Source organism: Pseudomonas sp. F01002 (assembly GCF_004402115.1).
Classification (GTDB): domain Bacteria; phylum Pseudomonadota; class Gammaproteobacteria; order Pseudomonadales; family Pseudomonadaceae; genus Aquipseudomonas; species Aquipseudomonas frigoris.
Genome location: NZ_SOPU01000030.1, coordinates 58,091 through 115,579 on the forward strand (window position 1 = coordinate 58,091; position 57,489 = coordinate 115,579).

General features: G+C 58.6%; 51 protein-coding genes and 1 pseudogene (2 of these 52 only partly in view). 18 read left to right on the top strand and 34 right to left on the bottom strand.

Annotation, left to right across the window (positions count from 1 at the left end):
- Positions 1-794, top strand: partial view of a sorbosone dehydrogenase family protein gene (locus E3W21_RS24845; RefSeq protein ID WP_134422203.1) — the 3' portion only. It extends 520 nt beyond the left edge of the window; the window shows 794 of its 1,314 coding nt (coding positions 521-1,314); its start codon lies beyond the left edge, outside the window; it ends in the stop codon at positions 792-794.
- A 133-nt stretch (positions 795-927) separates the two neighbouring features.
- Here the strand turns inward: E3W21_RS24845 and E3W21_RS24855 are convergent, their stop codons facing one another.
- The 6 genes from E3W21_RS24855 to E3W21_RS24880 form a co-directional block, all read right to left on the bottom strand.
- Positions 928-1,581, bottom strand: a complete 654-nt coding sequence (locus E3W21_RS24855; protein ID WP_129442326.1) for a class I SAM-dependent methyltransferase — start codon at positions 1,579-1,581, stop codon at positions 928-930.
- Positions 1,582-1,596: 15 nt separating this feature from the next.
- A complete protein-coding gene (locus E3W21_RS24860) occupies positions 1,597-2,133 on the bottom strand; it encodes a C40 family peptidase (RefSeq protein ID WP_134422204.1) in 537 nt (178 codons plus the stop codon).
- Between the two features lie 164 nt (positions 2,134-2,297).
- Entirely contained in the window at positions 2,298-2,948 is a 651-nt protein-coding gene (locus tag E3W21_RS24865; protein WP_129442322.1) for a C40 family peptidase, read from the bottom strand.
- Positions 2,949-3,162: 214 nt separating this feature from the next.
- A complete protein-coding gene (hda, locus tag E3W21_RS24870; RefSeq protein ID WP_008148645.1) occupies positions 3,163-3,867 on the bottom strand; it encodes a DnaA regulatory inactivator Hda in 705 nt (234 codons plus the stop codon).
- 230 nt (positions 3,868-4,097) lie between these two features.
- Entirely contained in the window at positions 4,098-5,171 is a 1,074-nt protein-coding gene (locus E3W21_RS24875) for an AI-2E family transporter (RefSeq protein ID WP_129442320.1), read from the bottom strand.
- Between the two features lie 38 nt (positions 5,172-5,209).
- Positions 5,210-6,268, bottom strand: coding sequence for a DUF2066 domain-containing protein (locus E3W21_RS24880; protein ID WP_134422205.1), 1,059 nt, complete (start codon positions 6,266-6,268; stop codon positions 5,210-5,212).
- Between the two features lie 382 nt (positions 6,269-6,650).
- Between E3W21_RS24880 and purM the strand changes: the two genes are divergently transcribed.
- Genes purM through E3W21_RS24895 form a run of 3 tightly spaced genes read left to right on the top strand, consistent with a single transcriptional unit; the run spans position 6,651 to position 9,093 of the window.
- Entirely contained in the window at positions 6,651-7,709 is a 1,059-nt protein-coding gene (purM, locus tag E3W21_RS24885; protein ID WP_008148639.1) for a phosphoribosylformylglycinamidine cyclo-ligase, read from the top strand.
- Between the two features lie 11 nt (positions 7,710-7,720).
- On the top strand, positions 7,721-8,371 hold the full coding sequence (purN, locus tag E3W21_RS24890; RefSeq protein ID WP_134422242.1) for a phosphoribosylglycinamide formyltransferase: 651 nt from the start codon (positions 7,721-7,723) through the stop codon (positions 8,369-8,371).
- An 8-nt stretch (positions 8,372-8,379) separates the two neighbouring features.
- Positions 8,380-9,093 carry a DUF3108 domain-containing protein gene (locus E3W21_RS24895; RefSeq protein ID WP_134422206.1) on the top strand — a complete coding sequence of 238 codons (714 nt, stop codon included), beginning with the start codon at positions 8,380-8,382 and terminating at the stop codon, positions 9,091-9,093.
- Positions 9,094-9,156: 63 nt separating this feature from the next.
- Here the strand turns inward: E3W21_RS24895 and E3W21_RS24900 are convergent, their stop codons facing one another.
- The 3 genes from E3W21_RS24900 to E3W21_RS24910 form a co-directional block, all read right to left on the bottom strand.
- Complete coding sequence (locus tag E3W21_RS24900) at positions 9,157-10,335, bottom strand: cystathionine gamma-synthase (protein ID WP_134422207.1); 1,179 nt, start codon at positions 10,333-10,335, stop codon at positions 9,157-9,159.
- Entirely contained in the window at positions 10,332-11,708 is a 1,377-nt protein-coding gene (locus tag E3W21_RS24905) for a pyridoxal-phosphate dependent enzyme (protein ID WP_134422208.1), read from the bottom strand. The genes E3W21_RS24900 and E3W21_RS24905 overlap by 4 nt, the downstream gene beginning before the upstream one ends.
- Before the next feature lie 169 nt (positions 11,709-11,877).
- Complete coding sequence (locus E3W21_RS24910; protein ID WP_134422209.1) at positions 11,878-13,503, bottom strand: methyl-accepting chemotaxis protein; 1,626 nt, start codon at positions 13,501-13,503, stop codon at positions 11,878-11,880.
- A 252-nt stretch (positions 13,504-13,755) separates the two neighbouring features.
- Between E3W21_RS24910 and E3W21_RS24915 the strand changes: the two genes are divergently transcribed.
- A complete protein-coding gene (locus tag E3W21_RS24915) occupies positions 13,756-14,172 on the top strand; it encodes an OsmC family protein (RefSeq protein WP_134422210.1) in 417 nt (138 codons plus the stop codon).
- Between the two features lie 61 nt (positions 14,173-14,233).
- Complete coding sequence (locus E3W21_RS24920) at positions 14,234-15,094, top strand: pirin family protein (RefSeq protein ID WP_134422211.1); 861 nt, start codon at positions 14,234-14,236, stop codon at positions 15,092-15,094.
- Positions 15,095-15,193: 99 nt separating this feature from the next.
- On the opposite strand, the gene E3W21_RS24925 is transcribed toward E3W21_RS24920, so the two are convergent.
- From E3W21_RS24925 to E3W21_RS24940, 4 genes are all read right to left on the bottom strand, one after another.
- A complete protein-coding gene (locus E3W21_RS24925) occupies positions 15,194-15,922 on the bottom strand; it encodes a dienelactone hydrolase family protein (RefSeq protein ID WP_134422212.1) in 729 nt (242 codons plus the stop codon).
- A 66-nt stretch (positions 15,923-15,988) separates the two neighbouring features.
- Positions 15,989-17,893: a molecular chaperone HtpG gene (gene htpG / locus E3W21_RS24930; RefSeq protein WP_134422213.1), complete on the bottom strand. Its 1,905-nt coding sequence runs from the start codon at positions 17,891-17,893 to the stop codon at positions 15,989-15,991.
- An 81-nt stretch (positions 17,894-17,974) separates the two neighbouring features.
- Positions 17,975-18,427, bottom strand: a complete 453-nt coding sequence (locus E3W21_RS24935) for a PaaI family thioesterase (RefSeq protein ID WP_129442302.1) — start codon at positions 18,425-18,427, stop codon at positions 17,975-17,977.
- Positions 18,424-18,900, bottom strand: a complete 477-nt coding sequence (locus tag E3W21_RS24940; RefSeq protein ID WP_134422214.1) for a PaaI family thioesterase — start codon at positions 18,898-18,900, stop codon at positions 18,424-18,426. The genes E3W21_RS24935 and E3W21_RS24940 overlap by 4 nt, the downstream gene beginning before the upstream one ends.
- Before the next feature lie 158 nt (positions 18,901-19,058).
- Here E3W21_RS24940 and E3W21_RS24945 point away from each other — a divergent pair, with 158 nt between their 5' ends.
- The gene (locus E3W21_RS24945; RefSeq protein ID WP_129442298.1) at positions 19,059-19,292 is read left to right on the top strand and encodes a hypothetical protein; all 234 of its coding nucleotides are present in this window, start codon (positions 19,059-19,061) and stop codon (positions 19,290-19,292) included.
- 78 nt (positions 19,293-19,370) lie between these two features.
- Here E3W21_RS24945 and E3W21_RS24950 read toward each other — a convergent pair whose 3' ends face one another.
- From E3W21_RS24950 to sdhC, 12 genes and pseudogenes are all read right to left on the bottom strand, one after another.
- Entirely contained in the window at positions 19,371-19,772 is a 402-nt protein-coding gene (locus E3W21_RS24950; RefSeq protein ID WP_134422215.1) for an MAPEG family protein, read from the bottom strand.
- Complete coding sequence (locus tag E3W21_RS24955) at positions 19,772-20,509, bottom strand: DUF599 domain-containing protein (RefSeq protein ID WP_008148609.1); 738 nt, start codon at positions 20,507-20,509, stop codon at positions 19,772-19,774. The genes E3W21_RS24950 and E3W21_RS24955 overlap by 1 nt, the downstream gene beginning before the upstream one ends.
- A gap of 228 nt (positions 20,510-20,737) precedes the next feature.
- The gene (gene brnQ, locus E3W21_RS24965) at positions 20,738-22,051 is read right to left on the bottom strand and encodes a branched-chain amino acid transport system II carrier protein (RefSeq protein WP_129442292.1); all 1,314 of its coding nucleotides are present in this window, start codon (positions 22,049-22,051) and stop codon (positions 20,738-20,740) included.
- Positions 22,052-22,443: 392 nt separating this feature from the next.
- Positions 22,444-23,326: pseudogene (sucD, locus tag E3W21_RS24970) on the bottom strand (succinate--CoA ligase subunit alpha).
- On the bottom strand, positions 23,326-24,492 hold the full coding sequence (sucC, locus tag E3W21_RS24975) for an ADP-forming succinate--CoA ligase subunit beta (RefSeq protein WP_008148602.1): 1,167 nt from the start codon (positions 24,490-24,492) through the stop codon (positions 23,326-23,328). The pseudogene sucD and the gene sucC overlap by 1 nt, the downstream one beginning before the upstream one ends.
- 200 nt (positions 24,493-24,692) lie before the next feature.
- Positions 24,693-26,129: a dihydrolipoyl dehydrogenase gene (gene lpdA / locus E3W21_RS24980; protein WP_129442290.1), complete on the bottom strand. Its 1,437-nt coding sequence runs from the start codon at positions 26,127-26,129 to the stop codon at positions 24,693-24,695.
- Positions 26,130-26,239: 110 nt separating this feature from the next.
- Positions 26,240-27,460: a 2-oxoglutarate dehydrogenase complex dihydrolipoyllysine-residue succinyltransferase gene (odhB, locus tag E3W21_RS24985; RefSeq protein ID WP_129442288.1), complete on the bottom strand. Its 1,221-nt coding sequence runs from the start codon at positions 27,458-27,460 to the stop codon at positions 26,240-26,242.
- Between the two features lie 42 nt (positions 27,461-27,502).
- Positions 27,503-30,334, bottom strand: coding sequence for a 2-oxoglutarate dehydrogenase E1 component (locus tag E3W21_RS24990; RefSeq protein WP_129442286.1), 2,832 nt, complete (start codon positions 30,332-30,334; stop codon positions 27,503-27,505).
- A 275-nt stretch (positions 30,335-30,609) separates the two neighbouring features.
- Positions 30,610-31,314 (bottom strand): succinate dehydrogenase iron-sulfur subunit, encoded by a 705-nt coding sequence (locus E3W21_RS24995; protein ID WP_008148594.1) that lies wholly within the window; start codon positions 31,312-31,314, stop codon positions 30,610-30,612.
- Positions 31,315-31,325: 11 nt separating this feature from the next.
- Positions 31,326-33,101, bottom strand: a complete 1,776-nt coding sequence (gene sdhA, locus E3W21_RS25000) for a succinate dehydrogenase flavoprotein subunit (protein WP_129442284.1) — start codon at positions 33,099-33,101, stop codon at positions 31,326-31,328.
- A 3-nt stretch (positions 33,102-33,104) separates the two neighbouring features.
- Positions 33,105-33,473: a succinate dehydrogenase, hydrophobic membrane anchor protein gene (gene sdhD, locus E3W21_RS25005; protein WP_129442282.1), complete on the bottom strand. Its 369-nt coding sequence runs from the start codon at positions 33,471-33,473 to the stop codon at positions 33,105-33,107.
- A complete protein-coding gene (sdhC, locus tag E3W21_RS25010; RefSeq protein WP_033053500.1) occupies positions 33,467-33,841 on the bottom strand; it encodes a succinate dehydrogenase, cytochrome b556 subunit in 375 nt (124 codons plus the stop codon). The genes sdhD and sdhC overlap by 7 nt, the downstream gene beginning before the upstream one ends.
- A gap of 363 nt (positions 33,842-34,204) precedes the next feature.
- Between sdhC and gltA the strand changes: the two genes are divergently transcribed.
- Positions 34,205-35,494: a citrate synthase gene (gene gltA / locus E3W21_RS25015; protein ID WP_008148584.1), complete on the top strand. Its 1,290-nt coding sequence runs from the start codon at positions 34,205-34,207 to the stop codon at positions 35,492-35,494.
- Between the two features lie 324 nt (positions 35,495-35,818).
- On the opposite strand, the gene E3W21_RS25020 is transcribed toward gltA, so the two are convergent.
- From E3W21_RS25020 to E3W21_RS25030, 3 genes are all read right to left on the bottom strand, one after another.
- A complete protein-coding gene (locus E3W21_RS25020; RefSeq protein ID WP_134422216.1) occupies positions 35,819-37,477 on the bottom strand; it encodes a cation acetate symporter in 1,659 nt (552 codons plus the stop codon).
- Positions 37,474-37,785, bottom strand: a complete 312-nt coding sequence (locus E3W21_RS25025) for a DUF485 domain-containing protein (protein WP_129442278.1) — start codon at positions 37,783-37,785, stop codon at positions 37,474-37,476. The genes E3W21_RS25020 and E3W21_RS25025 overlap by 4 nt, the downstream gene beginning before the upstream one ends.
- 295 nt (positions 37,786-38,080) lie before the next feature.
- On the bottom strand, positions 38,081-38,932 hold the full coding sequence (locus E3W21_RS25030) for a glycine betaine ABC transporter substrate-binding protein (RefSeq protein ID WP_129442276.1): 852 nt from the start codon (positions 38,930-38,932) through the stop codon (positions 38,081-38,083).
- A gap of 300 nt (positions 38,933-39,232) precedes the next feature.
- Between E3W21_RS25030 and E3W21_RS25040 the strand changes: the two genes are divergently transcribed.
- On the top strand, positions 39,233-40,828 hold the full coding sequence (locus E3W21_RS25040; RefSeq protein WP_134422217.1) for a beta (1-6) glucans synthase: 1,596 nt from the start codon (positions 39,233-39,235) through the stop codon (positions 40,826-40,828).
- Positions 40,829-40,942: 114 nt separating this feature from the next.
- On the opposite strand, the gene E3W21_RS25045 is transcribed toward E3W21_RS25040, so the two are convergent.
- On the bottom strand, positions 40,943-41,311 hold the full coding sequence (locus E3W21_RS25045) for a hypothetical protein (protein ID WP_134422218.1): 369 nt from the start codon (positions 41,309-41,311) through the stop codon (positions 40,943-40,945).
- Between the two features lie 224 nt (positions 41,312-41,535).
- On the opposite strand from E3W21_RS25045, the gene E3W21_RS25050 reads away from it, so the two are divergent.
- Positions 41,536-42,834: a serine/threonine protein kinase gene (locus E3W21_RS25050; protein WP_134422219.1), complete on the top strand. Its 1,299-nt coding sequence runs from the start codon at positions 41,536-41,538 to the stop codon at positions 42,832-42,834.
- Positions 42,827-43,615 (top strand): VacJ family lipoprotein, encoded by a 789-nt coding sequence (locus E3W21_RS25055; RefSeq protein WP_134422220.1) that lies wholly within the window; start codon positions 42,827-42,829, stop codon positions 43,613-43,615. Before E3W21_RS25050 ends, E3W21_RS25055 begins: the two co-directional genes overlap by 8 nt.
- A 122-nt stretch (positions 43,616-43,737) precedes the next feature.
- Here the strand turns inward: E3W21_RS25055 and E3W21_RS25060 are convergent, their stop codons facing one another.
- Positions 43,738-44,652, bottom strand: coding sequence for a DUF808 domain-containing protein (locus E3W21_RS25060; protein ID WP_134422221.1), 915 nt, complete (start codon positions 44,650-44,652; stop codon positions 43,738-43,740).
- Between the two features lie 134 nt (positions 44,653-44,786).
- Here E3W21_RS25060 and E3W21_RS25065 point away from each other — a divergent pair, with 134 nt between their 5' ends.
- Entirely contained in the window at positions 44,787-45,395 is a 609-nt protein-coding gene (locus E3W21_RS25065) for a TetR/AcrR family transcriptional regulator (protein ID WP_129442265.1), read from the top strand.
- Positions 45,396-45,506: 111 nt separating this feature from the next.
- Here E3W21_RS25065 and E3W21_RS25070 read toward each other — a convergent pair whose 3' ends face one another.
- Entirely contained in the window at positions 45,507-45,965 is a 459-nt protein-coding gene (locus E3W21_RS25070) for a transposase (protein ID WP_129445130.1), read from the bottom strand.
- A gap of 215 nt (positions 45,966-46,180) precedes the next feature.
- Complete coding sequence (locus tag E3W21_RS25075; RefSeq protein ID WP_008145573.1) at positions 46,181-46,621, bottom strand: heme-binding protein; 441 nt, start codon at positions 46,619-46,621, stop codon at positions 46,181-46,183.
- A gap of 267 nt (positions 46,622-46,888) precedes the next feature.
- On the opposite strand from E3W21_RS25075, the gene gcl reads away from it, so the two are divergent.
- The 6 genes from gcl to E3W21_RS25115 all read left to right on the top strand — a co-directional run bounded on the left by gcl (position 46,889) and on the right by E3W21_RS25115 (position 54,563).
- Positions 46,889-48,664, top strand: a complete 1,776-nt coding sequence (gene gcl, locus E3W21_RS25080) for a glyoxylate carboligase (RefSeq protein ID WP_134422222.1) — start codon at positions 46,889-46,891, stop codon at positions 48,662-48,664.
- A gap of 156 nt (positions 48,665-48,820) precedes the next feature.
- The gene (gene hyi, locus E3W21_RS25090) at positions 48,821-49,603 is read left to right on the top strand and encodes a hydroxypyruvate isomerase (RefSeq protein ID WP_134422223.1); all 783 of its coding nucleotides are present in this window, start codon (positions 48,821-48,823) and stop codon (positions 49,601-49,603) included.
- Between the two features lie 137 nt (positions 49,604-49,740).
- Positions 49,741-50,628: a 2-hydroxy-3-oxopropionate reductase gene (locus E3W21_RS25100; RefSeq protein ID WP_134422225.1), complete on the top strand. Its 888-nt coding sequence runs from the start codon at positions 49,741-49,743 to the stop codon at positions 50,626-50,628.
- 183 nt (positions 50,629-50,811) lie between these two features.
- Positions 50,812-52,092 (top strand): glycerate kinase, encoded by a 1,281-nt coding sequence (locus tag E3W21_RS25105; RefSeq protein ID WP_129442257.1) that lies wholly within the window; start codon positions 50,812-50,814, stop codon positions 52,090-52,092.
- A complete protein-coding gene (pyk, locus tag E3W21_RS25110) occupies positions 52,082-53,497 on the top strand; it encodes a pyruvate kinase (protein WP_129442255.1) in 1,416 nt (471 codons plus the stop codon). The genes E3W21_RS25105 and pyk overlap by 11 nt, the downstream gene beginning before the upstream one ends.
- A 151-nt stretch (positions 53,498-53,648) precedes the next feature.
- Complete coding sequence (locus E3W21_RS25115; protein WP_134422226.1) at positions 53,649-54,563, top strand: urea transporter; 915 nt, start codon at positions 53,649-53,651, stop codon at positions 54,561-54,563.
- A 17-nt stretch (positions 54,564-54,580) separates the two neighbouring features.
- On the opposite strand, the gene E3W21_RS25120 is transcribed toward E3W21_RS25115, so the two are convergent.
- Positions 54,581-55,480: an alpha/beta hydrolase gene (locus E3W21_RS25120; protein ID WP_256661650.1), complete on the bottom strand. Its 900-nt coding sequence runs from the start codon at positions 55,478-55,480 to the stop codon at positions 54,581-54,583.
- Positions 55,458-57,489, bottom strand: partial view of an autotransporter outer membrane beta-barrel domain-containing protein gene (locus tag E3W21_RS25125; protein ID WP_134422227.1) — the 3' portion only. 548 nt of this gene lie beyond the right edge of the window; 2,032 of the gene's 2,580 nt are visible here — the last part of the coding sequence; the start codon falls outside the window, past its right edge; its stop codon occupies positions 55,458-55,460. The genes E3W21_RS25120 and E3W21_RS25125 overlap by 23 nt, the downstream gene beginning before the upstream one ends.

A 57,489-nucleotide genomic window follows, 5' to 3' on the forward strand; every position in this document is an offset into this window, starting at 1 on the left:
TGCGTTTCCACTATGAAAACGGCGAGACGGCGATCAAGTCGCAGCCTATGAAGGTGATCGACCTGCCGGGCGGTACGCTTAATCACCACTGGACCAAAAACGTCATCGCCAGCAAGGACGGCAGCAAGCTGTACGTCACGGTAGGCTCCAACAGCAACGTGGCCGAAAACGGCATGGACAAGGAAGAAGGTCGGGCGGCGATCTGGGAAGTGGATCGCGCCACCGGCAATCATCGAATCTTCGCCTCGGGGATTCGTAATCCAAACGGGCTAGCCTGGGAACCTCGGAGCGGCGCATTGTGGACGGCAGTCAACGAACGTGACGAGATCGGCAGCGATCTGGTGCCAGATTACATCACTTCAGTGAAAGACGGCGGGTTCTACGGCTGGCCTTACAGTTATTACGGTCAGCACGTCGACATCCGCGTCGAACCGCAAAACCCCGACCAGGTGGCCACGGCCATTGCTCCGGACTACGCGGTCGGCCCGCATACCGCCTCGTTGAGCCTGACGTTCGCTGAAGGCAACAGACTGCCGGCGCAGTTCAAGGAAGGGGCGTTCGTCGGCCAGCACGGTTCGTGGAACCGTAAACCGCACAGTGGCTATAAAGTGATTTTCGTACCGTTCGCGGGAGGCAAACCGACTGGGCAACCGGTCGATGTGCTCACAGGTTTCCTCAACGCAGATGAGAAAGCCATGGGCCGGCCAGTGGGCGTGGTGATTGACCAGCAGGGTGATTTGTTGGTGGCGGATGACGTGGGCAATAAGGTGTGGCGCGTGTCGGCCGCAAAATAAATCTCCAACTGCCAACACATAACCAATGTGGGAGCGGGCTTGCTCGCGAAGGTGTCATGACATTCAACATCAATGTTGACTGTCAGTGCGCTTTCGCGAGCAAGCCCGCTCCCACATTAGATCGGTTCAGCGCCTACCTTTTGCGGCACAGCGTTAAACCATCGCCTATTGGCAACAACGACAGGTCAACACGCGAGTCATCCTTCAAGGCACGATTGAGTGCCTGGATGGCTCGGGTGTCTTCGCTCTCGGGATTGTCCTCAAGCACCCGGCCACTCCACAGCGTGTTATCAAACACCGCCAGACCGCCGACGCGCAGCAGACGTAATGCGTGCTCCAGATAGCGTGGGTAGTTGGCTTTGTCGGCATCGATGAAGATCAGGTCGAATGGCACTTGCTGATCCAGCTGAGCCAGGGTTTCCAGCGCGGGCGCCAGACGCAGATCGATCCGCTCAGCAAGCCCCGCCTCCTGCCAGTAACGGCGCGCGATGGCGTTGTAGTCGCCAGGTATGTCACAGCAGATCAGCGAACCGTCATCCGGCAATGTAGCCGCCATGCACAACGCGCTGTAACCGGTAAAGGTGCCCACTTCCAGCAGACGCTTGGCGCCGGTGAGCTTCACCAATAGCGCGAGGAACTGACCTTGCTCGGGCGCCACCTGCCAGCGAGCCATGGGCAGCGCCTGGGTTTCGTCACGCAAACGCTTGAGCAACGGCGTTTCGCGCAGGGAAACGTCGAGCACGTATTGATACAGGGAATCGTCGAGATTGAGTGTGCGAGCGGTCATGACAACCTCTGCCATTTAGGGGTTGCGTGCCAAGTGCTCAGGTTGCAAGACGCGCTTGGCACTCAGATAGGCTTTCTGCCAGTAAGCTTTGGACAAGCTGTCGAGCTTCACCGTGCCGCCGGTGGCTGGCGCATGGACGAAGCGACCTTCGCCGACGTAGATCCCGGCGTGACTGACCTGAGAACCGCCATTTGTGGCAAAGAAGATCAGGTCACCGGTCTGCAGGCCTTCCTTGCCCACACTGGCCGCCTGCATGCTGATCATCTCGCGCGTGGTACGCGGCAGAGAAATGCCGGCGACATCACGGTAGACATAACCGATCAGCCCGCTGCAATCGAAACCCGAATCCGGTGTGTTGCCACCCCAACGATACGGCGTGCCCACCAGGCCGAGCGCGCGGAACAATACGTCTTCTGCCTCAGGGGAGAATGGCTGGGAGGAACTGAAAACAATGGGCGCGCGAACCACCGGCGCAGGAGGCGGTGTACGGCTGGCGCAGGCGCTGAGCAGCGCGGCGAAGAACATGATTGCGAGGCGGGCCGACGTCGACATATGCAGAGCATCCTGATCTGGCTGCGGCTTTTTCTGCAGGGGCGCAGAAAAGAAAACCGCCTGCGCAGGACGCAGGCGGTTTGCCATCAATAATAGATCAGGATTCTAGCGGCTACGCGGCAAACTTCAAGTAAGACTTTAAGTTCACCTTACAAAATGTCCGCTTACTTGCGAGCCGTGACGATCGTCGGGGCTGCAGTCGGCGCCATCGCCAGTGCGCGCTTGGCTTCGATGAAGGTCTTGCTCCAGTAGCTGTCGCCCAGGCTATCGATCCGGACACCACCGCTTTTGCGGCTGCTGGAATGGATGAACTGGTTGTCACCCAGGTAGATCCCGGCGTGACTGACGCGGCCGCGACGGCCATTGGTGGCGAAAAACAGCAAGTCGCCCGGCTCCAGTTTGCTGCGAGAAACCAGCGGAGCGTCGACGTTGATCATTTCGCGAGTGGAGCGTGGCAGGTTCAGGCCGGCTTCTTCACGAAACAGGTAACCGATGAAGCCGCTGCAATCAAAGCCAGCTTCGGAGGTGCCGCCGAAACGGTAACGGGTACCGATCAGGGACATGCCGCGTTCGAGGATGCTGTCAGCCAGAACTGGAAGCTGGTAGGACTTGCCGCCGGCGAAGTCTGCCAGTTCTTTTTCGGTGGCCGCTTCTTCTTGAAAAAGAGCTTGCTGATAAAGAGCAGAAGACTGGGCGGTAGCAGAATTTTTAACCTGCTGTTGTTGCTCTTGCTGGGACACTGGAGAGTGGGCAGCGCAACCGAACAACAGGGTGACGAGTGCGAGAGGCACGAGGGGTGCAAAGCGATTTAGCATGGGCACGACCGTGGCTGATAGTTGTAAAGAAGGCGAGACTATGCCCGCTATCAACCTCATTTGCAAATTCAATCGATCTTGATGTGACTTATCGGTTTCTCGTTTACATCTAAGCGCTTAAGCCCGTTTTAGACGTTCGCGCAGCCTGCAACCCTGTAGGAAAGCGGATTTCTTGACGCCTGAAATATGCCAAATCCCGCGACAGGCCTTGGCTTTACCAGCCTAGCGTTTCTTTCAGGAACGGAATTGTCAGCTTGCGCTGAGCTTGAAGGGAAGCCTGATCGAGACGCTCAAGCAACTCGAAAAGTGCACTCATGCTGCGCGTACCGCGGGTCAAAATAAAATGCCCGACTTCATCGGTCAGGTGCAGACCGCGACGAGATGCACGCAGTTGCAAGGCACGCAATTTGTCTTCGTCGGAGAGCGGACGCATCTGAAAGATCAGCGCCAACGTCAGACGGGATTTGAGGTCCGCCAGCTTCACCGGCAGTTCACGCGGGGATGTCGACGCGGCGATCAATAGGCGTCGACCGCTGTCACGCAGACGATTGAACAGATGGAACAGCGCCTCTTCCCAATCCGCCCGACCGGCCACCGCCTGCAAATCATCCAGGCAGACCAGTTCGTACTGTTCGAGGTTGTCGAGGATGGCGATGCCGCGATCAAGCAGTTCGGCCAACGGCAAATACACCGCCGGCTCCCCCAGTTGCTCGAAGCGCAGGCAGGCCGCCTGCAACAAGTGCGTACGCCCTACCCCGTCCTTGCCCCAGAGGTAAATCAGGCTTTCGGTCCAGCCGGCGTCGGCTTCGCATAGCCGCTCGACATAGCCGAGTGCAGCGGCATTGGCGCCTGGATAGTAATTGATAAAGGTAGCGTCATCACGCAGACGCACACCTAGGGGCAGCTGAATCGGTTTCATGCTGACTGAACAGTTCCAAAGGAACCGTTAGTGGCCTCTGTGTAAAGTTTGCGAAGTTTATACCCGTGAGGCGGGTCGCACAATGCGACAGACCACAAGCAAAATCAAAGGTTTGCGTTAACACCCTGGTTTTATGACAGTTTCTTTGGCAGCGCATGTGACAGCCGCACGAGGGATGTGGGCCAACCCGGCATGGAACCAGGCCGCCCGTTACCCACCATCAACGAACCTTAGCGTTCAGGCTCGTCGACACCACTGTAGATATCAGAATCTTTATACAAATCATGTACATGCCGCACCAGCACCATGATCACCGCCGCCACCGGCAGCGCCAGCAGCACACCGGTGAAACCGAACAGCTCACCCCCTGCCAGAATCGCGAAGATCACCGCCACCGGGTGCAGACCGATCCGGTCCCCCACCAGCAATGGCGTCAGCACCATACCTTCCAGCGCCTGCCCCACCATGAACACCGCGACGATTCCGATCATGGGATACAGATCGCCACCGAACTGGAACAGCCCGGCAATCAAAGCCGCACCGATCCCGATAACGAACCCCATGTACGGCACGATCGCCGCCAGACCGGCAATCAACCCAATCAACAGCCCCAGCTCCAGCCCTACCAACATCAGGCCCGCCGCGTAGATCACGCCCAGCGCCACCATCACCAGCAGCTGTCCGCGCACGAATGCACCCAGCACTTCATGGCATTCACCCGCCAGGATCACAACGCGCTCTTCGCGGTCACGGGGCAGCAGACCGCGGATCTTGGCCATCATCAGGTCCCAGTCCCGCAGCAGATAGAAACTCACCACCGGGATCAGCACCAGATTCGCCAACCAACCGATCAGCGCCAGCCCGGAAGCCGTCGCCTGACTCAGCACGACCCCGACAATGTCAGTGGTCTGGCCCATGTGCTCACTGATTGCAGCCTTGAGCTTGTCGAATTTCCAGAAATTATCCGAGAGTCCGAATTTCGATTGCGCCCACGGCAGTGCGGTGTGCTGCAACCAGTCGAGCATCTGCGGTGCCAATTCGTACAAGCGAAACAGCTGCTTGGCGAGCATCGGCACCAACACCAGTAGCAAGGTCGTGAAAATCAGGGTGAACAGCGCAAACACCGCCACCACGCCCCAGGTCCGAGACAGACCGGCCTTCTCCAGCCGATCCACCAACGGGTCGAACAGATAGGCCAACAGCAGTGCCACCAGAAACGGCGTCAGGATCGGATGCAACAGCCAGACAAACGCGCAGAGCAGGACAACCCCACCCAACCAGAACCAACGCCGCGTATCGGCCATGTACCACTCCATATGCATCTATATAAAGAAAGAAAACCTTACCAACGGAATCGCAACTGCGGCACAGGTGCCGGAGTCGGCGCTACTACCGGTGCCGATCCCTCGGCCGGCTGAGCCGGTGCGACTGGCGCCGGCGCTTCACCGGCCGGAACTTCCTGCAACTTCGCCAGCGACAATTGCGACCTCAACTGTTCGGCGCTGCCATTGACCCGATAGACAATCCGGTCGCCGTCGACACTTTGCAGACGCGCACCAAACGGTTCCAGCAAACGCCCAAGCGCCGCGTAGTGCTCCAGATTCATGCCCTGTACTTCGAGCAATTGTTCGCCCGAAGCACCCGGTTTGACGACAAAGCGAGGCGCCAGCCGCTCACTGACCGCCAGCATCACCGCATCGGCCACCGCAGCCTGATCCGCACCTTCTACGCTGCCCGCCTCTTTCTTGTCACCGAGCCACAAATGCCACTTGGCCTGCCACTGTCCGCCCTCTTCACGGGCATGCACCGCGAGCAAGGCGTCAGCGTTGTAACGCTCCGATGCACCGCGCAGTGGCGTCGCGTCCGCACCTTCCAGATTCGGTGCCGTGGCGACGATCTGCTCACTCAGATCGGCAAGCGGCAGGCGCAGCGGCAAACCACGGTGTTGCGCTGCTCGGCGCAGCGGCGCAGCACTGGCCTGGCCATCACCGACGAGGCTCGAACCCTCGGTGGAATCGTTCAACCACCAGCCGAGGATCGAAGGCCGGTTCGCCCCCCACAACGACAGCCCGGCACGGCGCAACGCTTGCTCGGTGGTGGCCGGGTCGAAATCGACCTTCAGCACTTCCGGCGGGCCGGCGTCAAAGCCGTACTGACTGATGATTTGCTGCGGGTCCTTGCGCAGTGCCGCCAACCCCGGACTTTGCGCAGCCTTGGGATCACCGGTCAGACGCAACACCAACGTATCCAGCGCTTGCTGGGTCGCTTGATCACGCACTTCCGGGGTTTGACCACTGACAGGCTGACGCACCTGATACAGATTTTTGACGGTTTCGGCGTGACTCGCCAGGCTGACCAATGACATACAGCCCGCAAACAAAAATCTAGAAAAAAAACGCATGGAGGATTCCTGACGACAAGAGCGGCTGGAACAGGCCGCGTGAACCGGATTGAGCAAGGCTGTGACCACGCCCCCAAGCAAAACATTCACCTGACCCTGGTAAGTTTTTGCACTGTCCTAACGATAGACGGTTAATAGCGATACCTTATACAGCCATGAAGGAGGCGACCAACACGGGCAATGAAGGTTTTTTTAAGCTGATATGCCCCTGCCGTCGGCCTGAGGATGGCCGCTGCCCTTCAAGCCTGATAAAATCGCGCGCCTTCGCAGACCGGCAACAGCCGGGCACCCTGAAATTCGCGGATGGCAATCGCCTTCGTCAGTTTCGGTGGTCCCACTGGACTCGGTCGTTACCCCTGAATCCCCCCTAAAGGCCTGGATCATGAGCAAGCAACCCTCCCTGAGCTACAAGGACGCCGGTGTAGACATCGACGCCGGTGAAGCATTGGTCGAACGCATCAAGAGCGTCGCCAAGCGCACTGCGCGCCCGGAAGTCATGGGCGGCCTGGGCGGTTTCGGCGCCCTCTGCGAAATCCCGGCCGGCTACAAACAGCCCGTGCTGGTTTCCGGCACCGACGGCGTCGGCACCAAGCTGCGCCTGGCACTGAACCTGAACAAGCACGACAGCATCGGCATCGACCTGGTTGCCATGTGTGTGAACGACCTGGTGGTTTGCGGCGCTGAGCCGCTGTTCTTCCTCGACTACTACGCCACCGGCAAACTCAACGTCGAAACCGCGACCCAGGTCGTGACCGGCATTGGCGCTGGCTGTGAATTGTCCGGCTGCTCCCTGGTTGGCGGCGAAACCGCTGAAATGCCAGGCATGTACGAAGGCGAAGACTACGACCTGGCCGGCTTCTGCGTCGGCGTCGTGGAAAAATCCGAAATCATCGACGGTTCCAAAGTCGCTGCCGGCGATGCCCTGCTCGCCCTGCCGTCTTCCGGCCCGCACTCCAACGGCTACTCGTTGATCCGCAAGATCATCGAAGTGTCCGGTGCCGACATCGAAAACATCCAGCTCGACGGCAAACCGCTGACCGACCTGCTGATGGCCCCGACCCGCATCTACGTGAAGCCGCTGCTCAAGCTGATCAAGGAAACCGGCGCCGTGAAAGCCATGGCCCACATCACCGGCGGTGGCCTGCTGGACAACATCCCGCGCGTTCTGCCAAAAGGCGCACAAGCCGTGGTTGACGTTGCGAGCTGGACCCGTCCTGCCGTGTTCGACTGGCTGCAAGAGAAAGGCAACGTTGACGAAAACGAAATGCACCGCGTGCTGAACTGCGGCGTGGGCATGGTCATCTGCGTTGCTCAAGAGCACGTTGAAACCGCGTTGAACGTGCTGCGTGAAGCCGGCGAGCAGCCTTGGGTCATCGGTCAGATCTCCACCGCTGCCGAAGGCGCGGCTCAGGTTGAACTGAAGAACCTCAAGGCACACTGATGCAAGTGCCGATGTCCCAGACCTGTGATGTGGTGGTGCTGTTGTCCGGCACCGGCAGTAACTTGCAGGCCTTGATCGACAGCACGCGGACCGGCGACAGCCCGGCCCGCATCGCTGCGGTGATTTCCAACCGCGCCGACGCCTACGGCCTGCAACGCGCCAGGGACGCGGGTATCGACACCCGCACCCTGGATCACAAGGCTTTCGAAGGCCGCGAGGCCTTCGATGCCGCGCTGATCGAACTGATCGACGCGTTCTACCCCAAACTCGTGGTACTGGCCGGCTTCATGCGCATTCTCAGCGCAGGCTTCGTGCGCCACTACCAGGGTCGCCTGCTCAATATCCATCCTTCGCTGCTACCCAAATACAAAGGGTTACACACGCATCAGCGCGCGCTGGAGGCCGGCGACACCGAGCACGGCTGCTCCGTGCACTTCGTCACCGAGGAACTCGATGGCGGACCACTGGTCGTACAGGCAGTAATACCGGTAGAGTTGCACGATTCGCCGCAGAGTCTGGCGCAGCGAGTTCATACCCAGGAACACCTGATTTACCCGCTGGCTGTACGCTGGTTTGCCGAAGGTCGTGTATCACTCGGCGAGCAAGGTGCTTTACTGGATGGAAAGTTACTCGCGGCCAGCGGCCACTTGATTCGAACCTAGGAGATTTTATGCGTCGCGCCCTGCTCTTCGCTTGCGCTCTGCTCGCACTGCCATTTGCGCAGGCTGCAGAACTTCAACCTTTCTCCGCCAGCTACACCGCTGACTGGAAGCAGTTGCCCATGAGCGGCACCGCTGAACGAAGCCTGACCAAGCAAGCCAACGGCGCCTGGAAGCTCAGCTTCAAGGCCTCGATGATGATCGCCAGCCTGACCGAAGAAAGCATCCTGACGCTGGACAAGGACACCTTGCTGCCGCAGTCCTACCACTTCGAACGTGGCGGCTTGGGTAAAGCCAAGAAGGCTGACCTGGATTTCGACTGGACCAACAAAATGGTCACCGGCACCGATCGGGGTGACCCGGTCAAGATCCCGCTCAACCGTGGCATGGTCGACAAATCCACTTATCAGCTGGCCCTGCAACACGATGTGGCTGCCGGCAAGAAAAGCATGAGCTACCAGGTCGTCGACGCTGGCGAAGTCGATACCTATGACTTCCGCGTGCTGGGTTCGGAAAAGGTCGACACCAAGGCTGGCCAGATCGATGCGATCAAGGTCGAGCGCGTGCGCGACCCGACACAAAGCAAGCGCATCACCGTCCTGTGGTTCGCCAAGGACTGGGATTACCTGTTGGTTCGTTTGCAACAGGTTGAAACCGACGGCAAGGAGTACAACATCATGCTCCTCGACGGTACGGTCAACGGCAAGGCTGTCAAAGGCAGCTGATCCGGCTCGACACAAAAATCCGGAATCCGATAAGGGTTCCGGATTTTTTTTGCCTGCTGAAATTCAGATCCGCGCCAGCGCCTGTGCCAGGTCGGCGCGCAGGTCTTCGACATCCTCGACCCCCACGGACAACCGCACCAGCGCATCGCCGATGCCGAGTTGCGCGCGGGTGCCTGCGGGGATGCTGGCGTGGGTCATGATCGCCGGGTGCTCGATCAGGCTTTCCACCCCGCCCAGGCTCTCGGCCAAGGCAAAGATCCGCACACTCTCGAGGAAGCGCGTGGCGCCGGCCAGGTCGCTGTTCAGGTCGAGGGATATCATCCCGCCGAAACCGCGCATCTGCCGCTGCGCCAGTTCGTGCTGCGGGTGCGACGGCAGGCCCGGATAATAGACGCGCGCCACCTGCGGCTGACGTTCCAGCCATTGCGCCAGGTCCAGCGCGTTATTGCAGTGGCGTTCCATGCGCAGCGCCAGGGTCTTCACGCCGCGCAGGGTGAGGAAAGCGTCGAACGGCCCGGCAATCGCGCCTACCGAGTTCTGCAGGAAGCCCAGACGCTCCGCCAGGTCTGCGTTTTGTCCGACCACCGCAATGCCGCCGATCACGTCGGAGTGGCCGTTCAGGTACTTGGTGGTCGAGTGCAGCACGATGTCGAAGCCAAGCTCCAGCGGGCGCTGTATCCAGGGGCTGGCAAAGGTGTTGTCGGCGACACAAATAATGCCTCGCGAGCGACAGATGCGCGCGACGGCGGCGAGGTCCGTCAGGCTCAGCAAGGGATTGCTTGGCGTCTCGACCCAAACCATCTTCGTGTCGGGCTGCAGTGCTGCTTCGAATCCCGCCAGGTCAGTCAGGTCGACGAAGCTGAAGCGATGCCCGGCGCTGCGTTTGCGCACCTTGTCGAACAGCCGAAAGGTGCCGCCGTACAAATCATTGCCGGAGACGATGTGCGAGCCCGCGTCGAGCAGCTCGAGCACCGTGGAGATCGCTGCCAGCCCGGAGGCGAACGCGAAGGCCTGGGAGCCGCCTTCGAGGTCTGCAACGCAACGTTCCAGCGCAAAGCGCGTCGGGTTGTGCGAGCGCCCGTAGTCGAAGCCCTTGTGCACACCGGGGCTCTGCTGCAAATAGGTGGAGTTGGCGTAAATCGGCGGCATCAGCGCCCCGGTGGTGGGGTCGGGCGTTTGCCCGGCATGGATCACACGGGTGGCGAAGGCGCGTGGCACAGCGTTTTCATCGTGTTGACTCATGTAAGGGATCTCCGTAGGTGAATGAGCATGTCGACTCGAGTAATCAAGCCGTAGAAGCCCGAAGCGTCGGCGATGATCGCCACCAGCCCACGGTCGAGCTCCGCCCGTAGTTCAGCCAGACTGGCGCCTGGAGGCAGGGTTTGCAGCTTATCGGTCATCGCGCTGGCCACGCTCGCGCGAAAGTGCGAAGCCTCTTCTTGCATGCCCAGCAGAATGTCGGACTCGTCGATCACGCCGACCAGCCGCTGCCCGCCCTCCAGCACCGGCAGTTGCGACACATCCGCCAGGCGCATGCGCTGGAACGCGATGAGCAGCGTGTCGTCCGGGCCCACGCTGATCACCCGGCCATCCTCGAAGCGCCGCGAGATCAGGTCGCGCAGATCGCCGTAATGTTTGTATTGCAGCAGGCCCTGATCGTTCATCCACTGGTCGTTGTAGACCTTCGACAGGTAGCGCGTGCCGGTGTCGCAGACGAAGCTGACGACCCGCTTCGGCTCGGTCTGCTCGCGGCAGTAACGCAGCGCCGCCGCCAGCAGTGTGCCGGTTGAAGAGCCGCCGAGTATGCCTTCGGCGCGCAGCAGTTGGCGGGCATGATCGAAGCTTTCCTCGTCGCTGATCGAGTAGGCGTGGCGCACGCTGGACAGGTCGGCAATCGACGGAATGAAGTCCTCGCCGATGCCCTCCACCGCCCAGGAGCCGGGCGTGCTCATGATGCCGCTGCGGCTGTATTCGGCCATCACCGAGCCGACCGGATCGGCCAGCACCATGACCAGGTCCGGTTGCACGCGGCGAAAGAAACGGGTCAACCCGGTCAGCGTGCCGGCCGAGCCAACGCCGACGACGATGGCGTCCAGGTCATGCTGAGTCTGCGCCCAGATTTCCGGCGCGGTGCTGCACTCGTGGGCCAGCGGGTTGGCCGGGTTGTTGAATTGATCGGCGAAGAAGGCGTCGGGGATTTCCTGCGCCAGCCGGGCCGCAACGTCCTGGTAGTAATCGGGATGGCCCTTGCCAACGTCGGAGCGGGTGATGTGCACCTCGGCGCCCATCGCCTTGAGGTGCAAGACCTTCTCGGTGGACATCTTGTCCGGCACCACCAACACCACTCGGTAACCCTTGGCACGGCCGACCAGGGCCAGGCCAAGGCCGGTGTTGCCAGCGGTGGCCTCGACGATGGTGCCGCCGGGTCGCAGGCTGCCATCGCGCTCGGCGGCGTCGATCATCGCCAGGCCGATGCGATCCTTGATCGAGCCGCCGGGGTTCTGTGATTCGAGCTTGAGGAACAGCGTGCACGGGCCGGTATCGAAACGGCTGACGCGCACCAGCGGCGTATTGCCGATCAGTTCGAGCACGGCGGGTCGGGAGTCGGTGGGCATGTCGTCACCTCGCTACGAAAATTAGCACTGGATGGACAGCAACCGGCGACGAATCATTGCGCGCCAGTCGCAGGCAAAGTATCGCTTGGACCATAGGCCGGGATGGCGCCACCCGCAACCTTGCACAGCCAGCCGGTAGCGTCGCCGGAACGACAAATCCGCTCGGCGTTCAGACCGAGAACCGCGCCACCATCGTATTAAGATCGACCGCCAACCGAGACAGCTCCTGGCTCGCCGCACTGGTTTGATTCGCCCCGGCCGACGTCTGCAACGCAAGATCGCGAATATTCATCAGGTTGCGATCCACCTCACGCGCGACAGCCGCTTGCTCCTCCGAGGCGCTGGCAATCACCAGGTTGCGCTCATTGATCAGGGTAAACGCCGTGGCGATTTCTTCCAGCGCCGTACCGGCGGCTTTCGCCACTTCCAGAGTCGAACGCGCCCGAGTGTTGCTCTGCTGCATCGAGCTGACCGCAGCATCGGTGCCTTGCTGGATGCCAGCGATCATCTGCTCGATTTCCTGGGTCGATTGCTGAGTCCGGTGCGCCAGCGCCCGCACTTCATCGGCCACCACCGCAAACCCGCGCCCGGCACTCCCGGCCCGCGCCGCTTCGATGGCCGCGTTCAGGGCCAGCAAGTTCGTTTGCTCGGCAATCGAGCGAATCACGTCCAGGACTTTGCTGATGCCATAAACTTTCTGCGCCAGGTCCTCGACCTGGGTCGCATTGGCCGTGACATCGTCGGCCAGGGATTCGATGGACAACACGGTCTGATGCACCTGCTCGCGACCGTGCTGGGCGATCCGGTCGGATTCCCGAGACGCTTCGGACGTGGCCACCGCATTGCTCGCAACCTCCTCCACCGCTGCGGTCATCTGATTCACCGCCGTGGCGGCCTGGTCGATTTCCAGGCTCTGCTGATGCAGACCCCGGGTGGCCTCTTCAGTCACACAACTGAGTTCTTCCGAGGCCGAGGCCAACTGGCTGGATGAGTCGGAAATACGCCGCAGAGTTTCGCGCAAACTCCCCTGCATGCTCTTGAGCGCGTGCAACAGCCGCGCTGGCTCGTCCTTGCCGGTGATGCTGATATCACCGGTGAGATCGCCGCCAGCCACCCCTTCAGCCACCTTCAACGATTGGGAAAGCGGCACGACGATGCTGCGGGTCAGCAGCAGCGCCAGGCCGATGGTCATCAGCGCCGTCAGGCCGATCATCACCCCGACCCAGACCCGCGATTGGCTGAACACCTGGCGCCCCCCCTCCGTCGCCAGGTTGGCGTTGTGCTTGTTCAGCTCGACCAATGCCTTGAGGGTGACGGTGATTTCATCGGCCAACGGACTCATCTCGCCATTGAGGATGGCGGCCGCCTCTTCCACCCGTCCCTGGGCAGACAGCGTCATCACCTGAGTCTGGAACTGCAGGTAGTGTTGCTCCGAGGCTTTGAAGCGGTCGAACAGCACGCGCTCTTCGGGCAGCACGATCAGCGCGTCATAACGCTGCTGAGGCTCACCCAGGGTGCCTTTGAGTTCGTTGAGTTTGTTGACGTTTTGCATCAGCGCCTGCGGGTCCCGATTGAGCAGCAGACGCATAGTCAATGCCCGCAGCCGCAGCATGTCCTGATTCATCTCCCCGACCGCCATCACGCTGGGCAGCCAGTTGTCATCGACCTGATCGGACTGCGCGCGCATGTTCGACATTTGCAGCAGGGCGAACGCCCCCAATCCAAACACCATCAACGCCAGCAGGCCAAAACCCAGGCCCGCGCGCGGCGCAATATTGAGACTTCTGATACTCATTGCTCTGGTTCCTTCCAAAAGTGCCGCATCAACCCTGCAGCAGGTTGCCTTAGAAGGTATCGGCCCTGAGAGATTTTGCGTAAGACGAAAAAGTGATATCAAAACGCCTCACTACTTCGATCGTCGGGCGGTAACGATTCAGCGCACGGCAATGGGCGAGCGAAAAAGTGGAACGCGTAACAAGAGGAGTGCTCTATACCTTCAAGGTCTTTTTTGATCGAATGACTTTTCCTGTTGCCTGCGAGGTTTCCCATGACTGTCACCGTCAATACCGTTTCCGCCGAAGGTTTTCGTCACAGCGTACAGATCGATGACCATGAACTCTTTGCCGACGTACCGACACTCGCCGGCGGCGAAGGCTCGGCGCCCGAGCCACACGATTACTTCGACGCGGCCCTCGGCGCCTGCAAGGCCCTGACCCTGAAGATGTACGCGAAGAAGAAAGACATCCCGCTGACCGGTGTCACGGTCGAAGTCAAACGTGACAACAGCGAAGAGCAGAAAGGTAAATATGCCCTGCACGTCAAACTGACACTCAAAGGTGTGCTCACCGACGCTCAGCGCGATGAGCTGCACCACGTGGCCGACCGTTGCCCGGTCCACAAGTTGATGACCAGCACCGACGTCAGCATCGAAACGCACCTGTCTGAAGGTGCCTTCAGCCAATAGCGGCAAGGGCTGCGCAAGCGGGTTATGCTCCACGCATTACCCGCTCAGCCTGGAATGCAGCATGAACACTCCGCTCGTGATTCGTCCCCGCGCCGAAGATGTCGAGGGTCAACCGATTCTTCGCCCGCTGCCGTCAGCCAAATGCCGCAGCGTCGGACCTTTCGTGTTTTTCGACCATATGCTCGAAACCCGTTATGAGGCGGGAAAAGGCATGAACATCCGTCAGCATCCGCACATTGGTCTGTCGACCCTCACGTACTTGTTCGAAGGAAAAATCCAGCACAAGGACAGCCTCGGCTCCGATCAGGTGGTGGAGGCCGGTGATGTCAGCTGGATGACGGCGGGCAGCGCGATTGCCCACGTCGAGCGCACGCCTGAGGCGTTGAAGGACAGCGGCTTCACGATGCATGGTTTGCAGATTTGGCTGGCCTCACCAAAAGATAAAGAGCACGGTCCCGGACACTACAGTCACCACCCGGCGGCCACGCTGCCGGTCAGCGATAACCTGGGAGTGAAGATCCGGATGATTGCCGGGTCAGGCTTTTGCCTGGAATCACCGGTCCCGGTGCTTTCTCCCACGCTGTATGCCGAATTGAACCTGCAAACGGCGACCACATTGCTGATTCCAACCGAGCATGAAGAGCGGGCGTTGTATGTGCTGGACGGCGAGGTGCAACTGGATGGCGAGCTGGTAGAACCGCATTCACTGGTGGTGTTGCCGGCCGGGGAAGAGATGACGCTGTTCGCTGAAAGCGACTGTCATGCCGTGCTGTTTGGGGGTGCGCCTCTGGATGGGCCGCGGCGAATCAACTGGAATTTTGTGGCGAGCGATCCGGCGTTGATCGATGAAGCGCGCCGGCGCTGGGCGGCCGGGGATTGGCCGACGGTGCCGGGGGAAAGTGAGCGGATCGAATTGCCTTAGGGCAAAAATCAAAAGATCGCAGCCTTCGGCAGCTCCTACATGTAAATGCATTCCCCTGTAGGAGCTGGCGCAGCCTGCGATCTTTTGATCTTGAGGCAATCAGCCTTTAAAAACTTCATCCAGCAAGTTGTACATCGACGCAAACGCACGCCCCGCCGTCTTCGCGTCATACATCATCATGCCCGGCACATTGGCGTGCGGATCGGTGAAGGAATGCACCGCGCCGCCGTAGCTCAGCAGTTGCCAATCCACGCCCGCCGCATTCATTTCTTCTTCAAACGCCGGCAGTTGCTCTTTCGGCACCAATGGATCGGATGCGCCGTGCAGCACCAGTACCGAGCCTTTGATGTTTTTGGCATCCGCCGGGTTCGGCGTATCGAGCGAGCCATGGAACGACACCGCCGCTTTCACTGGCGCACCAGTGCGGGCCAACTCCAGCGCACAGCAACCGCCAAAGCAGAAACCGAACGTCGCCAGCTTCGCGGTATCGACTGCCGCCTCGCCCTGGGCCTGCAATTGCTCGAAGGCCGCCGCCATACGCTTGCGCAGCAATGCGCGGTCGTTCTTCAGCGGCATCATCGCCGCACCCGCCTCGTCGCCGTTCTGCGGACGGACCGACTGGCCGTAGAGGTCCGCGATCAGCACCACATAACCCTTGGACGCCACGGACTTGGCGATCTCCTCGGCACCGGCGCTGACGCCCATCCAGTTCGGCGCCATCAACAGGCCGGGACGTGGGCCTTTGTAGTCGGCATCGAACGCCAGACGGCTTTCATACGACTGGCCATCAATCTGATAAGCGACGGAACGAACCATGATCTGGCTCATGACTAACTCCCAGTAAAAGACACCAGAATAAAAAAACCCGCCGAAGCGGGTTTTTGTACAACGCAGTTAAACCGACAGTTCAACCAGCAGCTTGTTGAGACGGCGCACGTAGGCGGCCGGGTCTTTCAAGCTGTCGCCGGCGGCCAGGGCCGCCTGATCGAAGAGAATGTGCGACAGATCGCCGAAGCGTTCGTCGCTCTGCTCGTTGTCGAGCTTCTCGATCAGCGGGTGAGCCGGGTTGAATTCGAAGATCGGCTTCGATTCAGGAACCTTCTGACCGCTGGCTTCCAGGATCTGACGCATCTGCATCCCCAGGTCCTGCTCGCCGATGGCCAGAATCGCCGGGGAATCGGTGAGACGATGGGAAACCCGCACTTCAGCGACGGAATCGCCCAGTGCAGTTTTCAGACGCTCAACCAGACCTTCTTTGGACTTGGCGACTTCTTCCGCGGCTTTCTTGTCTTCTTCCGAATCCAGATTGCCCAGGTCCAGGTCACCACGCGCCACGTCGACAAAGCTCTTGCCGTCGAAGTCGTTGAGGTAGCTCATCAGCCACTCGTCGATGCGGTCGGTCAGCAGCAACACTTCGATGCCTTTCTTGCGGAAGACTTCCAGGTGCGGGCTGTTCTTGACTTGCGCGTAGGTTTCGCCGGTCAGGTAGTAGATCTTGTCCTGACCTTCCTTGGCGCGAGCCAGGTATTCGGCCAGACCCACCACTTGCTCGCCTTCATCACCACTGGTCGATGCGAAACGCAGCAGGCCAGCGATTTTCTCTTTATTGGCGAAGTCTTCTGCCGGGCCTTCTTTCATGACCTGGCCAAAGTTTTTCCAGAAGCTCTTGTATTGCTCAGGCTCGTTCTTCGCCAGCTTTTCCAGCATGTCGAGAACGCGCTTGGTCAGCGCCGACTTCATGGAATCGATGATCGGGTCTTTCTGCAGAATTTCCCGCGACACGTTCAGCGACAGGTCGTTGGAATCGACCACGCCTTTGATGAAGCGCAGGTACAGCGGCAAGAACGACTCTGCCTGATCCATCACAAACACGCGCTGCACGTACAGCTTCAAGCCTTTCGGCGCTTCACGCTGGTACAGATCGAACGGAGCACGGGCCGGCACGTAGAGCAGCGAGCTGTATTCGAGCTTGCCTTCGACCTTGTTGTGGCTCCAGCTCAGCGGGTTCTCGAAGTCGTGAGCGACGTGTTTGTAGAACTCCTGGTATTCCTCGTCTTTCACTTCAGTGCGAGGGCGAGTCCACAGGGCGCTGGCGCGGTTGACGGTTTCCCATTCAACGACCGGTTGCTCTTCGCCTTCAGCGGCGGCCACTTCTTTCGGCAACTCGATCGGCAGAGCGATGTGGTCGGAGTACTTCTTGATGATGTTGCGCAGACGCCAGCCATCGGCGAATTCGTCTTCACCCGATTTCAGGTGCAGGACAATGCGAGTGCCGCGTTCGGCCTTCTCAACGGTGGCAACTTCAAATTCGCCTTCGCCCTGGGATGCCCAGTGCACGCCTTCGCTGGCAGCATCACCGGCACGACGGCTGAAAACGTCAACTTTATCGGCGACGATGAATGCAGAGTAGAAACCCACACCGAACTGACCGATCAGGTGCGAGTCTTTTTTCTGATCGCCAGAGAGATGTTTCATGAAATCGGCGGTGCCGGATTTGGCGATGGTCCCCAGGTGGGTGATCGCTTCTTCGCGGCTCATGCCGATGCCGTTGTCTTCGAGGGTGACGGTTTTAGCGTCCTTGTCGAAGCTCACACGGATTTTCAGCTCGGCGCCACCTTCCAGCAACTCAGGCTTGGACAGGGCTTCGAAACGTAATTTGTCGACAGCGTCAGAGGCGTTCGAGATCAATTCGCGAAGGAAAATTTCCTTGTTGGAATACAGCGAATGGATCATGAGGTGCAGCAGTTGCTTCACCTCGGTCTGGAAGCCCAGGGTTTCCTTTTGAGTTTCCACACTCATGGTCATCAAACTCCAATCAGATGGCAGTGGCCGCGACCTGAAGGGTCGGCGGCGGGTTGTCATCAAAGTTGGGGGCTGAGTTCAGGATTTCAAGGGCTCTTCAATTTTGAAATGGGCGCGGGCAGTGGCAATCGGTTCGGCTTCAGTGCTTTGCCAGGCCGTAATCGCAACGTTGGCGACCCGGCGACCCTGCCGGCAAACCTGGCATCTGGCCCAGGTGTCGCGAAACTGCCCGGCGCGCAGATAGTCGAGGGAGAAATCGATGATCTTCGGCACACCCGGCGAACCGGCGAAAATCAGCAGGTGCAGCGCTGCGGACAACTCCATGAACCCGGCAATCACGCCACCATGAATCGCCGGCAATAAAGGGTTACCAATGTTGTCCTTGTTGGCCGGCAAGCGAAACAGCAGATCATCCCCCACCCGCGAACATTCGACGCCGATCAGTTTGGCGTAGGGAATCAGGTGCAGCAGCGAGGCGTAGTCGCCCTGCTCATGTGCCTGCTGAAGTTGTTCCTTGAAGGAATCGGTCATTTCGCACCTCCGGCGATGACGCCGCCAAAGCCTTTGGTGCCCTTGATGGCTTTGCCCATGCGCATGAAGGTGCCCATCACATGGGCGATGGGCTGCTCGGGATCGTCCTGGTAGGCAAAACCGCGAGCAAAGATCACATCAGTGGTCACCCGGTAGCACTGGGCAAAACCGTAGACATCTTTATGCGGCTCGGCGGCGTGCATGTAGTCGATGCGCAGGTCGAGGGTCGGGCAAACTTCGAACTCGGGCAGCACGCAGAGGGTGGACATGCCGCAGGCCGTGTCCATCAGCGAGGTCAGCGCCCCGCCATGAATCACGCCGGTTAGCGGGTTGCCAACAATTTGCGGACTGTACGGCAGGATGACCGTCAGGCCTTCGCTGCTGGCGTTGTGAACCCGCAGCCCAAGTACCTGACAATGTCGCAGCGCCGATAGAAATCGTGTAGCGCGCTCAAAAACGGGGTTTTCGGCCATTTTGATAAAACTCTTCTTAGTGTTCAGGCAACGCACTAGGCGTTTTTAGTAAAAGTTCCCGTCGGAATAATCTTATATATCTGTATGAATTGAGGAACTTAACGCTATGGGCAGTGCTCGAAAGACCAGTAGATATTTTCCATAAGGAGAAACACCCCATGCGTAAGACTTTAGCTATTGCCTTGATGTTGACCGCTTCCCTCGGTCTCGCAGCCTGCGATAAAAAATCCGAGGACAAAGCTCAAGATGCTAACAAACATGCCGAGCAAGCTCAGCAAGATATGAGTAAAGCTCAGGATAAAGTGAACGACGCGGCGAAAGAAAACGCCGAAGCCGCAAAAGCTCAGGCTGAATCGAACGAAGCAGCCAAAAAAGAAGCACCTAAAAACTAAAACAGTTTTTAGCGTGATAAAGAAAACCCGCCAAGTGCGGGTTTTCTTTTGCCTGGTTTTTTGTTTGCGAAGCAGGCGCTACAGCAAAATAGCTCTAAAAGTCGGACTAATCATCAACAGCAACGAACACACTAGTCCAACGGACCATACCAGGCTCCGCTGCCAGGCCAGATCAACCCAATAGCACAGCAAATAAATGATTCGCGAAATCACGAAGATGATTGCCAGCAAGTCGATCAGCCACCCCGCTGTCTGCGTGGTGTGAGCCATCAACACCCCCACCGCGAAAAGAATGAACGCCTCAAAACAGTTTTGATGAGCCGCCAACGCACGGGCACCAAAGCCAGTCAGTTGCGCCTGTTGCTGACGCGGCAGATGGTTGTCATAACCGCCCTGGTCATTCATTGCCTTGGCCACAGGAATTTTTGCCAAAAAAATCAGCAGGGCACTGATAAACACACACCAGAACGGAATACTCATCAAACAGCCTCTTTAATCGCCTCAGGCAATGGCGCCTCTGTAGGTGTATAGACCATCACGTCGAGAACGTCGGAATGAAACTCCCGGCGATACAACACCAGCACCACGCCGGCACTCATCAACATGAACAACCACGGGCTGACGAACCAGGCCAGCATGGTCATGCCGAAGTAGTAGGAGCGCAGTCCGAAGTTGAACTGGTTGGCGGCCATGGAAATGACGCGGGCCGCCCGGGCAGCAAAGGCTTTGCGCTCTTGTTCGGAAACGTGACGCTCACCGACCATCGGCGCCGAGCCCACCAGAATGGCCGCAAAGTTGTACTGGCGCATGCACCAGCTGAACGTAAAGAACGCATAGACAAACACCAGCGCCAGGCACAGCAACTTGATCTCCGACATCCCCTGGGATGCCTGTTGCACCATCGGGATATCCGCCAACAACGACACTGCCCGTTCGGAGGCTCCGAGCACCGTGAGAATGCCGGCCAGGATAATCAGTGTGCTGGAGGCGAAGAACGAGGCGTTGCGCTCCAGGTTACCGATTACGCTGGCGTCAGCGATGCGGTTGTCGCGCAACAGCATGCGGCGCATCCAGTCTTCGCGATAAAGGTGCAGCACGCTGGCCAGGCACGCGGTGTCGCGGCCCTTCCACGTCGCATAACGGGTGTAACCGCCCCAGCAGATGGCGAACCAGAGCGCGGCGAGGATGTGGATCATGTTGGCGTGGATGAACGACATGCAGGTCCTTGTGATGTTTATGCGGAGTACCGAAATCCCTGTGGGAGCGGGCTTGCTCGCGAAGGCGGTGTATCAGTCAACATAACTATTGAATGTCATGCCCTCTTCGCGAGCAAGCTCGCTCCCACATTAGATTTGTACAAGCCCATAAAAAAATGCCCCGTATCGATTGATACGGGGCATTTCCATGTGTGTTCACGACCCGCTTGTGGCGGGCCATGAAGCGGCTTAAGCCAGTGCTTCTTCGCGCTTGCCCAGCAGGCGATCGCAAACCACCGCGACAACCAGGGTCATGACCGACGGCACCAGCCAGGCCAGGCCTTGCTCGCTCAGCGGCAGGTGAGACAACTGAGTCGGCATCCAGTCCGCCAGACCCGCGCCCTTGAGGGCGTCGATCAAACCGAAGATGAACGACACCAGCATCACCGGACCGACGATTCGGCCCTGCTCATGCCAGAAGTCCTTGCAGAAGCTCAGGGCGACCAGGGCAATGCACGGCGGGTAGATCGCGGTCAGCACCGGGATCGAGAACGCAATCAGCTTGGTGAGGCCCAGGTTGGACACCAGCAGGGAGAATGCGGCCAGGATGATGACCAATGTCTTGTAGGAAAGCGGCAGCACACGGCTGAAGTATTCGGCGCAAGCGCATGTCAGACCCACCGCAGTCACCAGACAGGCCAGGGAAATCAGCACCGCCAGAAAACCGCTGCCCAGAGAGCCGAAGGTGTGTTGCACGTAAGCGTGCAACACCGCCGCGCCGTTGGTGGCACCCGCGGCCACTTCATGGCTGCCCGAACCGAGACGGAACAGGCTGACGTAAACCAGCGCCAGACCCACGCCGGCAATCAGCCCGGCGATGATCGCGTAACGGGTAATCAGCACCGGCGACTCGACGCCACGGGAGCGGATTGCGTTGACGATGACAATGCCAAACACCAGCGCACCCAGGGTATCCATGGTCAGGTAACCATTGATGAAGCCTTGGGAGAACGGTGCCGCCACGTATTCCGGGGTGGCCACGCCGACATCACCGGCCGGCAATGCAAACGCGGCGATGCCGAGCGCGGCCAGGGCGATGATCTTCAGCGGTGCGAGGAAACGTCCTACGGTATCCAGCAGCCGGCCCGGATAGAGCGAGATGAAGAACACCAGCAGGAAGTACACCGAGCTATAGAGGAACAGTGCCAGCGGGCTCTCGCCGGTCAGCGGCGCCAAGCCGACTTCAAACGACACGGTGGCGGTGCGCGGTGTCGCGAACAGCGGGCCGACAGCGAGGTAGCACGCGGCAGCCAGCAGGCCACCGGCGACTTTCCCGATCGGGCTGCTCAAGGCATCCATGGCGCCACCGACCTTGGCCAAGGCGACAACGGTGATCACCGGCAGACCGACCGCGGTGATCAGAAAGCCCAGCGCCGCCATCCAGACATTTGGACCGGACTGCAGACCGACGATAGGCGGGAAGATGATGTTGCCAGCCCCGACAAACAGGGCAAACGTCATAAAACCAAGTGCCAGGATGTCCTGGCCTTTCAACACTTTCATTAAGGAAATACCACACTACTGAATCGGAATTTAGAGAGGGATTTCCCTGAGGGGTGAGGGAAATGCTGTCGGTCCGAATAGGACTGACCCGTTTAGCGCGTAACAACCTTGTGGGCCGCGGACGCAAAAATGGCTGCTAGCCTAACGAATTTGCCCGACAAACGCACTGTTAGGGTGCGATCTNATCCGATACGCGACACTTCCGTGTCGCGTTTACATATAAAAAGATCAAAAGATCGCAGCCTCGTTGCACTCGACAGCTCCTACAAGGTTTTCGTATCCCCTGTAGGAGCTGTCGAGTGCAACGAGGCTGCGATCTTTTGATCTTCGCAAATGACAAAGGCCACCCGAAGGTGGCCTTTGTTTGGTGAAGCGTCAGATAAGCGCGAGGCTTACTTGATCGCCCAACCGGTCAGCTCGGACAAAGCCTTGNCCGATGTCTGCCAGCGAACGCACGGTTTTAACGCCTGCGTCTTCCAGGGCAGCAAACTTCTCGTCTGCAGTGCCTTTGCCGCCAGAGATGATTGCGCCAGCATGGCCCATGCGCTTGCCCGCAGGGGCAGTCACACCAGCGATGTAGGAAACAACCGGCTTGGTCACGTGTGCCTTGATGTAGGCAGCCGCTTCTTCTTCAGCCGAACCGCCGATCTCACCGATCATAACGATCGCTTCGGTCTTCGGGTCTTCCTGGAACAGCTTCAGGATGTCGATGAAGTTCGAGCCTGGGATCGGGTCACCGCCGATGCCGACGCAAGTCGACTGACCGAAACCGGCGTCAGTAGTCTGCTTAACAGCTTCGTAGGTCAGGGTGCCGGAACGGGAAACGATACCGACCTTGCCTGGCAAGTGAATGTGACCTGGCATGATGCCGATCTTGCATTCGCCTGGAGTGATCACGCCTGGGCAGTTAGGACCGATCAGGACTACGCCCAGCTCGTCGCACTTGACCTTGGCATCCAGCATGTCCAGGGTAGGAATGCCTTCAGTGATGCAAACGATCAGCTTGATGCCGCCGAATGCTGCTTCCAGGATGGAATCCTTGCAGAAAGGAGCTGGAACGTAGATCACGCTGGCGGTGGCGCCAGTGGCAGCTACAGCGTCTTTCACGGTGTTGAACACTGGCAGACCCAGGTGCTCGGTGCCGCCTTTACCAGGAGTTACGCCACCAACCATCTTGGTGCCGTATTCGATGGCTTGCTGGGTGTGGAAACTACCTTGCGAACCGGTAATACCCTGGCAGATAACTTTGGTGTCTTTATTGATCAGGACGCTCATTATTTGCCCTCCGCAGCTTTGACAACTTGTTGAGCAGCGTCGGTCAGGCTGGTAGCAGCGATGATGTTCAAACCGCTTTCTGCCAGTACTTTAGCGCCCAGCTCAGCGTTGTTGCCTTCAAGGCGAACAACAACCGGGATTTTCACGCCGACTTCTTTCACAGCGCCGATGATGCCTTCGGCAATCATGTCGCAACGAACGATGCCGCCGAAGATGTTGACCAATACTGCAGCGACGTTAGTGTCGGACAGGATGATCTTGAACGCTTCGGTAACGCGTTCTTTGGTAGCACCGCCGCCCACGTCGAGGAAGTTGGCTGGTTTGCCGCCATGCAGGTTGACGATGTCCATGGTACCCATGGCCAGGCCAGCACCGTTGACCATGCAACCGATGTTGCCTTCCAGCGCTACGTAGTTCAGTTCGAACTTGGCAGCGTGCGCTTCGCGCGGATCGTCTTGCGACGGATCGTGGAAAGTCTTCAGCTTAGGCTGACGGTACATGGCGTTGGCGTCGATGTTGATCTTGGCGTCGAGGCAATGCAGATCGCCGTCAGCCTTGATCACCAGCGGGTTCACTTCCAGCAGAGCCAGGTCGTGATCCTTGAACAGCTTGGCCAGACCTACGAAGATCTTGGCGAACTGAGCAACTTGCTTGCCTTCCAGACCCAACTGGAATGCCAGCTCGCGACCCTGGAATGGCTGAGCGCCAACCAGTGGATCGATAGTAGCCTTGAGGATTTTCTCAGGGGTGTCGTGAGCGATTTTCTCGATGTCCACGCCACCTTCGGTGGAAGCCATGAACACGATGCGACGGCTCGAACGGTCAACGACAGCGCCCAGGTACAGCTCTTTAGCGATATCAGTGCACGATTCAACCAGGATCTTGGTGACTGGCTGACCATTGGCATCAGTCTGGTAAGTCACCAGACGCTTGCCCAACCACTGTTGAGCGAATGCTTTGGCGTCTTCTTTGCTGCGAACCAGCTTAACGCCGCCCGCTTTACCGCGACCACCTGCGTGAACCTGGGCTTTGACAACCCATTCGGTCCCGCCGATCTTGTCGCACGCTTCTGCTGCTGCTTCCGGGGTGTCTACGGCGAAACCCTGGGATACTGGCAGGCCGTATTCAGCGAACAGCTGCTTACCCTGATACTCATGAAGATTCATGCTTATTACCGTCTTCGTTAGGTACTGCGCATTCGGTGCTGCACTTTTTCAAGTGCCGCACCACCTGTGACTGCTGCTTGCGTAGGTGTTCCGGATAACCGGTGAGACTACGCAAGGCTGCGTCCGGCGGACATTCCGCGGTGAGTCTTGCACGCAAGGCTCACGACGGGCCTTCCGCCGTGGTTTCTTATTGTCTTGTCTTAACGCTTCTTGCGGTTGGCAATGTGGATGGCGCCGCCATTCACAGCCAAAGCTGCTTCGTGCAAGGCTTCGGACAGGGTCGGATGGGAGAAAACCATCATGCCCAGGTCTTCAGCGCTGGTGCCGAATTCCATGCCGATCGCGCCCTGCTGAACCAGTTCTGCAGCGCTCGGGCCAATCACGTGGACGCCCAATACGCGGTCAGTCTTGGCATCAGCAATGACTTTCACGAAACCGCCGGTATCGTTGGCTGCCATGGCACGGCCACTGGCTGCGAACGGGAAAGTGCCGACGTTAACTTCAACGCCTTCAGCTTTCAAGGTCTGCTCGGTTTTACCGACCCACGCGATTTCCGGGTGAGTATAAATAACAGACGGGATCAGGTCATAGTTGATTTGGGCTTTGTGGCCCTTGATGCGCTCAACCACCATGATGCCTTCTTCGGACGCCTTGTGCGCCAGCATCATGCCGCGAACCACGTCGCCGATCGCGTAAACGCCCGGTACGCTGGTCGCGCACTGGTCGTCAACGAAAACGAAACCGCGCTCGTCGATGTTCACACCGCTGTCAGATGCCAGCAGTTCGGTGGTCACTGGACGGCGACCAACGGCAACGATCAGCTTGTCGAACGTGATGTTCTGTTCGCCATTGGCATCGGTGTAGTTCACGACAACTTCGTTGCCGTTCACTTTGGAACCGGTGACGCGAGCGCCCAGCTTGATGTCCAGACCTTGTTTGGTCAGGGTCTTGTAGGCTTCTTTGGAAACGGCGTCGTCAGCCGCTGGCAGGAACTTCTCCAGCGCTTCCAGAACAACCACTTCGGAACCCAGACGGGACCAGACCGAACCCAGTTCCAGGCCGATCACGCCAGCGCCGATCACGCCCAGGCGCTTGGGTACCGATTGGAATTCCAGTGCGCCGGTCGAATCGACGATCACGTTCTGGTCAACCGGAGCCGGTGGAATGTCGATCGGACGCGAGCCCGAAGCCAGAATCACGTTCTCGGCTTCGATGATTTCGACGGTGCCGTCTGCCTTGGTCAGTTCGACTTTCTTGCCGGCCAGCAGTTTGCCGTGGCCTTGCAGGGAAGTGACGCCGTTAGCCTTGAACAGGGTGGCAACGCCAGAGGTCAGGCCTTTGACGATGTTGGCTTTACGGCCAACCATTGCAGCCACGTCCATGGTCACGCCAGCGTGATTGATACCGTGGATCGCGAAGCCTTCTTTGGCTTCCTTGTATTTCCAGGAGCTGTCCAGCAGCGCCTTGGATGGAATGCAGCCGACGTTCAGGCAAGTACCGCCGAGGGCCAGTTTGCCTTCCTTGTCGGTGTATTTCTCGATGCAGGCAGTGGAGAGGCCCAGTTGCGCTGCTTTAATGGCAGCCACGTAGCCGCCAGGGCCCGCGCCAATCACTACCACGTCGAATTTCTGAGTCATGTGTCATTCCTTCTCGAATCAAACCGGACGGCCCCTTTTGAGGACCGTCGTGGGACGAAGCTGGTCATTACAGGAGGGCCGTCCATCACTGGACGGCCCGTGCAACGAAATCAGATATCCAGCAGCAAACGAGCCGGGTCTTCCAGCAGGTTCTTGATGGTAACCAGGAAGGTCACAGCTTCTTTGCCATCGATCAGACGGTGATCGTAGGACAGCGCCAGGTACATCATCGGACGGATAACAACCTGACCGTTAATCGCCATAGGACGCTGCAGAATGTTGTGCATGCCCAGGATGGCCGCTTGCGGCGGGTTGACGATCGGGGTCGACATCATCGAACCGAAAGTACCACCGTTAGTGATGGTGAAAGTACCGCCGGTCATCTCGTCCATCGACAGTTTGCCGTCACGAGCCTTCTTGCCGAAGGTGGCGATGCCGCCTTCGATTTCAGCCAGGCTCATCAGTTCGGCGTTACGCAGAACCGGAACAACCAGGCCGCGGTCGCTGGAAACAGCGACACCGACGTCGGCATAGCCGTGGTAAACGATGTCAGCACCGTCGATCGACGCGTTGACAGCCGGGAAGCGTTTCAGTGCTTCGGTGGCAGCCTTGACGAAGAACGACATGAAGCCCAGGCGCACGCCGTTGTGGGACTTCTCGAACAGGTCCTTGTACTTCGAACGCAGCGCCATGACTTCGGTCATGTCGACTTCGTTGAAAGTGGTCAGCATTGCCATGTTCGATTGAGCTTCAACCAGACGCTTGGCGACGGTGGCCCGTACGCGGGTCATCGGTACGCGCTTCTCGATGCGATCGCCGGCAGCGAACACTGGAGCAGCAGCGGCAGGAGCAGCAGCCTTGGCAGGTGCGGCAGCCGGAGCGGCTTTCTTGGCAGCTACAGCGGCAACAACGTCTTCCTTGGTCACACGACCGCCTTTGCCAGTGCCGGCAACGGAAGCGATGTTGATACCGTTTTCTTCAGCCAGCTTGCGAGCAGCCGGTGCAGCAACAGGATCATCTTCGCCTTCAGCGGCTGGAGCAGCAGCTTGTGCAGCGGCCGGAGCAGCGGCAGCAGCTGGAGCGGCAGCAGCGCCGCCCGCTTCGATGGAGCCCAGGACTTCGTCGGACAGAACGACGTCGCCTTCGTTCTTGACGATAGCGCCCAGCACACCATCAGCGGTGGCCAACACTTCCAGTACGACTTTGTCAGTTTCGATGTCGACGATCAGGTCGTCGCGCTTGACGGCGTCGCCCGGCTTTTTGTGCCAGGTGGCAACGGTGCCATCGGCAACCGATTCCGGGAAAGTGGGGGCTTTGATTTCGATAGCCATTATCTGTGGGTCCTTAAATTCGGTTTCAGGTGCGCGAAGGCGTTAAACAGTAAAGGCGTCTTGCAGCAGTTTTTCCTGCTGCTCAGCGTGCATCGATGCATAACCACAAGCAGGTGCAGCGGAAGCATCACGACCGGCGTACTCGAGAAAGAGTGCTTTGTTGTGATTGCCAACGATGCGGCGCATGTGGTGTTGGCTGCAGTACCAGGCACCCTGGTTCATCGGCTCTTCCTGACACCAAACGATATGTTTGAGGTTGGTGTACGGAGCCAGGACTTCGTTCAAGTCGTCCTCAGGGAATGGGTACAGCTGCTCGATACGCACGACGGCGATGTCGTCACGACCTTCGGCACGGCGTTTCTCCAGCAGGTCGTAGTAGACCTTGCCGCTACACAGAACAACGCGCTCGACCTTTTTCGGGTCCAGGGTATCGATTTCCGGGATAACGGTCTGGAACGAACCTTCGGCCAGATCTTCCAGGGTCGAGATGGCCAGTTTGTGACGCAACAGCGACTTCGGAGTCAGAACGATCAACGGCTTGCGCAGCGGGCGAATCACCTGACGACGCAGCAAGTGGTAGATCTGAGCCGGCGTAGTCGGTACGGCTACCTGAATGTTGTGCTCGGCGCACAGTTGCAGGTAACGCTCCAGACGAGCCGAAGAGTGCTCCGGACCCTGACCTTCATAACCGTGCGGCAGCAGCATGGTCAGACCGCAGAGACGGCCCCACTTGTGCTCGCCACTGGTGATGAACTGGTCGATAACCACTTGGGCACCGTTGGCGAAGTCGCCGAACTGGGCTTCCCAGATCACCAGCGCCTCAGGCGTAGTGGTCGAGTAACCGTATTCGAACGCCAGCACGGCTTCTTCGGACAAGAACGAATCGTACAGATCGAAACGTGGCTGGCCCTTGTACAGGTTTTGCAGCGGGACGTAGGTACCCGCGTCTTTCTGGTTGTGCAAGACAGCGTGACGGTGCGAGAACGTACCGCGACCGATGTCCTGACCCGTCATGCGAATCGGGTGACCTTCGAACGCCAGGGTCGCGTACGCCATGGTTTCGGCGTAACCCCAGTTGATTGGCAGGCCGCCGGCTTGCATTTTCTGACGGTCTTCGTAGATTTTCGAGACCTGGCGCTGAACCACGAAGCCTTCCGGGATTTCCAGCAGCTTGGCGGACAGTTCCTGCAAGGTTTTCAGATCGAAGCGAGTGTCGTGACGCGCGGTCCAGGCGTGGCCCAGATACGGACGCCAGTCCACGAACAACTCTTTGTTCGGCTCTTTGACCAGGCTTTTTACAACATGCAGACCGTTGTCCAGCGCATTGCGGTATTCGTCGACTTTCGCCTGAACACGCTCTGCGTCCAGCACACCGCCCTGAGTCAGACGATCGGCATACAGCTCACGGGTGGTGCGCTGTTTGGTGATCTGCTGATACATGATTGGCTGGGTGCCGCTTGGCTCGTCGGCCTCGTTGTGGCCACGACGACGGTAGCAGACCAGGTCGATCACCACGTCACGCTTGAACTGCATGCGGTAGTCGATGGCCAGCTGGGTCACGAACAACACGGCTTCCGGATCATCACCATTCACATGGAGGATCGGCGCCTGGATCATCTTCGCAACGTCGGTCGCGTACTCGGTGGAACGCGAGTCCAGCGGGTTGCTGATGGTGAAACCGACCTGGTTGTTGATCACGATGTGCACAGTGCCGCCGGTCTTGAAACCGCGGGTCTGCGACATCTGGAAGGTTTCCATGACCACGCCTTGACCGGCGAATGCCGCGTCACCGTGGATGGAGATCGGCAGAACCTTCTCGCCGGTAGGGTCGTTACGACGATCCTGACGGGCGCGAACCGAACCCTCGACCACTGGAGATACGATTTCCAGGTGGGACGGGTTGAAGGCCATGGCCAGGTGAACTTCACCGCCGGTGGTCATGACGTTGGACGAGAAGCCCTGGTGATATTTAACGTCACCGGAACCCAGCTCGACCTTCTTCTTGCCTTCGAACTCGTCGAACAGCTCGCGCGGGTTCTTGCCGAAGGTGTTGACCAGCACGTTCAGACGGCCACGGTGGGCCATGCCGATGACGATTTCCTTGGTGCCGTAGGAACCGGAACGCTGGATCAGCTCGTCGAGCATCGGAATCAGGCTCTCGCCGCCTTCCAGACCGAAACGCTTGGTACCCGGGTATTTGGTACCCAGGTATTTTTCCAGACCTTCGCCGGCCGTGACGCGCTCGAGCAGGTGGCTCTTGATGTCGGCGGAGTACGTCGGACGGCCGCGCACGCTTTCCAGACGCTGCTGGAACCACTGGCGCTGCTCGGAATCGGTGATATGCGTAAATTCAGCGCCGATGGTGCGGCAATATGTCTGCTGCAACGCTTCGTGAATTTCGCGTAGGCTCGCCTCCTCTTTGCCGATGAACAGGTCGCCGGCACGGAAGGTCGTATCAAGATCGGCATTGGTCAAGCCGTAATGATTGATCGACAGGTCTGCAGGTGCAGGACGCTGCCACAGCCCCAGCGGGTCAAGCTGGGCTGCCTGGTGGCCACGCATACGGTAGGCCTGGATCAATCGCAGCACTTCAACTTGCTTCTTCTCGTGCTCACTGCTCACGCTGCCGGCGGAAACCGGTTGGGCGCGGCGCTGGTTCTTTGCCAGCAAGACGAAATGATCGCGAATTGTGGAGTGCGAAACATCGGTGGCAGTGTTGCCGTCAGCAGGCAACTTCTGAAAGTAGGTGCGCCACTCTTCTGGCACAGCGTTAGGGTCGTGCAGGTAGAGCTCATAGAGCTCTTCCACATAGGCAGCGTTACTACCGGATAGGTAGGCGCTGTTCCACATGCGCTGCATCACGCTTTCTTGCATGCTTGGTCACCCTCGGTTAGGGGAACACCACCGGCGTCGACACCGAGCACGCTTGCAGAAGTCCGAATGCAGCGACTAAAACAAGCCACTTAGGATCACGCTGATAGTCCGGGTACCAGCCCGGATGCCCCTGCTTGTCTCATTTCTTCAAAATAAGAGCCGCAGCCTTATAAGCTGCTGCTCAGGTTAAGACTACGGCGCCGGTTGAAGCCTGCGCCGTAGCATCTACGGGTACAGCGGTACTACATTTACAACAGCCGGTTACAGCAGCTGAATCACACGCCGCTTTGCAGCAGCATGTTACGTACGTGACCGATGGCCTTAGTCGGGTTCAGGCCTTTCGGGCAGACGTTGACGCAGTTCATGATCCCGCGGCAGCGGAATACGCTGAACGGGTCATCCAGCGAAGCCAGACGCTCGGCAGTCTTGGTGTCGCGGCTGTCTGCCAGGAAGCGATACGCTTGCAGCAGAGCAGCTGGACCCAGGAACTTGTCCGGGTTCCACCAGAAGGACGGGCAAGAGGTCGAGCAGCAAGCGCACAGGATGCACTCGTACAGACCGTCGAGCTTTTCACGCTCTTCAGGGGTCTGCAGACGTTCGATGGCCGGAGCCGGCGTGTCGTTCTGCAGGTATGGCTTAACCTTTTCGTATTGCTTGTAGAAGATGCTCATATCGACGACCAGGTCACGGATAACCGGCAAACCTGGCAGAGGACGAACGATCAGCTTGTTACCTTTTACGACAGCGGACAGCGGCGTGACGCACGCCAGACCGTTTTTGCCGTTGATGTTCATGCCGTCGGAACCGCAAACACCTTCACGGCAAGAGCGACGATAGGAGAAACCTTCGTCCTGCTCTTTGATCAGGGCCAGCACGTCCAGCACCATCAGGTCTTTACCACCGGTATCGACCGAAAATTCCTGCATGAACGGCGCAGCGTCCTGATCAGGGTTGTAGCGATAAACACTGACTTGCAACATGGCGGCCACCCTTAATAAGTCCGAATCTTAGGTTCAAAAGTCGGAACAGTCTTCGGCGAGAAGTTCACAGCACGCTTGGTTACGCGCTTGTCACCCGGGAAGTACAGGGTGTGGCACAGCCAGTTTTCGTCGTCGCGATCTTCGTAGTCTTCACGGGCGTGAGCGCCGCGGGACTCTTTGCGGATCTCTGCAGCGATGGCGGTAGCTTCGGCCACTTCCAGCAGGTTCTGCAATTCCAGAGCTTCGATACGAGCGGTGTTGAACGCCTGGCTCTTGTCGTTGATCTTGACGTTGGCGATACGGCCACGCAGATCAGCCAGCTGGGCAATACCCTTCTGCATGTATTCACCGGTACGGAATACACCGAAGTAATTCTGCATGCAGCTTTGCAGCTCTTTACGCAGGGTGGCGACATCTTCGCCTTCGGTACGCGAGTTCAGGCCATCGAGACGTGCCAGGGCAGCGTCGATGTCGGACTGGCGAGCGCGAGTGTAGTCGACGCCTTCTTTCAGGGTCTGTTCCAGGAACAGGCCGGCCGCACGACCGAATACCACCAGGTCGAGCAGCGAGTTGCCGCCCAGACGGTTGGCACCGTGAACCGATACGCAGGCAACTTCGCCTACTGCGAACAGACCCGGGATGATCTGGTCAACGCCGTCGGCGTCCTGAGTGATTGCCTGACCGTGAATGTTGGTCGGCACGCCGCCCATCATATAGTGGCAGGTTGGAACGACCGGAATCGGCGCCACGGCTGGATCGACGTGAGCGAAGGTCTTGGACAGTTCCATGATGCCTGGCAGACGGCTGTGCAGAACTTCTTCACCGAGGTGATCGAGTTTCAGCATTACATGGTCGCCATCCGGACCACAACCGTTGCCGGCGATGATTTCTTTAACCATCGAGCGAGCAACCACGTCACGACCAGCCAGGTCTTTGGCGTTCGGAGCATAACGCTCCATGAAACGCTCGCCGTGCTTGTTGATCAGGTAACCGCCTTCACCGCGGCAGCCTTCAGTAACCAGTACACCGGCGCCGGCGATGCCGGTTGGGTGGAACTGCCACATTTCAATGTCTTGTACCGGCACGCCAGCACGCAGAGCCATGCCGACGCCGTCACCGGTGTTGATCAGGGCGTTGGTGGTGGACGAGTAGATACGACCTGCACCGCCGGTCGCCAATACGGTGGCGTTAGCACGGACGTAGGAAGTTTCGCCGGTTTCGATGCAGATGACGATCATGCCGACAAAGGCACCGTCTTCGTTCTTCACCAGGTCGACGCCGTAGTATTCGTTGAGAAATACGGTGCCGGCCTTCAGGTTGGCCTGGTACAGGGTGTGCAGCAGTGCGTGACCGGTACGGTCGGCAGCGGCGCAAGTACGGGCAGCCTGGCCACCTTTACCGAAGTCTTTCGACTGACCGCCGAACGGACGCTGATAGATGCGGCCTTGTTCGGTACGGGAGAACGGCAAACCCATGTGCTCGAGTTCGAAGACCGCTTCCGGGCCTACGGAACACATGTATTCGATAGCGTCCTGGTCACCGATATAGTCGGAACCCTTGACGGTATCGTACATGTGCCAGCGCCAGTCATCGTTCGGATCTGCCGAGGCGATGGCGCAGGTGATGCCGCCCTGGGCGGATACAGTGTGCGAACGAGTCGGGAAAACCTTGGTAACTACGGCAGTCTTGTGACCACCTTGTGCCAGCTGCAGCGCAGCGCGCATGCCGGCACCGCCGCCGCCAATAATGATGGCGTCGAACGAAAGCGTATTAACTGTAGTAGACATGAATCAGATACCCCAAAGAATCTGCACACCCCAGACGAAGTACGCGAACATCGCGACGCCGCATACTGCCTGGAAGAGGAAACGTATTGCAGTCGCGGACTTGCCGAACGCCATTGGCGTCAGGTAGTCGGTCGCGATGGTCCACATGCCGACCCAGGCGTGAGCGCCGAGGGCAACGAGGGCCAGGAGACTGAAAATACGCATCCAGTTGCTTGCGAACAGTTCATGCCATTGGGCGTAGCCGATGCCAGGATGGGCAATGACGTATCCGATCAGGAATATGAAATAAGCCGCGAGAACGACCGCAGACACACGCTGTGCCATCCAGTCATAGAGGCCCGAACGCGACAGGTTCGTGACGTTAGTTACCATATCCAAACTCCTGCCAGAACGATTACCACCACGGAAACGGCGATAACGATTTTCGAGCCCAGTTTGCCGCCCTCAAGCGACTCGCCGATGCCCATGTCCATCATCAAGTGGCGCACACCGGCAACCAAGTGATACAGCAAGGCGGACAGGATGCCCCATGTCACTAGCTTGGCTAGCGGACTGGTCAGACACGCTTTCACCTGACCGAAGCCTTCTTCCGAGTCGAGCGACTTGTCCAATGCATAAAGCATGATGGCCAGGCTGACAAAGAGGATGATTCCGGAGATTCGGTGAAGAATGGACGTGTAAGCAGTGACTGGGAGTTTGATGGTCCTTAGGTCTAGGTTTACAGGTCGTTGGCTATTCACGGCTTTTTTTCACACTGAAGAGCCCCTAACAATCAGGGCAAAGTTGTTGGGGAGTGCACTGGTCAGGTACCCACCACCCAGGGAGTGCGACCCCCAGTAAAGCAGGCCCAAAAGCCCCTGGCGGTCGGAGGCCGAGTATAGACAGTTAGGCTACTAATGACAACGCAATCGCCTTCCCCTAATAGCTCATTGCACAAGTCGTATAAAAGGCGTAAATGGCAGTCAATTTCGAGGAAAAAGTCCGGTTAAAGCCTTCTGGAGCAAGACTTTAGGCAAATTGACATTCGAATTTATCTCACTATAGTGGTGCGGGCCCTGCGTGGGGGGTCTGTCTGATGATTTCAAGCATAAATAGGAGGCCACATGGCTGACAAAAAAGCGCAGTTGATCATCGAGGGCGCAGCCCCCGTCGAGCTGCCCATTTTAACCGGCACCGTTGGTCCCGATGTTATCGATGTTCGGGGCCTGACGGCCACGGGCCGTTTCACCTTTGACCCTGGTTTCATGTCGACAGCTTCCTGCGAGTCGAAGATCACCTATATCGACGGCGACAACGGCATCCTGCTGCACCGCGGCTACCCGATCGAACAGCTGGCTGAAAAGTCGGACTACCTGGAAACCTGCTATCTGCTGCTCAACGGCGAATTGCCGACCGCAGAACAGAAGGCCCAGTTCGTCAGCACCGTGAAGAACCACACCATGGTTCACGAGCAGCTGAAGACGTTCTTCAACGGTTTCCGTCGCGACGCCCACCCGATGGCCGTCATGTGCGGCGTAGTCGGCGCCCTCTCGGCCTTCTACCACGACTCCCTGGACATCAATAACCCGCAGCATCGCGAAATCTCCGCGATCCGCCTGGTTGCCAAGATGCCGACCCTGGCAGCGATGGTTTACAAGTACTCGATGGGGCAACCCATGATGTACCCGCGCAACGACCTGACGTACGCGGAAAACTTCCTGCACATGATGTTCAACACCCCGTGCGAGATCAAACCGATCAGCCCGGTGCTCGCCAACGCCATGGACAAGATCTTCATCCTCCATGCCGACCACGAGCAGAACGCATCGACTTCCACCGTACGCCTGGCCGGCTCTTCGGGTGCCAACCCGTTCGCCTGTATCGCCGCCGGCATCGCTGCACTGTGGGGCCCTGCCCACGGCGGCGCGAACGAAGCTGTTCTGACCATGCTCGATGAAATTGGCGATGTGTCGAACATCGACAAGTACATTGCCAAGGCCAAGGACAAGAACGATCCGTTCAAGCTGATGGGCTTCGGTCACCGGGTTTACAAAAACCGCGACCCACGCGCAACAGTCATGAAGCAGACCTGCGACGAAGTGCTGAAGGAACTGGGCATCACCAACGATCCGCAACTCGAACTGGCCATGCGCCTGGAAGAGATCGCCCTGACCGACCCGTACTTCATCGAACGCTCGCTGTACCCGAACGTCGACTTCTACTCGGGGATCATCCTCAAGGCGATCGGCATTCCAACCAGCATGTTCACCGTGATCTTCGCCCTGGCGCGGACTGTCGGCTGGATCTCCCACTGGAAAGAAATGCTCTCCAGCCCGTACAAGATTGGCCGTCCGCGCCAGCTGTACACCGGCTACGAGTCGCGTGACATCACCAAGCTGGAAGACCGCAAATAAGACCTGTCTTGCGATAACGTCTTGAGTTGCACCGGGAACGGCCTCTATTAAATAGAGGCCGTTTTTGTTTGTGCCATTTACCCTGCTCTCCTCAAGTATTGCACCGACTGGTCTGCCGCCTTCGCGAGCAAGCCCGCTCCCACACTTGATCTCGGTTGTTCGCGGAGTTTGCGTACTCAGGAGATCTAATGTGGGAGCGGGCTTGCTCGCGAAGGCGGCATGCCGGCCAACACAACTCTCAAAGCACTACTCAAACAAAAATGCCCCAATCTCTCGACCGGGGCATTTCTATCTAACGCAGCTTATATAAACAAACCTGAAGCCTTAGTGAGCAACCGCCCCACTCGCCCCCAAACCAGTCTGCGAACGAACAAACTGAGGGAAGAACAGCGCCCGCTCATTGTCAGCCGCAGTCGACTTGTCAGTGATCGAGAAGAACCAGATCCCGATAAACGCAATGGCCATGGAGAACAGCGCCGGGTACTCATACGGGAAGATAGCCTTCTCGTGATGCAGAATCTGCACCCAAATGGTTGGCCCAAGGACCATCAAACCAACGGCACTGATCAGACCCAACCAGCCGCCGATCATCGCACCACGTGTGGTCAGCTTCTTCCAGTACATGGAAAGCAGCAGCACGGGGAAGTTACAGCTCGCCGCGATGGAGAACGCCAGGCCCACCATGAACGCGATGTTCTGGCTTTCGAACAGAATGCCCAGACCGATCGCCAACACACCCAGACAGATGGTGGTGATTTTCGAGACGCGGATCTCATCCTTGTCGTTGGCTTTGCCCTTCTTGATCACACTGGCGTAAAGGTCGTGAGACACCGCCGTAGCACCGGCCAGCGTCAAACCAGCCACTACAGCCAGAATGGTTGCGAACGCGACTGCCGAGATGAAGCCCAGGAAGATGCTGCCACCGACCGCATTAGCCAGGTGCACCGCCGCCATGTTGTTGCCGCCCAACAGCGCGCCAGCAGCATCTTTAAAGGCAGGGTTGGTGCTGACCAGCAGGATCGCGCCAAAGCCGATGATGAACGTCAGGATGTAGAAGTAGCCAATGAAGCCGGTTGCATACAGCACGCTCTTGCGAGCTTCTTTCGCGTCACTCACGGTGAAGAAGCGCATCAGAATGTGCGGCAGGCCAGCGGTACCGAACATCAGTGCCAGGCCAAGGGAGAATGCCGAGACCGGATCTTTCACCAGGCCGCCCGGGCTCATGATCGCTTCTCCTTTAGGGTGAACCTTGATCGCCTCGGAAAACAGCATGCTGAAGTCGAAGTTGACGTGCTTCATGACCATCAGTGCCATGAACGTAGCACCGGACAGCAGCAACACGGCCTTGATGATCTGCACCCAAGTGGTCGCCAGCATGCCGCCGAACAACACGTACATGCACATCAGGATACCGACCAGGATCACGGCAACGTAGTAGTCGAGACCGAACAGCAGCTGAATCAGCTTGCCGGCACCGACCATTTGCGCGATCAGGTAGAACGCCACCACCACCAGCGAGCCGCAAGCGGACAGCGTGCGGATCTGGGTTTGCCCAAGGCGATAGGACGCCACGTCGGCAAAGGTGTATTTACCCAGGTTACGCAAGCGCTCGGCGATCAGGAACAGAATGATCGGCCAGCCCACCAGGAAGCCGATCGAGTAGATCAGGCCGTCGTAGCCAGAGGTGAACACCAGGGCGGAAATACCCAGGAAGGACGCCGCCGACATGTAGTCGCCAGCAATTGCCAGACCGTTCTGGAAGCCGGTGATCTTGCCACCCGCCGCATAGTAGTCAGCCGCCGAATTGTTGCGCTTGGAGGCCCAGTAGGTGATGCACAGGGTCAGACCCACGAACGCGACGAACATCAGGATCGCGGAAACGTTGAGCGGTTGTTTGTGCACTTCGCCGGTCAGGGCTTCACCTGCCCAGGCGCCAGGTGCAAAGGCTGCGATGCTCAATAGAGCCATTAGACGCCGGATCATTGCTGAGCCTCCTTGAGAATCGCATTGTTCAGGTCGTCGAATTCGCCATTGGCGCGTCGTACGTAGATTGCAGTCAGGATAAAGGCCGAGAGAATCAGCCCGACACCAATCGGTATCCCCCAGGTAATCGAAGACTCGGGGCTGATTTTCGCCCCCAGAATATGCGGCCCGTAAGCAATCAAAAGGATGAATCCGGAGTAAAGCCCAAGCATGATCGCCGAAAGAATCCAGGCGAACCTTTCTCGCTTACTAACCAGCTCCTTGAAGAGCGGGCTGTTTTGAATCGAGAGGTAAATGCTGTCGTTCATTGTTTTTATCCTCGCAGCACAGATGAAGTTGGAACGTTATCCACTCTATGCGGCTACGGAACTGGTTCCAGACGACCTTAGTATTAGAACGACATGACAGAATCGCCATTTCCCAGCATCCACTAAACAATGTGGGAGCGGGCTTGCTCGCGAAGGCGGTGTGTCAGTCAATATCTATGTCGACTAACACACCGCCTTCGCGAGCAGGCTCGCTCCCACTGGGGAAAAGCAAAAGGCCCCTTGGCATGACTGCCAAGGGGCCTTGAGAAGTGCTGACCAGACGCGTCAGCTCAAATCATTTGGTCCAGTCTGCAACGCGTTCCGGGTGTTTGGCCACCCAATCCTTCGCGGCGACTTCAGGTTTGGCACCATCCTGAATGGCCAACATGACTTCGCCGATTTCGTCTTTCGACGCCCACTGGAAGTTCTTCATGAACTTGGCAACTTCCGGCGCCTTGGTTGCCAGCTCTTTGCTGCCGATGTTGTTTACAGTTTCAGCCGCACCATAAACGCCTTTCGGATCGTCCAGGAAGCGCAGTTTCCACTTGGCGAACATCCAGTGCGGCACCCAACCGGTGACAGCAATGGATTCGTTTTTCTTCTCGGCACGGGTCAGCTCGGCAATCATGCCGGCGCCGGAACTGGCCTTGAGTTGATAGCCGGTCAGATCGTAGTCCTTGATTGCCTGCTCGGACTTGAGCATCACGCCCGAACCGGCGTCGATGCCGACGATGCGACCTTTGAAGCTGTCGTCGGTTTTCAGATCGGCAATACTTTTAGCTTTGACGTACTCCGGCACGATCAGGCCAATTCTCGCGTCCTTGAAGTTCGGACCGTAATCGACGACTTGATCCTTGTTCTTGGTCCAGTATTCACCATGAGTCACAGGCAGCCACGCAGACATCATGGCATCGAGTTTGCCAGTGGCCACACCCTGCCACATGATCCCGGTGGCGACTGCTTGCAGTTTCACGTCATAACCGAGTTTCTGCCTGATCACTTCAGCGGCCACGTTGGTCGTGGCAACACTGTCCGACCAGCCGTCGACATAACCGATAGTCACTGCCTTGCCTTCGGCGCTGGCTACAGTAGAACTGATCGCCAGCACCAAAGCGGCACCGGCGCCCAAGAGTCGTCGCATCTTCATCGTTACTTCCCCGAAAGTGCTGCGCTCGACGGATGCCGAGTCGCGTCAACGTATTGTTATGGTGCACAGCGCCCCCATCACGCCCACCGCAAACTCGTCCGAACATCAGCGCGATTTATCTATGAGAGCACTGATGCGTCGATAATCAACCTCAAGACAATGGCGACCTGCTCTGCCAGCGACCTCAAGGCATCGAGAAACGACATCAGAACGCCATTAATCTAGACCACCGGAAGTCCGCCGGCCAATCCGCCCAAACTTTGCATGTCAAAAGTATGCAGGCCACCAAGCACGCGGCAAATGAAGGTAACATGCGCGGCTTTGCTCCCAGACGGCCTGACCATGCCCGCGACATCCCGCTTTCCTTTCTTTGCTTACCTATTCGCCTGCCTGCTGGGGCTTTTTGCCCTTGGTGGCTTCTGGTACGGCCTCGGTAAACCGGTGGTGCTGCCGGACGTGGCCAGCGCGACGCACAAGTTGCAATGCGCCTCCTACACCCCGTTCGACAAGGACCAATCGCCGTTCGATCAGCCGTTCAAGCTGCGCCCCGAGCGCATGGACGCCGACCTCGCGCTGCTGGCCAAAAGCTTCGAATGCATCCGCACCTATTCCATGACCGGCCTCGAGGCCCTGCCCGACCTGGCGCGCAAGCACGGGCTGAAACTGATGATCGGCGCCTGGGTCAACAGCAACCCGGTGGACACCGCCAAGGAAGTCGACCTGCTGATCGCCTCGGCCAACGCCAACGCAGACGTGGTGACCTCAGTGATCGTCGGCAATGAAACCCTGTTGCGCAAGGAAGTCACTGGCGCGCAGCTGGCCAAGCTCATTAATAAAGTCAAAAGCCAGGTCAAACAACCTGTCACTTACGCCGACGTCTGGGAGTTCTGGCTCAAGCACCCGGAAATCGCCCCGGCGGTGGATTTCCTGACCATCCATTTGTTGCCGTACTGGGAAGATGACCCGTCGAACATCGACGCCGCCCTGCAGCATGTGGCCGAAGTACGTCAGGTGTTCGGCAACAAGTTCGCACCCAAGGACGTGATGATTGGCGAAACCGGCTGGCCCAGCGAAGGCCGTCAGCGTGAAACCGCCCTGCCGAGCCGGGTCAATGAAGCCAAGTTCATTCGTGGTTTTGTCATCATGGCGGAGCAGCAAGGCTGGCATTACAACCTGATCGAAGCCTTCGACCAGCCGTGGAAACGCGCCAGCGAAGGTGCGGTCGGTGGTTACTGGGGGCTGTTCGATGCCGATCGCCAGGACAAGGGCGTGCTCGCCGGTCCGGTGTCGAACGTGCCTTACTGGACGCAGTGGCTGGTGGTGGGTGGTTTGATCTTCCTCGGCACACTCATCCTCGGTGGACGTGTACGCAGCACTCGCGCAGCGCTGGTTCTACCGCTGCTCGGTGCACTGGCCGCCTGCTCGATTGGCGCCTGGGGCGACCTGGCCCGTGTCACTACGCGGTTTGGCAGTGAGTGGTTGTGGGTCGCTTTGCTGACGGCGCTGAACGTGTTGGTGCTGGCCCATGCGGCACTGACTCTGAGCGCTCGCACTGGCTGGCGCGGACGGGCGTTCAATGCGCTGGAACGTCGGGCGGGCTGGTTGCTCGCCGCGGCCGGTTTTGCCGCTGCGGTGACGATGCTGGAGCTGGTGTTCGATCCGCGTTATCGCAGCTTCCCGAGTGTTGCATTCATCCTGCCGGCGCTGGTCTATCTGTGCCGCCCGGTGAGCGTGCCGCGTCGGGAGATTGCCCTGCTGACCTTCATCATCGGTGCTGGCATTGCGCCACAGCTTTACCGTGAAGGGTTGCAGAATCAGCAGGCCTGGGGTTGGGCGCTGGTGAGTGTGTTGATGGTTGCAGCGTTGTGGCGCAGTTTGCGGGTTCGCAAGGGGTAAATCTTCGGTGCATCTGCTGGCCCCTTCGCGAGCAAGCCCGCTCCCACATTTGACCGCGTTCTCATGATAGATGCGTTCGAATGTGGGAGCGGGCTTGCTCGCGAAGACTGACTGTCAGGCGCTGCGGGAAGCCCTGACCAGACGCAACCCAGCAATCACCACCGAAAAAACAGCCAAAGTTGTGTTGTACAACGCCAACGCCGGAAACCCGAACACCAGCGCCAGCACTGCCAACCACCACCCTGCCCGGCCCGGCAGCACAAAACCGATAACGGCTGCCGCCAATGCCGCGAAGCCCAAGACATTGAAGTGAATCATCAAGCCCAGGCTTGAACGAACCTGGCATTCCCAGCGACTCGCTTCGTCCACGCAGATGCCGACCCATTGAGCATCCTCCATAAAGCCATAACGCGCGCCATAACTGGCGGCCAGCCATAATGGCAGGAGAACGAGCAGCAGAATCACAGGCAGACGGCGGGACATGAAGCACTCCAATAAACGAAAACGGCGGCCAGCTTAATCCCCCGCCAGCGGTAAGCAAACGCGTGCAAGAGATAATTGGTCACGAAATCGCTGCAAAGTGTATCGTCCAGCTACTATTACTCCGAAATTAGGCCTGATTGGTGCCGATCCATGGCACTTTGGCGCAAACCCCGTGGTCATAGCCTGCGAACTTCATTCGGCACCTTTCTCTAAGGGATCTAGTCATGCTCCGTTCCTTGCGCTTCGCCGCCCTGTTTGGCGGCCTTATTTTGAGTGCGTCCGCACTGGCCGTCGATATCGACGCTGCCAGCTATGGCTACCCCTTGACCAACCCGTTCGAGGCGACCATTGCCACGACACCGCCGAACCTGCGTCCGGAGTTGCCGCTGGACGACGACATCGATCAGCAGACACGCAGCGTTACCTTGCGCCCGGAGCGTGAGTTCGACCTGCCGGACAACTTCTGGCCGGTGAAGAAGCTCACCTATCGCATCGCCACTCAGGATAAAGCCGCACCGCTGATTTTCCTGATCTCCGGCACCGGCGCGCGCTACGACAGCAGCCTTAACGAATACCTGAAAAAGCTGTACTACAAGGCCGGCTACCATGTGGTGCAACTGTCGTCGCCTACCAGCTTCGACTTCATGAGCGCCGCCTCACGCTTTGCCACCCCGGGTATCACCGAGGACGATGCCGAAGACATGTACCGGGTAATGCAGGCCGTGCGGGCACAAAACCCGAAAGTCCCCGTCACCGATTACTACTTGACCGGCTACAGCCTGGGTGCCCTGGACGCGGCATTTGTCGCGCACCTAGACGAAACCCGTCGCAGCTTTAACTTCAAGAAAGTCTTGCTGCTCAACCCGCCGGTCAACCTCTACACCTCGATCACCAACCTGGACAAGCTTGTACAAACGGAAGTCAAGGGCATCAACAACAGCACAACGTTCTACGAACTGGTACTGAACAAACTGACCCGCTACTTCCAGCAGAAGGGCTACATTGACCTCAACGATGCCCTGCTCTACGACTTCCAGCAGTCCAAACAGCACCTGAGCAACGAACAGATGGCTATGCTGATCGGCACCTCATTCCGCTTCTCGGCCGCCGACATTGCCTTCACCTCGGACCTGATCAACCGCCGCGGCCTCATCACCCCGCCGAAGTACCCGATCACCGAAGGCACCAGCCTCACGCCGTACCTCAAGCGTGCGCTGCAGTGCGACTTCGACTGTTACATCACCGAACAGCTCATCCCTATGTGGCGCGCCCGCACCGACGGCGGCAGCCTGCTGCAACTGATCGACCAGGTCAGTTTGTATGCACTCAAGGATTACCTGCACGACAGCCCGAAAATCGCCGTCATGCACAACGCCGACGACGTGATCCTCGGCCCTGGCGACCTTGGTTTCCTGCGCAAGACCTTTGGCGATCGTTTGACCGTTTATCCACTGGGCGGCCATTGCGGCAACCTTAATTACCGCGTCAACAGCGACGCCATGCTGGAGTTCTTCCGTGGCTAAATATCTCCTGCTTATCGCAGCGTTACTCTGTGCAGGCGTCGCCAATGCCGACAACAGCAAAGCCAACGCACCGGTTGTGATTGACAATGACGGCTTCAAGGAGCCGCTGAGCAAACTCAAATTCAACCCTGGGCTGGATCAGCGCGAGTTCGAACGCTCGACGCTTAGCGCGCTGGCCGTCTACGACCCGCTGGAAGAGTGGAACCGCCGCGTCTACCACTTCAACTACCGCTTCGACCAATGGGTGTTCCTGCCAGTGGTCGATGGCTATCGCTACATCACGCCGAGTTTCCTGCGCACCGGTGTCAGCAACTTCTTCAACAACCTCGGTGACGTGCCGAACCTGTTGAACAGCCTGCTGCAGTTCAAGGGGCAGCGCTCGATGGAAACCACCGCGCGCCTGCTGCTCAATACCACCGTCGGCATCGCCGGCCTGTGGGACCCGGCCACCGCCATGGGCCTGCCGCGCCAGAGCGAAGATTTCGGCCAGACGCTGGGCTTCTACGGTGTACCGGGCGGCGCCTACTTCGTGCTGCCGATCCTCGGACCTTCCAACATCCGCGACACCGGGGGCCTGGCGGTCGATTTCACCGCAGAGTCGGCGATCAACTTCCTGAACGTCTCCGAAGTCAGCGAAAACCATCCGGAAATCTGGGTCCTGCGTGGTATCGACAAGCGCTACCAGAACAGCTTCCGCTATGGCCAGCTGAACTCGCCATTCGAGTACGAGAAAGTGCGCTACGTGTACACCGAGTCGCGCAAGTTGCAGATCGCCGAGTAATTCATCGGCAACAAAAAAAGGCCATTCGATGCGAATCGAATGGCCTTTTTCATGCACGGAATCTCAAACACCACAAATCAACTGTGCGGGCTTGCTCCCACATTTTTGGTCAGTGCCAGGTTTTAGCCTTTCAGCGCCTTGTAGATTTTGCTGACGACCATGACACAGGCCAACACAATGGCCCCCGCCACAATCCCCGCCACCGCATTCAGCAACGTCGGCACGACAAACCCGGCACCGCCCGCCCCTGCGCTGACGCTTTCAATCCAGTGATGAACCACCGGCACGCCATGGGTGAGAATTCCGCCACCCACCAGAAACATCGCCGCCGTGCCGATCACCGACAGGCTTTTCATCATGTACGGCGCCGCACGCAGGATCCCGCCGCCAATGCTTTTGGCCATCTGTCCTGGCTTCTGAGTCAGCCACAAGCCGAGGTCGTCGAGTTTGACGATGCCGGCCACCAGGCCATACACGCCGATGGTCATGACGATGGCAATGCCCGAAAGCACGATGACTTGTTGAGTCAGCGAGGCATCCGCCACGATGCCCAGGGTGATTGCGATGATTTCTGCAGAGAGAATGAAGTCGGTGCGGATGGCGCCTTTGATCTTGTCCTGCTCGAACGCCACCAGATCGACCGCTGGATCAGCCACGGCCTCGACCAGTTCTGCATGCTCGGCCTGGTCTTCAGCCTTGCTGTGCAGGAATTTATGGGCCAGCTTTTCGAAACCTTCGAAACACAGGTACGCGCCGCCGATCATCAACAACGGTGTGACCAGCCAGGGAATGAACGCGCTGATAGCCAACGCCGAGGGCACCAGGATCAGCTTGTTGAGAAACGACCCCTTGGCCACCGCCCACACCACCGGGATTTCCCGCTCGGCACGCACACCGGAAACCTGCTGGGCATTGAGTGCCAGATCGTCGCCGAGCACGCCAGCGGTTTTCTTGGCGGCCATTTTGGTCATCAACGCCACATCGTCGAGTACCGCGGCGATGTCATCGATCAGCACCAGCAAACTGCTTCCTGCCATGAATCAGGTTTCCTTCTTGAATGAATGCCGCGCAGCATAGCGCGGCCGGGTGCCGCACGGGCCATTCTTGAGCGCCGCGCGAGGCCGGTGCTACCATGCGCAACCGCCAGAACAGGCAAGGAACCCCCTGGTTTATGAGCACCATCCGCGAGCGCAACAAAGAACTGATCCTGCGTGCCGCCAGTGAAGAATTTGCCGACAAGGGCTTCGCTGCGACCAAAACCAGTGACATCGCAGCCAAGGCGGGATTGCCCAAGCCCAACGTCTATTACTATTTCAAATCCAAGGAAAACCTCTACCGCGAGGTCCTGGAAAGCATCATCGAACCGATTCTGCAGGCCTCGACACCGTTCAATGCCGACGGCGTGCCCAGTGAAGTGCTGAGCGGCTACATTCGCTCGAAAATCCGCATCTCCCGCGACCTGCCCTTCGCCTCCAAGGTGTTCGCCAGCGAAATCATGCATGGCGCGCCGCACCTGAGCGCTGATCTGGTTGAACGGCTCAACGGCCAGGCCAAGCACAACATCGACTGCATCCAGACCTGGATCGACCGCGGCCAGATCGCCCCGATCGACCCCAACCACCTGATGTTCAGCATCTGGGCCGCGACCCAGACCTATGCCGACTTCGACTGGCAGATTTCCGCGGTGACCGGAAAGGTCAAGCTCGATGAGGCCGACTATGAAGCGGCGGCGCAGACGATTATCCGGTTGGTGCTGAAGGGGTGTGAGCCTGACCGTTAAACTGTGGTGCGGCCATTCGCGAGCAAGCCCGCTCCCACACTCGATCTCCACCACACCGAAGATCCCCTGTGGGAGCGGGCTTGCTCGCGAAGAAGGCAACTCGGTATCCCGTCAAACCCATATCGCATCCCACAACGGATAGTCGCCAAGCTTCTCAACCAGCCCCGCCCGCAATGGGTTGGCTACAACATATCGAGCAAGCTTCACCAAATCCTCCTCTCGTCGCACCGCATGATCATGAAAACTCTGCTGCCACAGGCTGCCTGTTCTGCCTGTGGCGGCATTGATTGTGCGAGTACTTAACGATTTGGTCTGGCACATCAACTGGCCCAGCGACCCTTTTTGCAACTGGACAAGCCAATGAAAATGATCAGGCATGACGACAAAGGCCAAAGAGTCGGCAAACCCTTGGTCCTGTGCTTGTTTGAATTGGTGTACGACCAATCTTCCCAAGCTGAAATCCATGAAAACCGGCTCCCGCTTCAGGGTATTGGCAGTCAGGAGATAGACCCTGTTTTGCTCGGCATAGCGGCCGATTCGCAGGCGATGTGAAGCTGACAGTTCAGGCATTCCTTTGCCTTCTCTCATGATGAATTCATGAAAAGGCTAGACCTGCGAATGCTTGAGGGTGCGGCAGACTTTTAGCTGGATGTGTCTGGGAGGCCGCCTTCGCGAGCAAGCCCGCTCCCACAGTTGATCTACAGTGTTCACACAATTTGTGTCCACCGACGAACCAGTGTGGGAGCGGGCTTGCTCGCGAAAGCAGTAGATCAGTCACCACATAATCAAGCCGTCACCCCCGCATCCGCCCGCAACCCCAACGCCTCAATCGCGTTGATCGCACATTGCTCATCAACATCAGAAAGATCACCGCTGATACCAACAGCCCCCAGCACGTTCCCGTCCTGATCCCGAATCAATACACCGCCCGGTGCCGGGACGACGCTGCCCTGCCCCAGACTATTCAAAGCGGCGATAAACGCCGGTCGTTGTTGTGCGTCCAGCGCCAGCAGGCGTGAGCCTTTGCCCAAGGCGATGGCGCCCCAGGCTTTGCCGATGGCGATCTGCGGGCGCAGCAGGCTGGCGCCGTCTTCACGCTGCAGGGTGACCAAGTGTCCACCCGCATCCAGTACGGCGATGGTCAATGGAGCCGCCGAGATTGCACGCCCTGCGGAGATAGCCTGATTGGCCAGGTTGACTGCGACTTTCAAGGTTAAAGCGCTCATGGTGCCGTCCTCATTTTGTTATAGGGAAAGCTGCTGGACTGCTTTTTGTTCAGAAGTCCGATGCAACAAATAGAACACAATGAGTTATTTTTTTGTATACAATAATTTTCGAAAAGCGCCACATGCGACGAAAAGCCACAGTAGATCTGGCTTCCGACGAATGAAACGGCCGCTTGAGAAAATGGATTGACCTGCGCCGTCCGCCGTGAATAAACTCTGCGCAAAGCCACTTGTATACAATTACAAAACGTAAGAGGCACCAAAACCATGAGCAAAATGAGAGCAATCGAAGCCGCCGTTCTGGTGATGCGCCGTGAAGGGGTTGATACCGCTTTTGGCATCCCGGGCGCCGCGATCAACCCGCTGTACTCCGCCTTGCAGAAGGTCGGTGGCATCGATCACGTCCTCGCTCGCCACGTTGAAGGCGCCTCGCACATGGCCGAGGGTTACACCCGCACTAAGGCCGGCAACATTGGCGTGTGCATCGGCACTTCGGGACCTGCCGGTACCGACATGGTCACCGGGCTCTACAGTGCCTCGGCCGACTCGATCCCGATTCTTTGCATTACCGGCCAGGCACCCCGCGCCCGTATGCACAAGGAAGACTTCCAGGCTGTCGACATCACCTCGATCGTCAAGCCAGTGACCAAGTGGGCAACCACCGTCATGGAACCGGGCCAGGTGCCTTACGCTTTCCAGAAAGCCTTCTACGAAATGCGCTCCGGCCGTCCAGGCCCGGTGCTGATCGATCTGCCGTTCGACGTGCAGATGGCTGAAATCGAATTCGACATCGACGCCTACGAACCACTGCCGCTGGCCAAGCCAACCGCTAACCGCGTGCAAATCGAGAAGGCCCTGGCCATGCTCGATCAGGCCGAGCGTCCGTTGCTGGTAGCCGGTGGCGGCATCATCAATGCCGACGCCAGCGAGTTGCTGGTGGAATTCGCCGAGTTGACCGGTATTCCGGTGGTCCCGACCCTGATGGGCTGGGGCACCATTCCGGACGATCACCCGTTGATGGTCGGCATGGTCGGTCTGCAAACCTCGCACCGTTACGGCAACGCCACGATGCTCAAATCCGACCTGGTGCTGGGTGTCGGTAACCGCTGGGCCAACCGTCACACCGGTTCAATCGACGTTTACACCGAAGGCCGCAAGTTCATTCACGTTGACATCGAACCGACCCAGATCGGCCGCGTGTTCACCCCGGACCTGGGCATCGTTTCCGACGCCGCTGCCGCGCTGACCGTGTTCATCGAAGTCGCTCGTGAATGGCAAGCCGCCGGCAAGCTGAAAAACCGCAGTGCCTGGCTGCAAGACTGCCAGCAGCGCAAGTCCAGCCTGCAGCGCAAGACTCACTTCGACAACGTGCCGGTCAAGCCGCAGCGCGTTTACGAAGAGATGAACCAGGTGTTCGGCAAAGACACGTGCTACGTCAGCACCATCGGTCTGTCGCAGATTGCCGGCGCGCAGTTCCTGCACGTCTACAAACCGCGTCATTGGATCAACTGCGGTCAGGCAGGTCCATTGGGTTGGACCATTCCGGCAGCGCTGGGCGTGGTCAAGGCTGATCCGACCCGCAAGGTCGTGGCGCTGTCGGGCGACTATGACTTCCAGTTCATGATCGAAGAGTTGGCGGTGGGCGCGCAGTTCAAGCTGCCGTACATCCACGTGGTGGTCAACAACTCGTATTTGGGGCTGATTCGTCAGGCTCAGCGCGGTTTCGACATGGATTACTGCGTACAGCTGGCCTTCGACAACCTGAACGCCCCGGAACTCAACGGTTACGGTGTCGACCACGTCGCGGTTGCTGAAGGCCTCGGCTGCAAGGCGCTGCGTGTGTTCGAACCGGGTCAGATCCAGCCTGCCCTGCGTAAGGCTCAGGAAATGATTGAAGAGTTCAGGGTGCCGGTGATCGTCGAGATTATTCTGGAGCGTGTGACCAACATTTCCATGGGCACCGAGATCAACGCCGTCAACGAGTTCGAAGACCTGGCGCTGGTCGGCAACGATGCGCCAACCGCAATTTCGTTGCTCGATTAACTTGTAGGATCGTTCCCACATCCTGTGGGAGCGAGCTTGCTCGCGATAGCGGTGTGTCAGTCAACATGGATGCTGAATGGCACTCCGCTATCGCGAGCAAGCTCGCTCTCCCACAGGGATCCGGGAACGCCCACCACATTCATACGGGAGACCACCATGCCGCGTTTCGCAGCCAACCTGTCCATGCTGTTCACCGAGCAGCATTTTCTTGCCCGTTTTGAAGCTGCCGCCAAGGCCGGCTTCAGTGGTGTCGAATACCTGTTCCCTTACGACTTCAGCTCCGCCGAGATCAAAGCCAAGCTCGATGCCAATGGCTTGACCCAGGTGCTGTTCAACCTGCCGGCCGGTGACTGGGCCAAGGGCGAACGCGGTATCGCGTGCCTGCCGGACCGGGTTGAAGAGTTCCGCGCCGGTGTCGATCTGGCAATTGCTTACGCCAAAGTGTTGGGCAACACCCAGGTCAACTGCCTGGCTGGTATTCGTCCACAAGGCATCGACGATGCCACCGTGGAAAAAACCTTCGTCGCCAACCTCAAGTACGCCGCCGACAAGCTGCAAGCGGCGGGCATCAAACTGGTGATGGAAGCGATCAACACCCGCGACATCCCGGGTTTCTACCTGAACAACACGGCGCAAGCCCTGTCGATTCGCGAACAGGTCGGCAGCGCCAACCTGTTCCTGCAATACGACATCTACCACATGCAAATCATGGAGGGCGACCTCGCCCGCACCATCGCCGCGCACCTGGGCGAGATCAACCACATCCAGTTGGCCGACAACCCAGGGCGTAATGAACCGGGCACCGGTGAAATCAACTACCGCTTCCTGTTCGAACACCTGGACCGCATTGGTTATCAGGGTTGGGTCGGTTGCGAATACAAGCCGCTGACTACCACTGAAGCGGGTTTGGGCTGGTTGAAAACCCATAACGCAATCTAACCGAACATGACATCCCTGTAGGAGCTGCCGAAGGCTGCGATCTTTTGACTTTGCCTTTCAAGATCAAGATCAAGATCAAAAGATCGCAGCCTTCGGCAGCTCCTACAGGGGGCCACATAAAAAAAGAGGAATTTCTCATGGCTAAAATCGGATTTATCGGCACCGGCATCATGGGCCACCCAATGGCGTTGAACCTGCAGAAAGCCGGTCACAGCCTGTTCCTGTCGGCGCACCACGACCCTGCGCCTGCTGACCTGATTGCTGGTGGCGCCGTCGCCCTGGCGAACCCGAAAGAAGTCGCGCAAGAAGCCGAATTCATCATCGTCATGGTGCCGGATACCCCGCAGGTCGATGACGTGCTGTTCCGCGCCGACGGTATTGCGGCCGGTGTTGGCAAAGGCAAAGTCGTGATCGACATGAGCTCGATCTCGCCAACCGCCACCAAAGCCTTCGCTGCCAAAATCAACGAAAAAGGCGCTCAGTACCTCGACGCGCCAGTGTCCGGCGGTGAAGTCGGTGCCAAGGCCGCGACCCTGAGCATCATGGTCGGCGGCGATGCCGATGCCTTCGAACGCGTTCTGCCACTGTTCCAGGCGATGGGCAAGAACATCACCCTGGTGGGCGGCAACGGCGACGGTCAAACCGCCAAAGTGGCGAACCAGATCATCGTGGCGCTGAACATCCAGGCCGTGGCCGAAGCCCTGCTGTTTGCTTCGAAAAACGGTGCCGATCCCGCCAAGGTCCGTGAAGCACTGATGGGCGGTTTCGCATCCTCGAAGATCCTCGAAGTGCACGGCGAGCGCATGATCAAAGGTACCTTCGACCCAGGCTTCCGCATCAGCCTGCACCAGAAGGACCTGAACCTGGCCCTGGCCGGCGCGCGCGAGTTGGGCATCAACCTGCCGAACACCGCCAACACCCAGCAAGTGTTCAGCACCTGCGCGGCCATCGGTGGCAGCAACTGGGACCACTCGGCGCTGATCAAGGGCCTGGAACACATGGCGAATTTCTCGATTCGCAAGTAGGAGCTGCCGAAGGCTGCGATCTTTTGATCTTTACGCCCGACCGTTCACCGAGTTATCCGCAAAAAGATCGCAGCCTGCGGCAGCTCCTACAGGATCCGGTTCATCCCACCTAAAAGGGGTGAACCTTCCAGAGTTGCCGCAGGCTGCTTTCCTCCAATAACAAGAAATTCCCGGGAGCCCGCCATGTCGGTCAATCCGCAACAATTCCTGCGCGAGCTGTTTGCCACAGCCATCGACGCGGCCCATCCGCAGCAAGTCCTCGAAGCCCATTTGCCCAAAGACCGCAGTGGTCGGGTGATCGTCATCGGCGCCGGCAAAGCCGCCGCGGCCATGGCCCAAGTGGTGGAGCGTTGCTGGCAGGGTGAAGTATCAGGTTTAGTGGTGACGCGTTACGGTCACGGCGCACCGTGTGAAAAAATCGAAGTGGTCGAAGCCGCTCACCCGGTGCCTGACGCTGCCGGTCTGGCGGTCGCCAAACGCGTGTTGGAACTGGTCAGCAACCTGACCGAAGACGACCGTGTGATCTTCCTGCTCTCGGGCGGTGGCTCTGCCCTGCTGGCGTTGCCCGCGGCCGGCATCACCCTGGCCGACAAGCAGTCGATCAACAAAGCCCTGCTCAAATCCGGCGCCACAATTGGCGAGATGAATTGCGTACGCAAGCACCTCTCGGCGATCAAGGGCGGCCGACTCGGCAAAGCCTGCTGGCCTGCCACTGTTTATACCTACGCGATTTCCGATGTACCGGGCGACCTCGCCACGGTCATCGCCTCCGGCCCCACCGTGGCCGACCCGAGTACCTCCGCCGAAGCCCTGGCGATCCTCAAGCGTTACGCCATCGATGTTCCTGCCTCGGTGCGCAACTGGCTACAGAGCCCGGAATCAGAGACGGTCAAACCCGGCGACCCGAGCCTTGAGCGCAGTCACTTCCAGCTGATCGCTCGTCCACAACAGTCGCTTGAAGCCGCTGCGGTGAAAGCACGTCAGGCCGGTTTCAGTCCGCTGATACTCGGCGACCTGGAAGGCGAGTCCCGCGAAGTGGCCAAGGTTCACGCCGGCATCGCCCGTCAGGTCGTGCTGCACGGTCAGCCGTTGGCAGCGCCCTGCGTGATCCTCTCGGGCGGTGAAACCACGGTCACCGTACGCGGCAATGGCCGTGGCGGACGCAACGCCGAATTCCTGCTGAGCCTGACCGACAGCCTCAAAGGCCTGCCCGGCGTCTACGCGCTGGCCGGCGACACCGATGGCATCGATGGCTCCGAAGACAACGCCGGCGCGATCATGACCCCGGACAGCTACGCCCGCGCCGCCGCCCTCGGCCTGAGCGCCAGCGACGAGTTGGACAACAACAATGGCTACGGCTATTTCGAGGCGCTGGACGCACTGATCGTCACCGAGCCGACCCGCACCAACGTCAACGACTTCCGCGCCATCCTGATTCTCGAGAGCACAAAAAATGACGCCTGATAAAAAGGTCAAAATCCTCGCCACCCTCGGCCCTGCCACCAACGGGATCGACGACATCCGTGAGCTGGTGCAAGCCGGGGTCAACATCTTTCGCCTGAACTTCAGCCACGGCGATCACGCCGACCACGCTCAGCGCTATCAGTGGATTCGTGAAGTCGAGCGCCAGCTGAATTATCCGCTGGGCATTCTGATGGACCTGCAAGGCCCGAAATTGCGGGTCGGCAAGTTCGCCGAGGGCAAGGTGCAACTGCATCGCGGTCAGGCGCTGCGTCTGGATCTTGATCCGACGCCGGGCGATGAACGCCGGGTCAACTTGCCTCACCCGGAAATCATCGAGGCGCTCGAACCGGGCATGGACCTGCTGCTGGACGATGGCAAGCTGCGTCTTCGCGTGGTGACAAAGTACTCCGACGCCATCGACACCACGGTGCTGAATGGTGGCGAGCTGTCGGACCGCAAAGGTGTGAACGTGCCGCAAGCGGTGCTGGAACTGAGCCCGCTGACCGCCAAGGATCGTCGCGATTTGAGCTTCGGTCTGGAGCTGGGTGTGGACTGGGTCGCGCTGTCGTTTGTGCAGCGTCCGGAAGACATTCGCGAGGCGCGTGAACTGATCGGCGACAAAGCGTTTTTGATGGCCAAGATCGAGAAGCCATCGGCGGTGACGCAACTGCGCGAGATCGCTGAGTTGAGCGATGCGATCATGGTTGCTCGCGGTGACCTGGGCGTGGAAGTGCCGGCCGAAAGCGTCCCGCAGATTCAGAAAAACATCATCAGCATCTGCCGTCAGCTCGGCAAACCGGTGGTGGTGGCGACCCAGATGCTCGAGTCGATGCGCTTCTCCCCTGCCCCGACCCGTGCCGAGGTGACCGATGTCGCCAATGCCGTGGCCGAAGGTGCGGATGCGGTGATGTTGTCGGCAGAAACCGCGTCCGGCGAGTACCCGCTGGAAGCCGTGCAGATGATGAGCAAAATCATCCGCCAGGTGGAAAATGGTCCGGATTATCAGGCGCAACTCGACGTCAGCCGGCCTAAGGCTGAGGCGACTGTTTCCGATGCCATCAGCTGCGCGATTCGCCGTATCAGCAATGTGCTGCCGGTGGCGGTACTGGTGAATTACAGCGAGTCCGGCACGTCGAGTTTGCGTGCGGCGCGGGAACGGCCGACGGTGCCGATCCTCAACCTGACGCCGAACCTGCAGACCGCTCGCCGGTTGACGGTGGCGTGGGGTGTGCACTCGGTGGTCAATGATCGGCTGCGGCAGGTGGATGAAGTGTGCTCGACGGCGCTGGAGATTGCCCAGGCGCAGGGAATGGCCAAGCGTGGCGACACGTTGTTGATCACGGCGGGTGTGCCGTTTGGGCAGCCTGGGTCGACTAACTCACTGCGTATCGAGACGTTGATTTAGCGTCTGTACCGGCCTCTTCGCGAGCAAGCCCGCTCCCACATTGGTTATGTGTGTTGATCACAAATCTAATACTGAACAGAGATTCAGTGTGGGAGCTGGCCTGCTCGCGAAGCAGGCGACACGGTTTAACTGAAACACCACAGACTTGAAAATGCCTGCCAACCACTTCAACACCCACTGCCCCGACTGGGCGACTGCCCTGCTCAACGGATTCAGCCAGATCTTCCTCCAGCGCAACCCGCTGTGCGGTCTGCTGTGCCTGCTGGCCATTCTTTTCACCGCGCCCACCCTGCTCGGCGGTGCACTGCTGGGCGGTGTCGCCGGGCTGCTCACCGCGCAACGACGCGGTTATGCCAAGGCCGATCGTCAGGCCGGGCTGTTCAGTTACAACGGTGTCTTGCTCGGCTTGTTGCTGAGCCTCTACTTCCCCTGGTCAGCGATGTTGCCGCCGCTGATCATTGCCGCGGGCGGCCTGAGCGCGATGTTCACTCAACAGTGGCTCAAACGCGTTCGGGTCAGCCAATACCTGCCTGCCTATACGGCGCCCTTCGTGGGGCTGGGCTGGTTGCTGCTGTGCTTCGCCACGCCGTCGACAAATGCGCACTTGATCGAAATGAATACGCTGAACATGCTCGCCGCACCACTGAAAGGCCTCGGCCAGGTGATGTTCCTCGCTCATCCGCTGGCCGGAGCGATGATTGCCCTGGGTTTGCTGATCGCTGATCGCCGCGCATTCTGCTGGGCGTTGTTGGCGTCTGTCGCGGGCATGGGCTGGAGCATGCTGCATCACGACTTCTATACCGCATTGATCGGCCTCGGTGGCTATAACGCCGTACTCGCCGCCCTCGCCTTCAGCTCGCAGCGCCAGAAGCCTTGGCTGCCACTGGTCGGTATTGCATCAGCGCTGTTGCTGACGCCGGTGTTTACCGCCATCGGTCTGCCTACGCTGACCGCTCCGTTTATCCTCGCTTGCTGGCTGATCCGTGCCGGCATTCGGGTGCTGCGCCAGACCGCTGTCGACAGTGCGCCTTGCGCTATTGAGCGCCAAACCAAGGGTGGCGCCTGAAAGGGCTGAATCTGCATTCAGCGCAATGGGTCAGTCTCGCAAGCCAATGGCAGATCCGCCCGCGAGCCCCAACTTTCATCGTATCCCTGATCGTGGGTGGCGAGGGTTTCGACGACTTCCAGGCATTTGCCCTGTAGCTGCGTGGTGTAGACCTGGAGCATTTGAGGCGGCACGACCTTGTCATTCAAACCGATGAAATGACGTTGCGGGAGCGCACGCAACTTGTCGCGAAACTCCAGAGGTGTCACCGGCTTCGAGAATGGCGCGAGCTGCATCAGCTTCGCCCACTCTACAGGGTCGAGATTCCCGGCAATCGTTTGCACCTGAGTCACGTCGTTACGAGAACCCGCAAGGATCAAGGCAATCGCCGCGCCGCCCGAGTATCCGACCAGTTCGAACTGCTCCACTGCAAAGCGACTTTTCAGACGATCAAGGGCCGCGTTCATGGTCTCTATGACCAATGAATTGAAACGACCGGAAGTCCACAAATCAGTGTTGCAACCCGGTGATGTCACGAACTGACAAGGGCGCGCCAGATAGGCGCTGGGGCCCCGATCTCCAGCGGCCAATCTCGCCATCAAGGAAACGCGAGGGGTCGGATCGATACTCGGTTGAGACCGTGTCGCCCACGCCCGACCATCGCCTTCGATGTAAACACGTAGATGCTTGTAGCCCCCTGGTGGCGGTAGCAAGGCCATGAGTGTGTAAGGTGAACTATCGAGCGTGCCAGGAGTAAGCGAAGAGCCTTGGCTGACCGCCTGCAAATCGACTTTACCCGCGCATCCGCTGAGCCCGAGGAGCGCGAAGCCGATGGCGGCCAGTGCTTTAAACATGGTTTTAATCTGTTGATCAGACGCAACGGTCCGCCAGCGCGAACCGTTGCAATCCAGTCGATCAAAAAGCGTAGCGCGCTTCAAGGGTAAAGGTGTCGGCGTTAAAACCGGTCTTCGCTTGATAGCTGTAATGGGTCCCCAAGGTTAGAGCATCAATTTGATACTTCGCCCCTACGCGACCTTCATAACTATCACGCACCGGACTGGCTCCCGCGACAATGAAAGGCGAGCCCCCCAAGGTGAAACTGGAGGTCTGATTGATCTGGTCACCGATGAAGTCATGGTAAGCCATCATGCTCGCTTCAGGTGTAAGGGTGCCATTGCGCAATGGCACGTCAGCGGCCATTCGCAACCCGGCACCCAGCTCGCCAATTTCGAAGCGCTGGGCATCGGAGTGCAGGGCGGCCGAAGAACCATGCTCATTAAAACTGTCCAGCTGAATATTGGTATAACGTGCGGCGACACGCGGTTCGATAATCAATTGGTCGGTGAGTTTGAAGGTATAACCGCTCAAGACGCTTAGTGCCCATGCGTCACTGTTGTAGCTGGCCTTGGCCACGCTGTCGGCGACATAACGTTTGCTGTCATTGTCATTGCGCCCGTAACTGAGGCTGCCATCGACAAACCAGTTGCGCAGATCCCAGCTACCGTACAGCGTCAACGCGTTGCCCTGTACATCGGTTTTATTTCCGGTATCGGAGGTGACGTTGGTGTTCAGATACGAATAGGCCAAGCCCACGGTGGAATTGGCATTCAGCTTGCCATCCGCCCCGACAGCAACACCGCTGCTGTTGGCCGAGTAACCGGCAACTGCATCACGGCTGTCCTGATCCTGATTGCTACTCAAACCTTGAATCCATACGCCAGTATCTGCCAGCGAATCCCCTGATGAGAGCCCCGAGCGCAGACCGGACACGCGGTTGCTGATCGCTCCATTCATCATCGCCTGACCCGACACAGCCGCATTGACCGCCCCACCGCTGACTTCCGGAGCCAGTTGCTCACCGAGCTTTGCAAGTTCCTTTTGAGAGGAGGCGTTGGCAAAGGCTTTGAAGACCGCATCATCACTGTTCAATTGTCCCAGCGGGCCATTCTTGAAGCGATTGAGAATCTCGCGGGTGCTTCTGGAAGTACCGATGCTCCCCTGCTCTTCATCCACCTGACTGTCACTTTTCAGTGTGACCAGCGCATTGACCGTCTGGGCATCGGTTGTATAGCTGGCGACGTTTAACAACGAGGACGAACTGATAACGCTCAACCCGTTGTTCTGCAGGCTGCTGGCCTTGACCAGGGTGTATTGAGTGCCGGCAGCGGTCGGTGTGAAATCACCTTGTTTGGCATTCAGCGTCACTTTCGAGGACTGAGCGAAGGTGGCCTTGCCGTCCACCGTCAAATAAGGCGTACCAGGTGTGACGCGGTCCGAAAGCAACATATCGATACCACTGTTGGTACCGACGTTCAGGTCACCGGTAATTTCGGCCCCCTGGTTCTGAAGGTTCAGAGAGCCCGAAACGACGGAAACCGTACTGTCGATTTTGCTACCGGTGTAATTGGCCTGACCAGCAACATTTACCCCGTTGAGATTGAGCAGATCGCCCTTGATCGCACCGCCGGTCCAGTTCAGGTGCGCCAACCCTGCGCCATCGATGGCCGCCGCATGATTGCTGCGAATTTCGCCACCTTGCTGGTTGATCTCGAACGCTGATGTCTGGCCTGCATCGACCTGGATCGCAACACCGTCTGCAGTGATATTGCCGGAGTTGATAATGCCCCGAGCGCCAGACACAGCATTCTGCGTGAAAGTGGCACCGCCGAGCTTGATGCCCACGGCGTCTTCACCCGATGCCTCAATAGTCCCGGTGTTGAGCAAATAACCGACTGAACCATCCAAAAACTCGATAGCCGAGGAGTTCTTGCCAGCGCTTATGATCGAGCCGCTGTTCTCGATCCTCAACGCACTGGTTTGGGTTTCTACGTGAAAAGCAGACGCGCCCTGACCCGTGGCACGAATCGTCCCTGAGTTGAGAAGCCTGCCGGCGATGCTCACGGGATGCCCGTAATGGGAATCCAGAATCAACCCCATGGCATAGTTA

Excerpts from the sequence above, each read along its gene's own strand:
- E3W21_RS24855 (WP_129442326.1), bottom strand. The coding sequence starts at position 1,581 with ATGACCGCTCGCACACTCAATCTCGACGATTCCCTGTATCAATACGTG.
- E3W21_RS24860 (WP_134422204.1), bottom strand. The coding sequence starts at position 2,133 with ATGTCGACGTCGGCCCGCCTCGCAATCATGTTCTTCGCCGCGCTGCTC.
- E3W21_RS24865 (WP_129442322.1), bottom strand. The coding sequence starts at position 2,948 with ATGCTAAATCGCTTTGCACCCCTCGTGCCTCTCGCACTCGTCACCCTG.
- hda (WP_008148645.1), bottom strand. The coding sequence starts at position 3,867 with ATGAAACCGATTCAGCTGCCCCTAGGTGTGCGTCTGCGTGATGACGCT.
- E3W21_RS24875 (WP_129442320.1), bottom strand. The coding sequence starts at position 5,171 with ATGGCCGATACGCGGCGTTGGTTCTGGTTGGGTGGGGTTGTCCTGCTC.
- E3W21_RS24880 (WP_134422205.1), bottom strand. The coding sequence starts at position 6,268 with ATGCGTTTTTTTTCTAGATTTTTGTTTGCGGGCTGTATGTCATTGGTC.
- purM (WP_008148639.1), top strand. The coding sequence starts at position 6,651 with ATGAGCAAGCAACCCTCCCTGAGCTACAAGGACGCCGGTGTAGACATC.
- purN (WP_134422242.1), top strand. The coding sequence starts at position 7,721 with ATGTCCCAGACCTGTGATGTGGTGGTGCTGTTGTCCGGCACCGGCAGT.
- E3W21_RS24895 (WP_134422206.1), top strand. The coding sequence starts at position 8,380 with ATGCGTCGCGCCCTGCTCTTCGCTTGCGCTCTGCTCGCACTGCCATTT.
- E3W21_RS24900 (WP_134422207.1), bottom strand. The coding sequence starts at position 10,335 with ATGAGTCAACACGATGAAAACGCTGTGCCACGCGCCTTCGCCACCCGT.
- E3W21_RS24905 (WP_134422208.1), bottom strand. The coding sequence starts at position 11,708 with ATGCCCACCGACTCCCGACCCGCCGTGCTCGAACTGATCGGCAATACG.
- E3W21_RS24910 (WP_134422209.1), bottom strand. The coding sequence starts at position 13,503 with ATGAGTATCAGAAGTCTCAATATTGCGCCGCGCGCGGGCCTGGGTTTT.
- E3W21_RS24915 (WP_134422210.1), top strand. The coding sequence starts at position 13,756 with ATGACTGTCACCGTCAATACCGTTTCCGCCGAAGGTTTTCGTCACAGC.
- E3W21_RS24920 (WP_134422211.1), top strand. The coding sequence starts at position 14,234 with ATGAACACTCCGCTCGTGATTCGTCCCCGCGCCGAAGATGTCGAGGGT.
- E3W21_RS24925 (WP_134422212.1), bottom strand. The coding sequence starts at position 15,922 with ATGAGCCAGATCATGGTTCGTTCCGTCGCTTATCAGATTGATGGCCAG.
- htpG (WP_134422213.1), bottom strand. The coding sequence starts at position 17,893 with ATGAGTGTGGAAACTCAAAAGGAAACCCTGGGCTTCCAGACCGAGGTG.
- E3W21_RS24935 (WP_129442302.1), bottom strand. The coding sequence starts at position 18,427 with ATGACCGATTCCTTCAAGGAACAACTTCAGCAGGCACATGAGCAGGGC.
- E3W21_RS24940 (WP_134422214.1), bottom strand. The coding sequence starts at position 18,900 with ATGGCCGAAAACCCCGTTTTTGAGCGCGCTACACGATTTCTATCGGCG.
- E3W21_RS24945 (WP_129442298.1), top strand. The coding sequence starts at position 19,059 with ATGCGTAAGACTTTAGCTATTGCCTTGATGTTGACCGCTTCCCTCGGT.
- E3W21_RS24950 (WP_134422215.1), bottom strand. The coding sequence starts at position 19,772 with ATGAGTATTCCGTTCTGGTGTGTGTTTATCAGTGCCCTGCTGATTTTT.
- E3W21_RS24955 (WP_008148609.1), bottom strand. The coding sequence starts at position 20,509 with ATGTCGTTCATCCACGCCAACATGATCCACATCCTCGCCGCGCTCTGG.
- brnQ (WP_129442292.1), bottom strand. The coding sequence starts at position 22,051 with ATGAAAGTGTTGAAAGGCCAGGACATCCTGGCACTTGGTTTTATGACG.
- sucC (WP_008148602.1), bottom strand. The coding sequence starts at position 24,492 with ATGAATCTTCATGAGTATCAGGGTAAGCAGCTGTTCGCTGAATACGGC.
- lpdA (WP_129442290.1), bottom strand. The coding sequence starts at position 26,129 with ATGACTCAGAAATTCGACGTGGTAGTGATTGGCGCGGGCCCTGGCGGC.
- odhB (WP_129442288.1), bottom strand. The coding sequence starts at position 27,460 with ATGGCTATCGAAATCAAAGCCCCCACTTTCCCGGAATCGGTTGCCGAT.
- E3W21_RS24990 (WP_129442286.1), bottom strand. The coding sequence starts at position 30,334 with ATGCAAGAAAGCGTGATGCAGCGCATGTGGAACAGCGCCTACCTATCC.
- E3W21_RS24995 (WP_008148594.1), bottom strand. The coding sequence starts at position 31,314 with ATGTTGCAAGTCAGTGTTTATCGCTACAACCCTGATCAGGACGCTGCG.
- sdhA (WP_129442284.1), bottom strand. The coding sequence starts at position 33,101 with ATGTCTACTACAGTTAATACGCTTTCGTTCGACGCCATCATTATTGGC.
- sdhD (WP_129442282.1), bottom strand. The coding sequence starts at position 33,473 with ATGGTAACTAACGTCACGAACCTGTCGCGTTCGGGCCTCTATGACTGG.
- gltA (WP_008148584.1), top strand. The coding sequence starts at position 34,205 with ATGGCTGACAAAAAAGCGCAGTTGATCATCGAGGGCGCAGCCCCCGTC.
- E3W21_RS25020 (WP_134422216.1), bottom strand. The coding sequence starts at position 37,477 with ATGATCCGGCGTCTAATGGCTCTATTGAGCATCGCAGCCTTTGCACCT.
- E3W21_RS25025 (WP_129442278.1), bottom strand. The coding sequence starts at position 37,785 with ATGAACGACAGCATTTACCTCTCGATTCAAAACAGCCCGCTCTTCAAG.
- E3W21_RS25030 (WP_129442276.1), bottom strand. The coding sequence starts at position 38,932 with ATGAAGATGCGACGACTCTTGGGCGCCGGTGCCGCTTTGGTGCTGGCG.
- E3W21_RS25040 (WP_134422217.1), top strand. The coding sequence starts at position 39,233 with ATGAAGGTAACATGCGCGGCTTTGCTCCCAGACGGCCTGACCATGCCC.
- E3W21_RS25045 (WP_134422218.1), bottom strand. The coding sequence starts at position 41,311 with ATGTCCCGCCGTCTGCCTGTGATTCTGCTGCTCGTTCTCCTGCCATTA.
- E3W21_RS25050 (WP_134422219.1), top strand. The coding sequence starts at position 41,536 with ATGCTCCGTTCCTTGCGCTTCGCCGCCCTGTTTGGCGGCCTTATTTTG.
- E3W21_RS25060 (WP_134422221.1), bottom strand. The coding sequence starts at position 44,652 with ATGGCAGGAAGCAGTTTGCTGGTGCTGATCGATGACATCGCCGCGGTA.
- E3W21_RS25065 (WP_129442265.1), top strand. The coding sequence starts at position 44,787 with ATGAGCACCATCCGCGAGCGCAACAAAGAACTGATCCTGCGTGCCGCC.
- E3W21_RS25070 (WP_129445130.1), bottom strand. The coding sequence starts at position 45,965 with ATGCCTGAACTGTCAGCTTCACATCGCCTGCGAATCGGCCGCTATGCC.
- E3W21_RS25075 (WP_008145573.1), bottom strand. The coding sequence starts at position 46,621 with ATGAGCGCTTTAACCTTGAAAGTCGCAGTCAACCTGGCCAATCAGGCT.
- gcl (WP_134422222.1), top strand. The coding sequence starts at position 46,889 with ATGAGCAAAATGAGAGCAATCGAAGCCGCCGTTCTGGTGATGCGCCGT.
- hyi (WP_134422223.1), top strand. The coding sequence starts at position 48,821 with ATGCCGCGTTTCGCAGCCAACCTGTCCATGCTGTTCACCGAGCAGCAT.
- E3W21_RS25100 (WP_134422225.1), top strand. The coding sequence starts at position 49,741 with ATGGCTAAAATCGGATTTATCGGCACCGGCATCATGGGCCACCCAATG.
- E3W21_RS25105 (WP_129442257.1), top strand. The coding sequence starts at position 50,812 with ATGTCGGTCAATCCGCAACAATTCCTGCGCGAGCTGTTTGCCACAGCC.
- pyk (WP_129442255.1), top strand. The coding sequence starts at position 52,082 with ATGACGCCTGATAAAAAGGTCAAAATCCTCGCCACCCTCGGCCCTGCC.
- E3W21_RS25115 (WP_134422226.1), top strand. The coding sequence starts at position 53,649 with ATGCCTGCCAACCACTTCAACACCCACTGCCCCGACTGGGCGACTGCC.